The sequence below is a fragment of the Acinetobacter sp. BSP-28 genome (assembly GCF_044130285.1).
Lineage (GTDB): Bacteria > Pseudomonadota > Gammaproteobacteria > Pseudomonadales > Moraxellaceae > Acinetobacter.
Genome location: NZ_JBIQOB010000019.1, coordinates 1 through 57,671, shown reverse-complemented (window position 1 = coordinate 57,671; position 57,671 = coordinate 1). Strand labels below are relative to the sequence as shown.

General features: G+C 37.3%; 56 protein-coding genes (1 of these 56 running past the window's edge). 30 read left to right on the top strand and 26 right to left on the bottom strand.

Annotation, left to right across the window (positions count from 1 at the left end):
• A protein-coding gene (locus tag ACE01R_RS13570) for a hypothetical protein (RefSeq protein WP_395551835.1) crosses the window boundary here: on the top strand, positions 1-53 show its 3' end. Its footprint begins 184 nt before the window's first position; 53 of the gene's 237 nt are visible here — the last part of the coding sequence; its start codon lies beyond the left edge, outside the window; it ends in the stop codon at positions 51-53.
• A gap of 674 nt (positions 54-727) precedes the next feature.
• Here ACE01R_RS13570 and ACE01R_RS13565 read toward each other — a convergent pair.
• From ACE01R_RS13565 to ACE01R_RS13555, 3 genes are all read right to left on the bottom strand, one after another.
• Positions 728-1,039: a hypothetical protein gene (locus ACE01R_RS13565; protein WP_395551834.1), complete on the bottom strand. Its 312-nt coding sequence runs from the start codon at positions 1,037-1,039 to the stop codon at positions 728-730.
• Between the two features lie 90 nt (positions 1,040-1,129).
• Positions 1,130-1,534 (bottom strand): hypothetical protein, encoded by a 405-nt coding sequence (locus tag ACE01R_RS13560; RefSeq protein ID WP_395551833.1) that lies wholly within the window; start codon positions 1,532-1,534, stop codon positions 1,130-1,132.
• Positions 1,535-1,750: 216 nt separating this feature from the next.
• Complete coding sequence (locus ACE01R_RS13555) at positions 1,751-2,212, bottom strand: CinA family protein (RefSeq protein WP_395551832.1); 462 nt, start codon at positions 2,210-2,212, stop codon at positions 1,751-1,753.
• A 246-nt stretch (positions 2,213-2,458) separates the two neighbouring features.
• Between ACE01R_RS13555 and ACE01R_RS13550 the strand changes: the two genes are divergently transcribed.
• The 5 genes from ACE01R_RS13550 (at position 2,459) to ACE01R_RS13530 (ending at position 7,327) form a co-directional block, all read left to right on the top strand.
• On the top strand, positions 2,459-3,874 hold the full coding sequence (locus ACE01R_RS13550) for an iron-containing redox enzyme family protein (protein WP_395551828.1): 1,416 nt from the start codon (positions 2,459-2,461) through the stop codon (positions 3,872-3,874).
• A gap of 84 nt (positions 3,875-3,958) precedes the next feature.
• Entirely contained in the window at positions 3,959-6,085 is a 2,127-nt protein-coding gene (katE, locus tag ACE01R_RS13545) for a catalase HPII (protein ID WP_395551826.1), read from the top strand.
• Positions 6,086-6,667: 582 nt separating this feature from the next.
• Entirely contained in the window at positions 6,668-6,808 is a 141-nt protein-coding gene (locus tag ACE01R_RS13540; RefSeq protein WP_165493318.1) for a hypothetical protein, read from the top strand.
• 73 nt (positions 6,809-6,881) lie between these two features.
• Entirely contained in the window at positions 6,882-7,103 is a 222-nt protein-coding gene (locus tag ACE01R_RS13535) for a hypothetical protein (RefSeq protein WP_395551825.1), read from the top strand.
• A gap of 14 nt (positions 7,104-7,117) precedes the next feature.
• Positions 7,118-7,327: a hypothetical protein gene (locus ACE01R_RS13530; RefSeq protein ID WP_395551823.1), complete on the top strand. Its 210-nt coding sequence runs from the start codon at positions 7,118-7,120 to the stop codon at positions 7,325-7,327.
• A gap of 207 nt (positions 7,328-7,534) precedes the next feature.
• Here the strand turns inward: ACE01R_RS13530 and ACE01R_RS13525 are convergent, their stop codons facing one another.
• The 4 genes from ACE01R_RS13525 to ACE01R_RS13510 form a co-directional block, all read right to left on the bottom strand.
• Complete coding sequence (locus ACE01R_RS13525) at positions 7,535-7,768, bottom strand: DUF2171 domain-containing protein (protein ID WP_395551822.1); 234 nt, start codon at positions 7,766-7,768, stop codon at positions 7,535-7,537.
• A gap of 327 nt (positions 7,769-8,095) precedes the next feature.
• On the bottom strand, positions 8,096-8,722 hold the full coding sequence (locus ACE01R_RS13520) for an SOS response-associated peptidase (protein ID WP_395551821.1): 627 nt from the start codon (positions 8,720-8,722) through the stop codon (positions 8,096-8,098).
• Positions 8,723-9,404: 682 nt separating this feature from the next.
• Positions 9,405-9,572 (bottom strand): hypothetical protein, encoded by a 168-nt coding sequence (locus tag ACE01R_RS13515; protein ID WP_086197367.1) that lies wholly within the window; start codon positions 9,570-9,572, stop codon positions 9,405-9,407.
• A 169-nt stretch (positions 9,573-9,741) separates the two neighbouring features.
• Positions 9,742-10,620, bottom strand: a complete 879-nt coding sequence (locus ACE01R_RS13510; protein ID WP_395551819.1) for an SDR family oxidoreductase — start codon at positions 10,618-10,620, stop codon at positions 9,742-9,744.
• A gap of 295 nt (positions 10,621-10,915) precedes the next feature.
• On the opposite strand from ACE01R_RS13510, the gene ACE01R_RS13505 reads away from it, so the two are divergent.
• Positions 10,916-11,041, top strand: coding sequence for a lipoprotein (locus ACE01R_RS13505; protein ID WP_395551810.1), 126 nt, complete (start codon positions 10,916-10,918; stop codon positions 11,039-11,041).
• A 518-nt stretch (positions 11,042-11,559) separates the two neighbouring features.
• Positions 11,560-11,724 carry a hypothetical protein gene (locus ACE01R_RS13500; RefSeq protein ID WP_395551803.1) on the top strand — a complete coding sequence of 55 codons (165 nt, stop codon included), beginning with the start codon at positions 11,560-11,562 and terminating at the stop codon, positions 11,722-11,724.
• Positions 11,725-11,823: 99 nt separating this feature from the next.
• On the opposite strand, the gene ACE01R_RS13495 is transcribed toward ACE01R_RS13500, so the two are convergent.
• The 4 genes from ACE01R_RS13495 to ACE01R_RS13480 all read right to left on the bottom strand — a co-directional run bounded on the left by ACE01R_RS13495 (position 11,824) and on the right by ACE01R_RS13480 (position 17,492).
• Positions 11,824-12,264: an META domain-containing protein gene (locus tag ACE01R_RS13495; protein ID WP_395551800.1), complete on the bottom strand. Its 441-nt coding sequence runs from the start codon at positions 12,262-12,264 to the stop codon at positions 11,824-11,826.
• 1,025 nt (positions 12,265-13,289) lie between these two features.
• Complete coding sequence (locus ACE01R_RS13490; protein ID WP_395551799.1) at positions 13,290-13,505, bottom strand: hypothetical protein; 216 nt, start codon at positions 13,503-13,505, stop codon at positions 13,290-13,292.
• 693 nt (positions 13,506-14,198) lie between these two features.
• Positions 14,199-15,404, bottom strand: coding sequence for an alpha/beta fold hydrolase (locus ACE01R_RS13485; protein WP_395551798.1), 1,206 nt, complete (start codon positions 15,402-15,404; stop codon positions 14,199-14,201).
• A gap of 210 nt (positions 15,405-15,614) precedes the next feature.
• Positions 15,615-17,492: a potassium transporter Kup gene (locus ACE01R_RS13480; RefSeq protein ID WP_395551797.1), complete on the bottom strand. Its 1,878-nt coding sequence runs from the start codon at positions 17,490-17,492 to the stop codon at positions 15,615-15,617.
• A gap of 575 nt (positions 17,493-18,067) precedes the next feature.
• On the opposite strand from ACE01R_RS13480, the gene ACE01R_RS13475 reads away from it, so the two are divergent.
• Positions 18,068-19,225 (top strand): MFS transporter, encoded by a 1,158-nt coding sequence (locus tag ACE01R_RS13475; protein ID WP_395551796.1) that lies wholly within the window; start codon positions 18,068-18,070, stop codon positions 19,223-19,225.
• Positions 19,226-19,313: 88 nt separating this feature from the next.
• Here the strand turns inward: ACE01R_RS13475 and ACE01R_RS13470 are convergent, their stop codons facing one another.
• Positions 19,314-20,741: a diguanylate cyclase gene (locus ACE01R_RS13470; RefSeq protein ID WP_395551852.1), complete on the bottom strand. Its 1,428-nt coding sequence runs from the start codon at positions 20,739-20,741 to the stop codon at positions 19,314-19,316.
• Between the two features lie 311 nt (positions 20,742-21,052).
• Between ACE01R_RS13470 and ACE01R_RS13465 the strand changes: the two genes are divergently transcribed.
• Entirely contained in the window at positions 21,053-21,532 is a 480-nt protein-coding gene (locus tag ACE01R_RS13465) for a hypothetical protein (protein WP_395551794.1), read from the top strand.
• A 91-nt stretch (positions 21,533-21,623) separates the two neighbouring features.
• Here ACE01R_RS13465 and accC read toward each other — a convergent pair whose 3' ends face one another.
• The 4 genes from accC to ACE01R_RS13445 all read right to left on the bottom strand — a co-directional run bounded on the left by accC (position 21,624) and on the right by ACE01R_RS13445 (position 25,448).
• Complete coding sequence (gene accC, locus ACE01R_RS13460) at positions 21,624-22,988, bottom strand: acetyl-CoA carboxylase biotin carboxylase subunit (RefSeq protein WP_395551791.1); 1,365 nt, start codon at positions 22,986-22,988, stop codon at positions 21,624-21,626.
• A gap of 17 nt (positions 22,989-23,005) precedes the next feature.
• Positions 23,006-23,422, bottom strand: coding sequence for an acetyl-CoA carboxylase biotin carboxyl carrier protein (gene accB, locus ACE01R_RS13455; protein WP_174560574.1), 417 nt, complete (start codon positions 23,420-23,422; stop codon positions 23,006-23,008).
• Between the two features lie 16 nt (positions 23,423-23,438).
• Positions 23,439-23,894 carry a type II 3-dehydroquinate dehydratase gene (aroQ, locus tag ACE01R_RS13450; RefSeq protein ID WP_395551789.1) on the bottom strand — a complete coding sequence of 152 codons (456 nt, stop codon included), beginning with the start codon at positions 23,892-23,894 and terminating at the stop codon, positions 23,439-23,441.
• 237 nt (positions 23,895-24,131) lie between these two features.
• Positions 24,132-25,448, bottom strand: a complete 1,317-nt coding sequence (locus ACE01R_RS13445) for a Y-family DNA polymerase (protein ID WP_395551788.1) — start codon at positions 25,446-25,448, stop codon at positions 24,132-24,134.
• A 335-nt stretch (positions 25,449-25,783) separates the two neighbouring features.
• Here ACE01R_RS13445 and ACE01R_RS13440 point away from each other — a divergent pair, with 335 nt between their 5' ends.
• The gene (locus ACE01R_RS13440; protein ID WP_171262914.1) at positions 25,784-25,927 is read left to right on the top strand and encodes a hypothetical protein; all 144 of its coding nucleotides are present in this window, start codon (positions 25,784-25,786) and stop codon (positions 25,925-25,927) included.
• 118 nt (positions 25,928-26,045) lie between these two features.
• Here ACE01R_RS13440 and ACE01R_RS13435 read toward each other — a convergent pair whose 3' ends face one another.
• Positions 26,046-26,666 (bottom strand): LexA family protein, encoded by a 621-nt coding sequence (locus tag ACE01R_RS13435; RefSeq protein WP_395551783.1) that lies wholly within the window; start codon positions 26,664-26,666, stop codon positions 26,046-26,048.
• A gap of 128 nt (positions 26,667-26,794) precedes the next feature.
• Between ACE01R_RS13435 and ACE01R_RS13430 the strand changes: the two genes are divergently transcribed.
• The 7 genes from ACE01R_RS13430 (at position 26,795) to ACE01R_RS13400 (ending at position 31,408) form a co-directional block, all read left to right on the top strand.
• The gene (locus ACE01R_RS13430) at positions 26,795-27,160 is read left to right on the top strand and encodes a hypothetical protein (protein WP_395551782.1); all 366 of its coding nucleotides are present in this window, start codon (positions 26,795-26,797) and stop codon (positions 27,158-27,160) included.
• Positions 27,161-27,298: 138 nt separating this feature from the next.
• On the top strand, positions 27,299-27,556 hold the full coding sequence (locus tag ACE01R_RS13425) for a hypothetical protein (protein ID WP_395551781.1): 258 nt from the start codon (positions 27,299-27,301) through the stop codon (positions 27,554-27,556).
• 4 nt (positions 27,557-27,560) lie between these two features.
• Entirely contained in the window at positions 27,561-28,310 is a 750-nt protein-coding gene (locus tag ACE01R_RS13420) for a zeta toxin (RefSeq protein WP_395551779.1), read from the top strand.
• Positions 28,311-28,617: 307 nt separating this feature from the next.
• Entirely contained in the window at positions 28,618-29,034 is a 417-nt protein-coding gene (locus ACE01R_RS13415) for a YeeE/YedE family protein (RefSeq protein WP_395551778.1), read from the top strand.
• 1 nt (position 29,035) lies between these two features.
• Positions 29,036-29,458, top strand: a complete 423-nt coding sequence (locus ACE01R_RS13410; protein ID WP_395551777.1) for a DUF6691 family protein — start codon at positions 29,036-29,038, stop codon at positions 29,456-29,458.
• Positions 29,458-30,327 (top strand): MBL fold metallo-hydrolase, encoded by an 870-nt coding sequence (locus tag ACE01R_RS13405; RefSeq protein WP_395551851.1) that lies wholly within the window; start codon positions 29,458-29,460, stop codon positions 30,325-30,327. Before ACE01R_RS13410 ends, ACE01R_RS13405 begins: the two co-directional genes overlap by 1 nt.
• A gap of 316 nt (positions 30,328-30,643) precedes the next feature.
• Positions 30,644-31,408, top strand: coding sequence for an alpha/beta fold hydrolase (locus ACE01R_RS13400; RefSeq protein ID WP_395551770.1), 765 nt, complete (start codon positions 30,644-30,646; stop codon positions 31,406-31,408).
• 55 nt (positions 31,409-31,463) lie between these two features.
• Here ACE01R_RS13400 and ACE01R_RS13395 read toward each other — a convergent pair whose 3' ends face one another.
• The 6 genes from ACE01R_RS13395 to tssH are packed head-to-tail and all read right to left on the bottom strand — an operon-like array spanning position 31,464 to position 39,085.
• Positions 31,464-32,417, bottom strand: coding sequence for a M15 family metallopeptidase (locus ACE01R_RS13395; protein WP_395551764.1), 954 nt, complete (start codon positions 32,415-32,417; stop codon positions 31,464-31,466).
• A complete protein-coding gene (locus ACE01R_RS13390; protein ID WP_395551759.1) occupies positions 32,414-33,034 on the bottom strand; it encodes a hypothetical protein in 621 nt (206 codons plus the stop codon). The genes ACE01R_RS13395 and ACE01R_RS13390 overlap by 4 nt, the downstream gene beginning before the upstream one ends.
• A gap of 12 nt (positions 33,035-33,046) precedes the next feature.
• Entirely contained in the window at positions 33,047-33,853 is an 807-nt protein-coding gene (icmH, locus tag ACE01R_RS13385; protein WP_395551757.1) for a type IVB secretion system protein IcmH/DotU, read from the bottom strand.
• A gap of 11 nt (positions 33,854-33,864) precedes the next feature.
• On the bottom strand, positions 33,865-35,229 hold the full coding sequence (gene tssK / locus ACE01R_RS13380; RefSeq protein ID WP_395551754.1) for a type VI secretion system baseplate subunit TssK: 1,365 nt from the start codon (positions 35,227-35,229) through the stop codon (positions 33,865-33,867).
• Positions 35,230-35,234: 5 nt separating this feature from the next.
• Positions 35,235-36,386: a type VI secretion system protein TssA gene (gene tssA, locus ACE01R_RS13375; RefSeq protein ID WP_395551753.1), complete on the bottom strand. Its 1,152-nt coding sequence runs from the start codon at positions 36,384-36,386 to the stop codon at positions 35,235-35,237.
• Positions 36,387-36,418: 32 nt separating this feature from the next.
• Positions 36,419-39,085, bottom strand: coding sequence for a type VI secretion system ATPase TssH (gene tssH / locus ACE01R_RS13370; RefSeq protein WP_395551752.1), 2,667 nt, complete (start codon positions 39,083-39,085; stop codon positions 36,419-36,421).
• Between the two features lie 386 nt (positions 39,086-39,471).
• Between tssH and ACE01R_RS13365 the strand changes: the two genes are divergently transcribed.
• The 11 genes from ACE01R_RS13365 to ACE01R_RS13315 all read left to right on the top strand — a co-directional run bounded on the left by ACE01R_RS13365 (position 39,472) and on the right by ACE01R_RS13315 (position 53,132).
• On the top strand, positions 39,472-40,179 hold the full coding sequence (locus tag ACE01R_RS13365; RefSeq protein ID WP_395551749.1) for a hypothetical protein: 708 nt from the start codon (positions 39,472-39,474) through the stop codon (positions 40,177-40,179).
• 22 nt (positions 40,180-40,201) lie between these two features.
• On the top strand, positions 40,202-40,705 hold the full coding sequence (gene tssB / locus ACE01R_RS13360) for a type VI secretion system contractile sheath small subunit (protein WP_395551745.1): 504 nt from the start codon (positions 40,202-40,204) through the stop codon (positions 40,703-40,705).
• Entirely contained in the window at positions 40,698-42,179 is a 1,482-nt protein-coding gene (gene tssC, locus ACE01R_RS13355; RefSeq protein ID WP_395551743.1) for a type VI secretion system contractile sheath large subunit, read from the top strand. Before tssB ends, tssC begins: the two co-directional genes overlap by 8 nt.
• 51 nt (positions 42,180-42,230) lie before the next feature.
• A complete protein-coding gene (locus ACE01R_RS13350) occupies positions 42,231-42,734 on the top strand; it encodes a type VI secretion system tube protein Hcp (protein ID WP_174560594.1) in 504 nt (167 codons plus the stop codon).
• Between the two features lie 78 nt (positions 42,735-42,812).
• The gene (tssE, locus tag ACE01R_RS13345; protein WP_395551730.1) at positions 42,813-43,289 is read left to right on the top strand and encodes a type VI secretion system baseplate subunit TssE; all 477 of its coding nucleotides are present in this window, start codon (positions 42,813-42,815) and stop codon (positions 43,287-43,289) included.
• A gap of 11 nt (positions 43,290-43,300) precedes the next feature.
• Positions 43,301-45,109 (top strand): type VI secretion system baseplate subunit TssF, encoded by a 1,809-nt coding sequence (gene tssF, locus ACE01R_RS13340; RefSeq protein WP_395551729.1) that lies wholly within the window; start codon positions 43,301-43,303, stop codon positions 45,107-45,109.
• Positions 45,073-46,068: a type VI secretion system baseplate subunit TssG gene (gene tssG, locus ACE01R_RS13335; RefSeq protein WP_395551728.1), complete on the top strand. Its 996-nt coding sequence runs from the start codon at positions 45,073-45,075 to the stop codon at positions 46,066-46,068. Before tssF ends, tssG begins: the two co-directional genes overlap by 37 nt.
• Positions 46,065-47,486, top strand: coding sequence for a hypothetical protein (locus tag ACE01R_RS13330; RefSeq protein WP_395551727.1), 1,422 nt, complete (start codon positions 46,065-46,067; stop codon positions 47,484-47,486). Before tssG ends, ACE01R_RS13330 begins: the two co-directional genes overlap by 4 nt.
• A gap of 46 nt (positions 47,487-47,532) precedes the next feature.
• A complete protein-coding gene (gene tssM, locus ACE01R_RS13325) occupies positions 47,533-51,357 on the top strand; it encodes a type VI secretion system membrane subunit TssM (RefSeq protein WP_395551726.1) in 3,825 nt (1,274 codons plus the stop codon).
• Positions 51,358-51,404: 47 nt separating this feature from the next.
• The gene (gene tagF, locus ACE01R_RS13320) at positions 51,405-52,364 is read left to right on the top strand and encodes a type VI secretion system-associated protein TagF (protein ID WP_395551725.1); all 960 of its coding nucleotides are present in this window, start codon (positions 51,405-51,407) and stop codon (positions 52,362-52,364) included.
• 66 nt (positions 52,365-52,430) lie between these two features.
• Positions 52,431-53,132, top strand: coding sequence for an OmpA family protein (locus tag ACE01R_RS13315; RefSeq protein WP_395551850.1), 702 nt, complete (start codon positions 52,431-52,433; stop codon positions 53,130-53,132).
• Positions 53,133-53,192: 60 nt separating this feature from the next.
• On the opposite strand, the gene ACE01R_RS13310 is transcribed toward ACE01R_RS13315, so the two are convergent.
• Positions 53,193-54,614, bottom strand: coding sequence for an amidase (locus ACE01R_RS13310; protein ID WP_395551724.1), 1,422 nt, complete (start codon positions 54,612-54,614; stop codon positions 53,193-53,195).
• A 128-nt stretch (positions 54,615-54,742) separates the two neighbouring features.
• Positions 54,743-56,158, bottom strand: a complete 1,416-nt coding sequence (locus ACE01R_RS13305; protein ID WP_395551723.1) for a PLP-dependent aminotransferase family protein — start codon at positions 56,156-56,158, stop codon at positions 54,743-54,745.
• Between the two features lie 170 nt (positions 56,159-56,328).
• Here ACE01R_RS13305 and ACE01R_RS13300 point away from each other — a divergent pair, with 170 nt between their 5' ends.
• The gene (locus ACE01R_RS13300) at positions 56,329-57,174 is read left to right on the top strand and encodes a hypothetical protein (RefSeq protein WP_395551722.1); all 846 of its coding nucleotides are present in this window, start codon (positions 56,329-56,331) and stop codon (positions 57,172-57,174) included.
• 75 nt (positions 57,175-57,249) lie between these two features.
• Here the strand turns inward: ACE01R_RS13300 and ACE01R_RS13295 are convergent, their stop codons facing one another.
• The gene (locus tag ACE01R_RS13295) at positions 57,250-57,408 is read right to left on the bottom strand and encodes a hypothetical protein (protein ID WP_180042552.1); all 159 of its coding nucleotides are present in this window, start codon (positions 57,406-57,408) and stop codon (positions 57,250-57,252) included.
• Between the last annotated feature and the right edge of the window lie 263 nt (positions 57,409-57,671).

Here is a 57,671-nt window from a genome sequence, read left to right as displayed (position 1 = left end):
ATACTGGTGTAAATCAAATGTTCCGGCTTAATACTCATGTAAATGAGGTATAATTGCCAGGAAAATAGGAAACCGTCTTTAAGACGGTTTTTTAATGCCTGAAATTTTACTTTATCGTTCATGTTCAGTCCTTATAAATATCTGGAAGGATGTATTACCATGCCGAAGTTTGACCAGTTGGAAGGAAGCCGATCAGTTCCGCAAAATTTCAAATTACATGAGAAGAAATTCAAAAAATAAGGATCAAAAAACAACATAAAATTTAATTTGCATATTCCACTATTGGTAAGTTCTGAAAAATTAAAAGACGCCAGGAAAATTAAAAAATATTTTTAAACAACTGAAATATATATAAATATTTAAAAATAAAATGCTGAATAAACAAGCGACATATTTTGCAATAAAATTTTGTATTTGTAATGAGAGGAAATGTTGATTTTTAAAATGTGATATTTATACGTTTATTATTTTTTGATACATTATTGTCAAATAATGTTATTGTCTGACAAAAAATATCATTGTATAAATGGTGTTCCACTATAGGGAAGTGAGAGTGGGTTATGAAAACGATAGAACTACTTGTTACTTCATCATCTGCGCTTATGCTGATGTTTGTGATCTATGCATTTGGGCAAATGTTCAACTAGTCAAAAAGATATAATATAAAAAAGCACCCGCGGGTGCTTTTTTAATGATCGGGATTGAACTTGGAAAATTATTTATTCCATTACTTTCTTTCCCAGGCATCTTTTATTGCATGTTTAGCGTGTTCCCACTTTAATCGTGATTTGGCTTTAAAGTGTTCCCATTTGGTTTGAAGATCACTTTCCGAGTCTTCAAAACGGCTATTTTCGCCGTATTCAGAACGTGAAGTTCTTCCAAATTCATAAGCAGACGAGAGATCCTTGTCATAATCAATATCTGGAACATCCCGCTGTAAATCTTGATAATAAGGTCGGCTAGTATAATTTTCACGCCAATACTGATCAGATTCACTGGTTGGTTTATGGGTTTGATTTTCTAAATTGGGATCAGTCATGCTGTATAAGCTCCTCATTTTTGAATCAATAACAAAGCAATTAATACAATCTGCAGCTAAAAAGGTTCAATCGAATACTTAATCAACCCGTTATTTCTGTTGATTGTTTTGGTCATTCTGATTTTGTCTAAAACCTTGCTGTTGCCCAGTCTGTTGACGTTGATTGTCATTTTGCTGTTGTTGCTGCTGATCATTAACATGTGCTAACGGTTGATCAGGATTTTGTTGTTGCTGACCTTGCTGTTGGCGTTGCTGATCATTTTGCTGCTGTTGTTGAGGGTTCATTGGTTGCTGACCCGGCTGTTGGCGTTGCTGATCACTCTGTTGCTGTTGTTGATTCGGATTCTGTTGCTGCTGCCCAGGCTGTTGGCGCTGCTGATCATTCTGTTGTTGCTGTTGATTTGGATTCTGTTGCTGCTGACCCGGCTGTTGGCGTTGTTGATCATTCTGTTGCTGCTGTTGTTGATCTTGCTGGGTTTGATTTGGATTAGTCATGACACACCTCTATAATATTATTTAATAAAATCTGTATCACCAGATATAATTATTATTAGCATGAATATTCGATTAAAAAATAAAATCGATGTTACATGATGTTTAGAATGTAATGAAAGCTGTTTATTATAAAATTACCCCAATGAAATATATCAATAAAAACAAATAATGTTGCTTACAAATTAAAATTTACCAGCTTAAATTAAATAATGATTTTTATATAATCTTAATCAAACTTTTACAGATTGAGTTAATAAGTTTACTTAATTTTTCTTCCTTATTTCCTTTAAATAAGCGCCGATAATTATAGAGCTTGTTTTTATATAAGATTGAATAAAAAAAAGTACCTACAGGTTTATCTGGGCTTTCAGAGCCACCGCGTTTAAGTAGTCCTGTACATCCTACATAGATATCCGATTTAAACATCTTTTTTGCTTTTTTTACTAATTCTTCAGTAATTTCAATAGATTCAGGGGTGTATTTTTCTATAAGTCTTGGCGATATGCCGAGTATTTTCTCTTTAATTTTCAGGTCATAACATACTAGACTTCCATTTAAAATTTCCCCAGAAAATGGAGTCAGGGAAAATCTATAGGCTAAATATCCAGCAGAAGCACTTTCAATGAAAGTCACGTTTAATTTTTTTTTAGCCAATAATTTACAACATTGATTAATCATATTTCTTCACTTTTTTTAATTGCTTATTTATATTTTAAAAAATAAATAAAATATTAACAATAAAACATTATCAGAAAGTGATGTGTTTCTCATTTTATGGTTGGGTTATTTTTTTAACTGCTTGATATATTAAGTTTGATTATTATTGAACCAACATAAATTAAACGAATGATAACAATTATAGGGTTTTGTCATGAATCACAAGTGAACTAAGGTTATATGCTAATTACCGCTTGGAGAATAAAAATGCCAGTAGCAGTAAAAAAACAATCGCTAGAATTCATTGATAAAAATCATCAAAATTATTGTGATTTAGTCACTTTTTTTCTCAATGCCGATATTTCTATTCAAGAAAAGGAAAGAAAAGCATCACATTTTTTAAAAAAAGAAATTCAAAGTTTGACTTATAACTCTAATGATTTTCCTGCCGATATGAGTAAAATTCAGGACTGGATGCTCAACAATAATAAAGTGCAATGTACTGAATATCAGGCCTATTTAGAAAGAAGAAATAGCGGGGCAGGGCGAGAATATTTTAAAAATGTCGCTCAGGCATTCGAATTTCTGATTAAAGTTGCGCCTGTAAAGCGGGTAGATGGTTCCTGGTTATTTAGTATTATTCATTATTGGAATGATCCCGTTTTCAGAGACTTAATTCAAATTTATTTGGAAGAGCTCGGTTTAGGACTCGCCAAATCTAACCATGTATGTTTATTTGATGATCTTATTTTAAATTTAGGACTGGAACATTTTGTATTGGATCTGGAAGATGAATATTATCATCAACCTGCAATTCAACTTGCGCTGGCTTATGCACCTCCCGAATTCATTCCGGAAATTATTGGTTTTAATTTGGCCTATGAGCAACTTCCGTTACATCTGCTGATTACCAATTATGAGCTACAAGAATTAGGTATAGATTCGAAATATTTCAATTTGCATATCACCATCGACAATATTGATAATGGTCATGCGCATTTATCTCACAAAGCTTTTGAAAAAATATACAGAAAATTCAATGATAAAGAATTTTTTATAGAAAAAATGAAGATTGGCTTTGCTTTGAGCAATAAAGGATTGTCTTCTATTCAAATTATTAAAAATCTCAATTTAGACACCTTGGTTATTAAAATTTTAAAACGTAAAGCTTTAGTCGGTAATGTTATTCACAATGATAAATGCAAGTTTAATAACCAAACAATTAATTCATGGCTTGCAGTACCCGACTCCGTGGAAGAATTTATTGATGTATTGATTGATAAAAAATGGATCAAGCTGGGTAGAGATCCCGAAGAAAGCCGCTTCTGGAGGTTGATTAGCCAGGAAGATGGGAAAATGTATGGAGTATTTAATTCTACTGAAAAGCAGATCATTTATGACTGGATTGCTGGTGAATATGCGCAATATACCGATTTAAGAACACCAGGAATCCAACTGGAGCATAAAAACCAAAATGATTTTATGTTCAGTTTTTTGTCAGATGGGGAACTGGAAGATATTCAGCATCAGATTTATGAAACTGGCAACCTGGCCATGAAGATCAATAAACTGCTGCCTTATTTAGCCCCTCATGCCCATCATCGTGAAACAGGACTTTGGTGTACGCAACGTTTTGTCGACTTCCTGTTTCCCTTTTTAAGCCATCAGAAATTCACCAGCTAATTTCAGTCATATAGGCCAATGCCTGTTGGTCATCGCATTCATTTAATCACACACATTTTAATGGAATGGAAAAGAGGTGCAAATATGAATCATAAAGCTAAGCAAAGTGAAGTTGCAGGTACAGATGCCCTGGATAAACAAAATGAAAGTGCAAAATCACAGCAGCTAGATAGTTATCGAAGTGATGCGACTGAACATGCCTTGACAACGAACCAGGGGGTCAAGATTGCAGATAATCAGAACAGTTTAAAGGCAGGGGTAAGAGGTTCAACCTTACTGGAAGATTTTATCTTAAGGGAAAAAATCACCCATTTTGATCATGAGCGCATTCCTGAGCGAATTGTGCATGCACGGGGTGTAGGGGCACATGGTTATTTTCAGGCCTATCCGGGTAATGAACAATATACCAAAGCGGGCTTTTTGACGGATTCCAATATACAGACTCCAATTTTTGTGCGTTTTTCTACGGTGCAAGGACCACGCGGTTCCGCGGATACAGTACGGGATATTCGCGGTTTTGCCATCAAATTTTATACTCAGGAAGGCAATTACGATTTGGTAGGGAATAATGTTCCGGTTTTCTTTGTGCAAGATGGCATTAAGTTTCCAGACTTTGTGCATGCAGTAAAACCTGAACCGCATACTGAAGTGCCAACAGGAGGATCTGCACATGATACGTTCTGGGATTTTGTCTCTCTGGTACCAGAGTCTGCCCATACTGTGATGTGGGCGATGTCGGATCGTGCCATTCCACGTAATTTACGCTCAATTCAAGGTTTTGGCGTCCATACCTTCCGTATGATCAATGCTGAAGGAAAAGCCATATTTATTAAATTCCATTGGACACCGAAACAGGGTTTAAGCCAACTGGTTTGGGATGAGGCACAAAAGCTGTCAGGCAAAGACCCTGATTTTCACCGTCGAGATTTATATGAAGCGATTGAGTCAGGGAACTATCCGGAGTGGGAGCTGGGTATTCAGATTGTCGCTGAAGAAGATGAAATGAAGTTTGAGTTCGATTTACTTGATCCCACGAAAATCATTCCGGAAGAACTGGTTCCAGTCACACCGATTGGCAAGTTTGTGCTCAATCGTAATGTCGATAATTTCTTTGCAGAAATTGAACAGGTGGCATTTTGTCCTGCACATATTGTACCGGGTATAGATTTCACCAATGATCCTTTATTGCAAGCACGTTTATTTTCTTATACCGATACCCAGTTGAGCCGTTTAGGTGGACCAAACTTTCATCAATTACCCATTAATAAACCGGTTTGTCCTTTTCACAATAACCAGCGTGATGCCATGCATCAAACCTATATTCATCGCGGTCAGGCATCTTATCAACCGAATTCGATTGATAATAACTGGCCGGTCGAGACTCCGCCGGCTGCACAGGACGGTGGGTTTGAAAGCTATCAGGAACGCATAGACGGTAAAAAAATCCGCCAGCGCAGTGAATCATTTTCAGATCATTTCTCTCAAGCACGTCTCTATTATCAAAGCCTGGCACCTCATGAACAGAAACATGTGGTGGATGCCTATACTTTCGAATTGAGTAAAGTGCAACGTCCCCATATCCGTCAACGTGAAGTGCAAGAAGTATTGGCCAATATAGATATGGATCTGGCACAACAGGTGGGTAAAAACTTAGGCATTGAAGTCACTGCAGCGCAAAATCCGGCCAAAGCTTCATCGGTAGAAAAATCGGCTCATCTTTCCATGACGGCGTTTATTCCTGAAGATATTAAAGCAAAAAAAATAGCCGTGCTAGTACATGATGGGGTGAGCCAAGCGAGTATCGATGCAATTCAGCAATGGGCTTCGGCTGAAAAAGCGGTGGCGCATATATTGACCCCTACGCCTGGACCTGTGCTTAATCAACAACAGTCTCCAGTAGGATCGAATGGTATGCAAAAAGCAGAGCCTTCCATTGCTTATGATGCTATTGTGATTGTGGATGGTAGTAATTACCAGCAAGCGTTAAAAGATGGTGTGACAAAACACTATCTTCTGGAAGCCTACAAGCACCTGAAACCTATTGTATTGTTGGGGGATAAGCAAAATCTTTTGCATGAACTTAAATTGCCGCATGATGCGGGAACTTTAAGTACAGATGATTTTGCATCTGTACAGGAACAGTTTAAAACCCTGATTCGTTATCATCGGGTCTGGGCACGCGAAGCAATTGCCGACACAGTGCCTGCTTAAGTAATGATATTTTAAGTCAACGATATCCATTAAAAACCCATCTTCGTGATGGGTTTCTTTCGATTGAATAATGCATGGTTTCAAAACTTTAATGCCGGTGAGTTTGTCTGTGATTTAGAAGGGATGGATAACTAAATAGCAAGTAGCTGGGATAATTTAATTACAAATTTGCGACAGTCTGGAAATTTTAGTTAGTGAACTTTCTGGTCTGGTATTATTTTGAATGAATAATAAGATGATGAATATAGAGGCTTAATTGATATGTTTATTTATGTATTGATGTTGTTTTAAATTTTGTGAACTAAATATTATTTAACAGATAGAAAAAAATACAAAATATTATGTATGTATTAGAATTATATATGATTTATTATTGGAAATAATGTATTTTTGATTTATTTTATAAAGGCTAAATTTTTTGTTTAATTAAGATATTTGATTTTATTAATGTATTTATATTGCAATATTATATTTTGATACATCATCATTGTTTTTATTCAGTTAACTTAGGTATATGCTGATATAGTCATTAATAATTAGGCCGTTGATTGTCATTGAATAATGTCAATAAGGAATAGTGTTATGTCCAAGTCAAAATCCCAAAATCAAACAGATATGAATCAAAGGAATCAACCGATAAAACAACCACATCATCTACCACAGCAAGACCATAAGCATAATCAGCAAAAAGACACTGAAAAGCAGTCTCAAAATGAAAAATAAAACAGGAGTTATTGCTATGGTCATATGATGTTTAAAGGGGGGAAAGCCCCTTTAAACAGGAAAGGAGTTCAGCATGAATATTAGACCTGTAAAAGCCCACAAAATGAATGAGGATTTTGATACATCACCTACCGTAATTTACACGGGTGAATATGATGCAGAAAATCATTTGGTGAATGTATATAACTCATCCCAAGAACAATTAACAAAAATTATGGGTACCAATCAATGGATTTTAAATTCTACAGGCGAGGTATTCTTTATTGAAGAGGATGTACCTTATTTTGCCAATTAACAAGGTCAGGTGAAATGAATACAGTAACCACATATCCACAGAAACTCATTACATTTTATAAACTCGATAGCCCGGATATTCAACGAGGCGTATGGGCGAATTACGACAAAAATGGAAACTTTCTAAATCTGACCAATTATTATGGTCATAGATTAGACTTGATTGGGCCAGATCGGGTTCGTATAGAAGGTGAAGTTTGGGTGTGTAAAGAAAATTTTAAATAAACAGATGCGTATGTTGTATAAATAATGATTTTAAATATAAAGAAAATAATTTAATAAACATGAAGCCATTAAAAAAAAGATCATTAAAATAAAAAGTTTTAATATATTTGAAATGGAATTATTCAGCTCAAATAATTTTAGTCATTTCAAATTTAAATAAGCCCTCCATAGTGAAGAAAGGGCTTATATTGATGTGTTGTGATGTACTTAAGCAGCAACCCAATGACTTTTGACTTCTTCAGCATCTACATTGAGCATAACTTGATTTTCTTTAATTTCACTCACCCATGAAAGTGGAATAAGGTGATGACTACCTTCTTCATTTCTTGTTAGCTTGATTTGATCTGTGCCTTGAAGGTGATCTACAGTTCCTACTTTTTGACCATCTGAAGCAATTACGTCTGCATGTTTGGTAATGTCATCTACATTGATCATAGCCATTTCATACCTCTCCTGTATAGCGGTAATCTTGCACTCTCTAATTTAAGGCATTCTTCAATCTTTCGCGCCATATTATGCAAAAGGGAACAAATCTTTAAGCAACTTTACCTTAGTGCATAAATATCATGCTTTAGAAAGTAAATTTTGCGTCTAATTAAAATGTGTAGCTCAATTTAATATTTAATAATCTATGTTCTTTATAATTTTAAATTTATAGAAATGACGATCAGGAAAAAATTAAATCGAATAGCTTGGATTTTTATCATCTTTGATTAGCATTTAAAATGACTGCAAGGATGAGTGACAGATAAATAGTGGATATTAACGTCATGTCGTTGCTGCACGATTTTTGGGAACAGCGAGATATTCATCCTGCATTTCGAAGAAGAACTGGTTTGCTTCATCATATTTGCAATTTAACCAGTCCATTCTCGCATTTTCAGGAATAACAATGACCGAACGCTTTTCATCTTTTGGCGTGTGAAATTGCCGCATAAAGGGATGATGGTCAGCATTGATGGTGAGCAGGCTCATGGAACGAACATGCTTGTTTTCAATCACGGCATTTTCATAAATGGCAGCGAGGGTAAAAGGGAGTTCATCTTTTCGAAAAATGGTATACCAGTGCGGTTTTCCATCTATATATTTGGGTTCATAGATGGCTTCGACAGGTACCAGGGCAAACTGATTTTTATGCCATGCGTGACGAAAACTGGGTTTATTTGCCACGGTCTCAGTTCGGGCATTATAGGTATGACGACCGTATTTTAATTCTTTTGCCCAAAAAGGAATAAGGCCAAACTTGGCAAGGTCCCATTCGGGTTGATCCGCACCATGCATCAAAATAGGAGCATCATATAAGGGATAAATATGATCAGGATATCCAAACTGCGGCTCGGAAAGACCGAGAAGAAAGGCTCTATTACTTTTGATCGCTTCAAAATTTGCGCACATGGAACAATCCCTAATTTTTATTTATCCTTAATTACAGCAAAAAAAGTGGGCTGGTATCATGAATCTTACAAATTTAGCACTATTCGTACTCAAACCAATAATAAGCAGCTGATGGTGATTTTAGCTGCTGGGCTGTCTTGTAAGGCATACCCAGCTCACTAAATAAAATTGTCGGGCTGGTAATAGATTTGGGTTAAATTAAGTTAATCATATTCATATCTATACAAGTTTATTTCCTCCAGGATAAAAGACTCTCCGTAATAGGTATTTAGAAAAACTTCTGCTTCAGTTTGAGTTATAAAAATTTTCGCTACATTTTTATCGGTCGTCCAGTACCATGGACTGGCTAAGGCTAAATCCAGGTCGGACATTTGCCAATTATGGCAGTCATCAAATTGATCTCGATAAGCGAGAAAGCTTTGATTCTTTTTTATGCAATAGAGTGTCATCAGTATTCACCCCTGTGACGGGTAAACTAAGATTTTAACGGTGTTGATTCATTTGAACCTTTAAGAATTGTGAACAATGTCAGCTTATATTTTATAAGCTAATAATAATCATGCTGTTAGATGGTTTTTGTAATTACACCATCCGATAAGCGGTAAAATTGCTGGCTTATAGGCGACTAAATCAAATAAAGCCCTGATGAAAGAGCTTTATAGAATTGTAGAATGAATAATCTTCAATGGTGTCTTTTTTTCTTGCCACCACCATCTTGCTTATTTACCGTAGCCCAGGCAATGCGTTCAGCATCTTCCTCGGAAAGTCCACGTTCCTTCTCACTTTCCTCAATATGTTTGGCTTGCCGTTTCTGCTTCTCTGTATAAGATGATTTATCGCCTCTAGGCATAAGATTAATCCCTCTTTAGATTTATAGCTTTATTCATTTAAGCAAAAATAAATCAATGACGGGTAATAAGATGTCAATGTTTGGTGGGGGATTTGATTCATCATGATTCAAATTATTTTTATAGCGTGTTAAATGTTTAAATTAAATTTCAACCAATGATTTTACAGGGCTAACCATTAATAATTGTGCCTCCATTAACATGAATGACTTGTCCTGATATATAACTTGCTTCATCCGAGGCAAGAAACAAGTATGCAGGCGCCACTTCACTGGGTTGTCCCATTCGTCCCATCGGCGTTTTTTTACCAAAATCTTTTAACTGTTCTGCGTCAAAACTACTCGGAATTAATGGGGTCCAGATAGGGCCAGGCGCTACTGCATTCACTCGAATCCCGGTTTTATTTTTCAATAAATTTGTAGATAAACTTCGGGTGAATGAGGTAATTGCACCTTTGGTACTTGCATAATCAATTAACAGATCATGACCATGATAACTGGTGATACTGCTGGTATTGATGATCGAATCCCCTGGTGTCATATAGGGAATCACCATCTGTGTCAGATAAAACATAGATAGAATATTAATTTCAAAGGTTTTAAAAAGTTGTTGGGTATTGATATCGGTAATGTATTTTTGCGGATACTGAACGCCGGCATTGTTAATTAAAATATTGATGGTTTTAAATTTTTGCAGTGTTTTTTCGACTATCCTGCTTATTTCATCGTGATGTTGCAAATCGCATTTTAACAGCAGGCAACGGCGACCTTCTTTTTCCACCATTCTCTTGGTTTCTTCAGCATCTTTATCTTCTTCCAAATAACAGATGGCAATATCTGCACCTTCGCGTGCAAACAACACGGCGATTGATCTGCCTATACCGCTATCACCACCAGTGATTAAGGCAATCTTATCTTTTAATTTATTGCTTCCCTGATAGTTGGGTTTGATGACTTCAGGTTGGGGATGCATTTGAGATTGAATACCCGGTTGATGAGTTTGAACTTCTATGGATGGGCTTTTCGGGTATTTATTCATATTTTGCTCCACTTTTTTTAAATGCTGAAAACATATTAGGAGCTTTAGAAGATGAATTTAGATGAGGAAAACATTAAATAACATAATCCATTCGTGATTTATCAATTGCATAAAAAGCAAGTTGATATCTGAGTGGGTTGAGCAGCGAAATATTCGGTAATGACGAATCAGCTTGTCTAAGCCTTTGATATTCCGACGGCTATTCCATCAGTACAATCAGCTCTTTTTACATTTTTGCTGTAAAAATTGAACCGTGTAAGTGGGTATCTCTTATATTCTTAATTTTTAAAGGATATAAGGATCGACCATGAAAAAACTGCTCTTTATAGGATTGGTGATTATGCTAGGCCTCAGTGCATGTCAAAAACAGGATACGGATACTTCGCAGCAAGATAAAACCACCAGCCCACACTCCATGGATAAAGACCAATAAAGACCAATAAAGACCAAAATGCTGAATTGTTTTACTATTTTGATCTGAATTTTTTATCTTACTATTTGAAAGTTATGCTGTTTATACCCATATTATTAAGTAGAAATACTTTTTCTAAGCCTGTAGGTGAGGTTAAAGATATGCTTAATATATTCCGTAAAATTTTCTGTATTCATGTTTATGAGTTCAATTGGGATCATAAGCATGGATACGTTCAGGAATGTCGCAAATGTGGTAAAAATGACTAAGGCATTTTACCGCTTTAATAGACTTGTAACGACATTCCTGACGGGGTTTAAATCGCTTCGACTTGGTTTGATGGGGATGAATTTTGTCTGGTGTAAAACGGCATATGATGTAGAAATGTTAAGGAGTTTAAAACGGCCTTGTTGCGGATCAATCATATAGATGCATCCAAATTACATTGAATGAAATTGACACAAAGTTAAGATTGGATAAGCAAGATTAAATAGTAGATTAACTCATGTACAGATTCTAAATAGAGGAAGGAAACTGAAATGGTTAATCAACAACCCCTTCAAATGAGCCAGCATAATCAAGAGCACGATCGCGATAAACACAAACAGCAACAAGAGAATCAGCAAGGTAATCAGCAAAATCAACAGTCCAATGTTCAACAACAGCCTAATCAACAAAACAATCCGCAAAGACAACATAAATAACATGTTGTGCTGTCTTTAAATTAGATGTGTTTTGGATGATTCAGGTGATATTACTGATCAATAAAAGCCCTCGAGTGAGGGCTAACTTATCTCTATTTTCTATTTTAGGTTCTTAAACTTAAGGACCACGCGATGATCACTATCGAATAACTTTAATTCGCTATCGCTCGCATCATAGCTGATCACCTGGTTCAGGGCTTGGGAAAATTTTTGCGGTAAATCGGTTGGATTTAAACAGGCTTTTTCGGTAGTAACTAAATTCGAAAATTTAATTTGAGTACCTTTTACTGCATAACCTCCCATAAATTGGTTACAGCCATCACTGCCGCTGAGTTGACTATGACCAAAACTAAGCGCTGGAACTGCGGATAAAGTAGGGTCGGCTTTATAATTAACTTGATTAATTTCGGTTATCACCCAATTTTTGTTTTGCAATTTTGCTAAATTTCGTTCCGTAGAAGGGTTTGGCATTGAAGATGTACAGCTTGCCAAAACCACAGAAGCAGCTAGACTAATTGCTATCATCATTTTATTTAACATTTGCTTTCTCCAATTCATTTACTTTAAAGATCATTGTGAGGCAAACAACAAATAATGATTTTATAAAAAAATTCTTAATTCATTTGATTATTAACGAATAGTCCACATAAGTTGCTCGAAAAATAAACATGAATTGTTTCAAGCTAAGTAGCAATTTTTAATGTCCATAGTTTTATCTGGACTGAGATTTGAAACTGGATTTAGAGCGTTAGCATTTTTCAAATTATTCATTTTAAATCATATAATTTCAGGTATCATGGCGGACAGAAAAAGAGGGATTTTAAAGTAATAAATTTTGAATGAAGTTAATTTAGAAAAGTGTATTCAGTCTACTTTTTAGTTCTATTAAATATCACTCTTTCATTTTTGAATCTTTGAAAATACAGCTGTTTATTACTCTATGTGATCACTTCGAGAATAGTCTAATTAAAAACTCTAATCACACTAAGTATAGCATTTGCAATGTGAGTAATTTATAAAGAAAATTTACTGTTTAAATGCTCAATAAATAATCAATTTATTTTTTCTAGCAATGTGACTTACTTATCATTATTTTATTTTTTGGTATATTTTGCCACTGAAAATTATTTGATTAGTGTACAAAATAGCCATCAGAAATTATTGTAGTTTGTTAATGATTTTCTAAGTTCCTTAGTTTATAAGTCCACATAGTCTTTCCATGAGTGGGCTTTTTTTTGTCAAGAGAAAAGAGATGCTCCGATTCTTAAAGTGTTTATTTGGCCTTCATGGTGCCACTGAAATCGATTACACGATTGATGATGAAGAAATCAAAGTGTGTCGTGATTGCTTGAAAGAATTTTGAAATTTTTTTGTATAATCAAATTTTTATGGATATTTGATACCATATAAGAGCTCTATTCAATTTTCTTATTACTTAATGATATCTGTCAACTTCGCAGTATTGTGAAGACCATAAAGTAATAAGTATTTTGTAGTAGGTTAAGTTTTTATGAAGTAAATTATTATGAAGATATTTCAACCAATATGAAATATCTTCCTTTTATTTATTTAGAAGTGTTTTTAACCTCAGTCTTTTCGCATTCCTCATTATTTTTGCAATTTTTAATTACTGAAACAGTTTTAGTTTGACTTACTATTTTTTTAGGCGTGGATGGAAAATCCAGAGTCGGGATAATCTGCATTGATGCTAAGGTTGAAACAGATGTGAATGAAGATAGTGCAACTATAATTGCAAGAATACTGCGTTTTGAACCGAACATAATATCGCCTTAAAAAATAAAATAAAAAATTAGTAAATTTCACTATTAAATAGCTGTTTTATTTAATAAAAATTTATATTATTTAAATATCCCCAAAACTTGGTATTTTTTATTATGGAGAGTAGTTATTACGTCTAATACGAAATATATTGACATCTATAATTTATTATTTTAATGGCTCTATGGAATTAGCTTCTCTTATTCCGTAGAGTTAAAATATTTTACTTTTTAATTATTTAGAGTATTAAATGAAATTAATAAATGATAATCCATTAAATTATCTTTCTGTGAAGCTCCCGACCTTGGGAGCTTTTTTATTGGATGCTATTCCAGTTTTGGGACTTTGCAATTAATACCGGCAAGAAACGCGCAATTCAGGAGCTACAACAGGCAGTTGGCGTAACTGCTGATGTGGCATCAGTGGTCCTAAAACCATGAAAGCTGTAAAAGCTCAAAATCAAATGATGTGATTCTGATTTTGACTGCTGAGTGATTGAAGTTTTATACCTCTCTAACTTGCCCAACATGGTGAAAGGTTGGACCAATCAGGTTGCAGAGAATTTGAAATATGCAGCACGTGATAATTATTTTAACGCTGTGCTTCCTGCTATTAGACTGCACTCAATTACCATAAGCGTAAACGTAGAGATCTATATAAGAGTTTTTAGATTTCAACATTCTAAATCTGCCGTATTATTTTGCACTGCAGGTATTTACAAATTTCCCTTGTTCAATTGAATTGATAAAGTTTCCAATCAGGAATTCACTTTGTCTTAAAGAGTCACGATGATCTCCATTTTTGACTGGGTGAAACGCGATAGGTTTTTGCTTCGTGCATACTTGCTGATAGTAAGCGTAAGTACCATGATAATCTACAAGTTGATCTTTTTCACCTTGTACAATTAGAACCGGCACAGTCGGTGTCATATTTTCAATAGACTGTTTCTTTAAATAATTTGTTAAAGGTGCCAGATTTACATTTGGTTTAAAGACAGTTTTAGGTGCTTGCTCTATATCAGATTGTAATTCTGATAAACAGCGACTACGTGCAGAATTCAGAATTTCCTCCATTTCTGGGCTGACTAAATTTGCTGGAGCAAGGCTAGGATCTGCAGCTTCCGCACCCAAAAGAACGATTGGAAAAAATGCCGCGACACTTGTATCAATTTGAGAGTGAGTTGCCACATATTCGGCAATTCCCTCATATTGGTAACCGCCTGGAGCAAGTGCAATTGCCCCGCGCAGATTAAATTCAGGCGCATCTTTCTGGCCGTCTGCTGCAACTTTCAGAGATGCTGCGCCTCCTTGACTATGACCCATGACATACCAATTTTTACTAAATTGATAAGGCTTTAAATGGTGAGTTGCCCGTACAGCATCAACGACAGTGTGCAGCTGACTTTGTGCATTCATATACGGATGTCCACCCAGGGTGCCTAAACCCTGATAATCGGGTGCAACTATTGCATAGCCGCGAGCGAGCCAGGCATTTAGCGCTTTAGCAGCGATTTGTTGATAGACATGAACTGGTCCGCCAGCATAATCCCCCGAGGGTGCACAGGTATCTGCTACACCGGTAGTACCATGGGCCCAAGCTAGAACAGGCCAGCCACCTTTGGGTACTTCACCTTTAGGCAATAAGATAAATGCTGAAGTAACAATTGGCTCAGACAGCACTCCACGACTACGGTAAGTGATTAAGAACCGTTGTGAGGCATTCGTAAATAGATCAGTATTTTGTGCTTGTATAGATAATATTGTACCTGGGGTTTTGGCTGGAACATCAGATACTTGAATTTTAGCGTTATTGGAAAGTATGGGAGAGGCTAGTGCATATGTTGAACCTAAACATAGACAACTCATTACCAATTTGAGAATAGGGTATTTAATTTTCATCACTGGTACCGTCTTTCTTATAATGTCATTTTTAATGTATCAGCTTTATTTATCTTTCTAAACGAACGATTAGCAAAGTTTGTAAATTAAATAAAAATAGAAATATGGAATGTACTTAATTTTTTTACAGCTCAAAGCCACAAAACTTAAAAATGGAGTATTAAAGTTTATTCATAAACTTTAATACTCCCAGTTTAAATAAAATTAGAATGCTTAGATTTCAATCTGACTACCTAATTCAACAACTCGGTTAGAAGGGATATTGTAGAAATCACTCACAGGGCTAGTATTCTTTTGCATTGCAATAAACAACTTCTCACGCCAAGTAGACATTTTATTCGATAAGCTCGGAACCAACCTTTCTCTGGATACAAAGAAACTGATATTCATCAAATCATATTCTAGCCCCAGCTCTGTAAAAGCTTTCTTCAATGCCTGAGGGATATTAGGTTCTTCTTTAAAGCCGTAATTAATCCCTATTCTGTAAAAGCCATCACTTAATACTTCCACTACTACACGATTGGAATCATCAACATAGGGAACTTCAGAAACCTTAATTGTTACCAGCAAATTATGTTCATGAAGAACTTTATTGTGCTTTAGGTTGTGTAAAAGAGCATGAGGTACGACTTGAGGTGTGCCAGTTAAAAATACAGCATTTCCGCTGATTTTATGGCCTGTCATTCCAAGATGCTCAAGAAATATATTAAGCGGAAGCGTGTCCTGTTGTAGTTTCTCCTGGAGAATTTCTTTACCTTTTTTCCATGTCATCATTAGGGTAAAAACAATAATTGCAATAACAACGGGCACCCATCCACCAATAAAGACTTTTAAAAGGTTAGAGCTTAGTAAAATCAGGTCAATAAAAGCGAAAGGAATAATGAACAGTAAGACTTTCCATGTTTTCCATTTCCAGTAACTGTAAGCAAGAAAAGCTACCAGCAATGTGTCACAGAACATGGTGACTGTGACTGCCAGACCGTAAGCACCAGCCAATTTACTACTGCTTTCAAAGATTAAAATTAAAATTGTAATAGAGATAAACAGGAGCCAGTTGAGTAATGGAATATAGATTTGCCCAATTTCAGATGCGGAAGTATGCAAGACGGTAAGCCGAGGAAGATAGCCTAACTGAATTGCCTGTTTGGCCATTGAAAAGACGCCGCTGATTAATGCTTGAGAGGCTATGACTGCAGCTGCAGTGGCCAAAATAATCATTGGATATAGAAGAGCAGAAGGAAGCAGCAGGTAAAAAGGATTAGTAATAGCAGATGGATCTCTTAACAGTAAAGCTCCTTGTCCTGCATAATTCAGCATTAGACATGGCAGTACAATTAAAAACCAACCCAATTTAATTGGTAGAATACCAAAATGGCCCATATCTGCATATAAAGCCTCACCCCCTGTGACTGTTAAAACCACAGCTCCCATTACAAAAAATGAGATATAAGGATTATTAACTACAAATAAAAAAGCCCAATGTGGACTGAATAATGCAAGGACAAAGGGACTTTGGATAATACTAGAGATACCAATGGCGCCAATAGACAGGAACCACAAAAGGGTAATTGGTCCAAAAAATTTCCCCATCATTGCAGAACCATGTTTTTGAACTGCGAAAAGTGCAATCAAAATTCCAATACTGATAGGCATGATGAAGCGATCAAATGAAGGAGCGGCAACTGAAAGACCTTCAATTGCAGATAGTACAGAAATAGCAGGTGTGATAATGCCATCACCAAAAAATAACGACGCGCCAATAAAACCTAAAATAATAATAGCGAGTCTTTTTCCACGAGATAGACCTTTTTGCCGAAGGTTTAAGGCCAATAAAGCCATAATACCTCCTTCACCATTATTATCAGCTCTCATAATGACGAGAACATATTTAATCGAAACTATAAGTGTAATAGTCCAGAAGATCAGAGAAAGAATTCCCAAAATATTAAGTTCATTGATAGGTAATCCGTGTGTAGCATGAAAACTTTCTTTTAATGCATATAAGGGACTTGTTCCTATGTCTCCAAACACCACTCCTAGTGCAGCCAGCGTCATTGCTGGTACTGGCGGCTTACTCACGTTATTTTGCATATATTTGATTTACAAAATTAAGGAGCTGGAGATTTTATCATTCAAATTCCTTGTAAATTGTATGTGCATAAAAAACCATAGCAGGATGATAGTTAATAGCTTTTCTTTCTAAGCTCGCACTAAATATGTGCATTAAAGCTATTATGATAAGCATCCGCTAGATCAAAACGGTCTGCTCGTTATCAACTAAGTATATCCAAAGCTCTCACGCCATCCCGACTATTTCTTAAATACCTTTCCATGCTTTTATTTTTATTCTTTACTGGCATAAAGGTAGTATTGGTTACAAGGCATTAAAAGCTTATGGCAAGTTTGAGCGGATGCCCTAGGATATCAATCACAAATGAAACCGTCCTGAAGGGCGGTTTTTTATTTACCTACAAGTCTACTATATCTTTAAAGGTGGCATAATAGCGCCAAATTTCTAGGTTTTTTCGATGCAGTCTACAAAAATTGAGAAAAAATATTTTTTTAAGATTTGTAGACTGTTGAACTGCAAATACAGACAATCTCAAGCAAGCGTATGCAACTATGAATAATTTTAAGTTATTGAAAAAGCAAAGGACTGCAAGTTAATGCAACCAATTGCAATTCAGCACAAACTGGCAGGATTTTACTTCTTTTACTATTCCATAGTCGGGACGTTCATGCCTTTTTGGAGTCTGTATCTGGAAGATCAGGGCTTTAATTATCAGGAGATCGGACTACTATCTTCAATCGCAATCATTACCCGTTTTTTTGCGCCGTTCATTTGGGGATGGCTTGCCGATAAATCGGGCAAAAGAATGCTGTTGGTGCGTATTGCCACATGGATGGAATCCTGCATCTGGTTCATGATTTTTCTGATTCCCAATACTTTCCAGTCTGTGGCATTGCTGATGCTGATCTTCAGTTTTTTTCAGAATGCCATTTTGGCGCAATTTGAAGGGGTTACGCTGTTCTGGTTGGGCGACAAGCGCACTCAGCTGTATGGAAAAGTCAGAAAATGGGGCTCAGTTGGTTTTATTGTGGGTGTTTTCGGCATTGGTGCCTTACTGGAAATTGTCCTTATTTCCATGCTCCCGCTGATGTTGCTGTGCATTGCCTTTTTGGCATTCCTTTGGTCTTTTAGCATTAAAGAACCCAGCACAGCGCCACAATCACAACAGCAATTAGAACCGCTATTGCCGATATTAAAACGACCTGTAGTCGCTGCATTTTTTGCAATTGAATTTGTTTTATTATTTTCCCATGCACCATTTTATAGTTTCTACAGTAACTACCTGCATCAAGTCGGTTTTTCGACAACTGAAATTGGCCTGTTGTGGTCCGTAGGGGTAGTCGCAGAAATTATCATGTTTGCCTTTGCTCATATTTTCTTAACCCGCTTTTCATGGCGCAGCCTGGTCAGTGTGTGTCTGGTTTTGACCGGGGCACGGTGGATTGTTGTGGGACTATTGCCGCATTTATTCATGGCACAGTTTTTAGCGCAAAGTATTCATGCCTTTAGTTTTGGTCTATTTCATATGATTGCCATGCGTATTATCTTTCAAAATTTTTCAGCAGGTCAGCAAGGCCGTGGTCAGGCCATGTATAGCACCATGTGGGGTTTGGGTGTCGCATTAGGAAGTATTTTGGCTGGAAGATATTGGCAGGTGATTTCCGGAGAGATGGTTTTTGTTCTTGCCGGGCTTTCAACAGTTGTAGGTTTGCTGTTTGTACGCTGGTTACCGAAATATGTTCAGCAAAGCTAAAAGGCGCTGTAAAAAGTTAGTACTCTACGTTTATGATCAAGGTTGCTGCTGTGCTGTCTATTGTTCTAGTCAGGATGCAATTTTTATATTAAGAAGCAATTGTGATCTGATTGCGTCCCAACGCTTTTGATCGATACAGGGCATGATCCGCCTGATTAATTATATGTTGCAAGCTCAGCTCGGTGGGCAAGCTCTGATAGGCAATGCCAATACTGGTGGTAATAAATAATAAATCGCCCTCAGGCAATTGCATCGGGGTTAACTCGGTCTTAATCCGGATTCTTTCCGCAATAGCTTGGGTTTCTTGTAAAGATGTGTTCATCATAAGAATCAGGAATTCCTCACCCCCTATACGGGCAAAAAGTTCATTGCTACGGATATTGTCTTCCACCAATTGCGAGAAATGTTTCAGCACTAAATCCCCGATATGATGTCCGTATTGATCATTCATTTTTTTAAAATGATCCAGATCAAGCAAGATCAATGAGACAGAGTGGCTTTTAGCCTCACTTAGATATTGTTCACCTTTTTCAAAAAGATGACGGCGGTTTATGGTATTGGTCAAACTGTCATGATTGGCCAGATGTAACACTTTTTTGTACAGTTCACGGCGATTACTGGTAATAATGCAAAGAATGAGTGGGGCTAAACCCAGCATGCATAAACCAATGCGTACGGAAATGGTGGTGGTTAAATATGCTGATGATGAATTTGATAAGTAAAAATAAGTCAGACTATGATAAGTCACTAAACATACAATACTGTTGAGGAGAGCAACAGTGAAAATGGGATAACTTAGTGCTGCCCAGATTAATGCGGCCAAAGGATAAAGTAAGGCGCCCGGACCAAAGAAAATATGGGTAAAGGTCACTGAAATCACAATGGCAATCAGCGGTAGTAATCTGCCCAAACGAAATTGGTTAAGCCTCATATTTTTTAACTTTTGACCCATTTCAGTCCGGGTGGGAAAAAATAAAATAATCGGCAGCATGGTAATGCAATTGACAATTTCACCGGCCCACCACATGCCAAAATCAATCCCCAGACGTTGTGTGGACATGAACGTATCGGAGACATAAGGAACCGTAGCAATGGCAAACAGGGCACTGGCCAGGCATCCTCCTAGGGCACAAATGATAAATAAATATAAGAAGGTAAAGCCTTGATTGTAATTGCGATAATTTAGTTTCCAGAGGCGGATAAAAAATAACGAAACCGTGACATTAACCAGATTTGCGAGAGTAAGAATAAAAGTCAGCTGAAATGAGCTGCCCGTCACTAAATCTGCCAGCATGTAACCGCTAAATGCACCTAACCATCCACCCCATATATTTAAATGCTTAAAGCGTAAAAATAGCCCCAGCAAAACAGCATTTGCCGGCCATAGATAGGCTGAAAAGGTAACAGGTCTGGATAGAATCCCGCATAAACAGCAGATCAAGACCACAGCACCCAGGATAAAAAAAGCATTGACCTGTTGCTGTCTAGAAGATGATTTAGATGAAGTCAGCAAAATATGCAAGTTCACATCCTTGTCACTCTAAGGGGGTGACTAAGTGAAAATTAAGAAAAAATTATTTTGCTATACTCTTAATTAAATAGAAATATTTTCAAGACGAATGAACACTTATTATTCAACTGCATCATCATAAGTAGACATTGTTATTTCGGTATGAGCTGGAAAGTATTGATTCTTTTTAGCTTGGTGGATTGCTTTTTTGTGCAGTTTCAGTCGGAAATTATATTGTTGTAATATGGTGATAAATACGGGTTTTTCATAAAAATATGCTAAGTTATAGCAAAGGATTTTTAGCACTGAATTTATGTATGAAAAAAACATATTTTACAATTTTACTTACATTGTGCTCATCTGTTGCGATGGCAAATGACAATCAAGCTGTGGTTGCAACAGAAGAACCGGATCGAGCTGAAAATTCGAATACCATTCGTATTGTGACGCGTCCAGAAATTGTTGGCTTATGGGGGATGCAAGTGGCCAACAATAATAAATGTATTGAATATTATAATTTTAAAGCGAATAACAATGTCATTATTAAAAGTGGGCAGGAGTGGTCATCTGGAATTTACGACTTTCAACCGTCTCAGGAAGAGCGTTCTTTATTGTCTGCACTGGTTTTGCAAGTAAAGTATGACAATAATGAAAAGGATTGTTCGGGGCTGCAGGAAGATCAGACTGGAGAGATTTCTCAATATTTCGTGCAGTGGAAAAATGCCTCTACCATTAATTTCTGTAGTAATGAAAAGGCCGAACAATGTTTTGCCACATTGCGCCGTGTATTACCTTAAATCATTATTCATGATTTTATAGATTTTTAAATTGTGATACATATAAAAAAACCGCTCATAAAGAGCGGTTTTTTAAGTCTTGGTGCTTTATTTAAGACGCTTCTTGATAAGCTTCCAGCTTTTTCAACAAGTGTTTTTCCAGATAGTGAATATCCATCGCTTCTTTACAGAAATTCTCATCTTCCAGAATCAAATCCCGATGTAAAGGAATGTTGGTTTTCACTCCAGTCAGGATAGTTTCTTCTAATGCCTGTTTCATACGTGCAATAGTCGTATCACGATCTTTACCATGGGCAATGAGTTTTGCAATCATTGAGTCATAGTAAGGTGGAATGCTGTAGCCTGGGTAAATATGCGAGTCCATACGGATACCCGCACCACCTGGAGCATAATAATTTTCAATTTTGCCCGGAGATGGTAGGAATGTGGTTGGATCTTCTGCATTGATACGGCATTCAATGGCATGACCACGTACTTCCACTTGATCTTGTTGAATCTCAAGACCAAGTCCGCCAGCAATACGTAATTGTTGCTCAATGATATCAATACCAGTCACCATTTCAGTAACAGGGTGTTCAACTTGAACACGGGTATTCATTTCAATGAAGAAGAATTCACCATCTTCAAACAGGAACTCGAAAGTACCAGCACCACGGTATTGCATGAGTTTACATGCATTGACACATGCTTCTAAAATATCAGCACGTGCCTCTTCCGGTAATCCTGGTGCAGGCGCTTCTTCCAGTACTTTTTGATGACGACGCTGTAATGAGCAGTCACGATCATAAAGATGAATCGCATGACCATTACCATCACCCAAAACCTGGACTTCGACGTGACGTGGTTTTTGCAGGAAGCGTTCCATATAAACCGTGTCATCACCAAACCACATTTCGGCATCACGTTGCGCTGCCTGAACAGATTCGAGCAGGGTGTCGACACGTTCAACAATACGCATACCACGACCACCACCACCAGAAGCAGCTTTAACAATCAGCGGGAAGCCAATTTCTTTTGCTTCTGCAAGAGCATTGTGAATAGTCACTGCATGGTCACAGCCCGGTACGGTTGGTACACCGGCTTTTTTCATGGCAATAATGGCAGAAACCTTGTTCCCCATTAAGCGAATATGTTCTGGACGTGGCCCAATAAAGATAAAGCCAGAATTTTCAACAATTTCTGCAAACTCGGCATTTTCTGACAAGAAGCCATAACCTGGGTGGATGGCATCTGCACCAGTAATTTCAGCAGCAGTAATAATTGCCGGAATGTTTAAATAGCTTTCGCTACTTGCACCCGGACCGATACATACGGCTTCATCACAGAAGCGTAAATGCATCAGGTCTTTATCGGCATCGGAATAAATACCTACGGTTTTAATTCCTAAAGTTCTGCAAGCTCGGGTGATGCGTAAAGCAATTTCACCCCGATTTGCAATTAAAACTTTTTGCAACATTGTGAATCCCCGTGGTCTTAAGCGCGATAGCGGAACAATGGTTGACCGAATTGGATAACATCGCCATTTTTCACCAGAATTTCTTCAATCACACCGCTTTGAGTCGCTTCAATCGGGTTCATGATTTTCATGGCTTCAATAATACCGAGTGTTTCGCCCGCAGAAACGGTCTGACCCACTTTAACGAATGGTGCTTCACCTGGGTTTGGTGCTGCGTAGAACACACCAACCATAGGAGAGGTTTCAACTGCGCCGCGCGGTGTTTTTGCAACAGGGGCTGCAGCGGCAGCTACTGGCATCGCAGGAACAGCTGCTGCTACCACAGGATTACGACGGGTTAAGGCGATGGATTGATCACCTTCTTTAACTTCGATCGCTTGTAAGTCAGATTCAATCATCAGGTCGATGAGTTTCTTGATTTTACGGATATCCATGAGACAGTATTCCTAATTATGATTGCGTAGAAGGTTGAATTTTGTCGATGGCGAATTCCAGTGCAGTGCTATAACCTTTTGCACCTAAACCACAAATCACGCCAACGGCTTTATCTGATAAATATGAATGATGTCGGAATGCTTCACGTGCGTGTACATTCGACAAATGAACTTCAATAAAGGGAATGGCAACACCAAGAAGTGCATCACGGACTGCAACGGAAGTATGAGTTAACGCTGCAGGATTGATAATGATGAATTGAACGCCTTCTTTTTGTGCCTGATGAATTCGGTCGACAATGGCACCTTCCCAATTGCTTTGAAAAGTATCCAGGGAAAGAGATGCATTTTGAGCTTGAGCGATGAGCTTTTGATTTATATCGTCTAGGGTAAGGTGCCCATAAACTTCAGGTTCACGCATGCCTAGTAAATTTAGATTCGGTCCATGAATAACCAAAATGGTTGAGCTCATTCAGCTTGCTCCAATTATTAATTTGCAAATTCACTTTGCAAGATATCAGCAAAGTTTGCGTATTATGGCATATATTCCCGTATTTCTATTATAAGTTGTTCAAAATTGATACGGAAGCTATGTGTCAGAACTGAGCTATATAATGAGAACTTTGCAGGTAATTGGCAATGTTAAAAAATGACATTTTTTATAATTATTACTATTTCTTGCATTGTAAGCTAAATTGACCAAAACAGTTCATTTATTTTGTGTAACAGTCAAGGCAGAGTCATGAATCGTAAGCAATTCCTTCCAGCAGGTGGTATAGCGTGGAGAGCGGTGCTGCTGTTTCATCTGCCAAGCCGGATTGGCAGAATGATAACCCACCTGGATACAATTCGAGCCATAGCGTTGTTGCATTTTCAACAGGGTATTCATTAAATTATCACGTTGTTGAATCAGCGCTAAAGGTTGCCATAGGTCATGAATATAGTGCTGTTTAACATGTAAGGCACTAAACATGACTTCCACTTTTATATATTTCTTATTTTCCTTAAATAAAACATCTATTTGCTTTAATGCTGCACAATTTAAAGCAAGTAAGTCATCGGTTGCATATTCCAGACCTAGCGCATGAGAACTCCTCTTTTTATAGGGCGGATTGGGTGTCTTTTCATAGAGTGAAACATGGACGCAGGCACACAGTTGCTGTTGCTTGATTAAGCGTTTATGGGCACGGTTGACATGAAATATGACTGCTTGTTTGATTAGGGTTTTTTCAGTCAATGCTGAAGCAAAACTTCGTGAGGAAAGGATACTTTTTGCTGGTGTTGCAGGGTCATTAAGTGCAATACACGATTGACCTTTTAGTTCACGAATCGTCCGTGCAATCATCACTGAAAATTGTTTGGCAAGATGATGTTCATTGGCAAAAGTTAAGTCATAGCAACTATAAATTTCATAGTCTTGAAGCTGCTTGCTGATTTTACGACCAACACCCCAAATTTCGCTAGCCGGTGTTTCCAGCAGTAAGCTTTCATAACTGCATAAGTCTAAATGCGGCAAATAACAAACTGAGTCAAAACAGGTTCTTTTTTTGGCAAAATAATTGGCCAGTTTGGCTTGGGTTCTGGTTGTGCCAATACCAATACAACAAGGCAAACCAAGCCATTGCTCAATGCGCTTAATCAAGACTCGACAATATTGCTCTACATCAAAATGTTCTGCATAGCTGCTGAGCTGGATAAAGCACTCATCGATTGAATAAGGTTCCAAATCATCCGGATGAAAATGCTGTTCCAGAATCAAAAAAAAGCGCCGCGACATATCTGCGTATAAAGCATAATTACTGGAAAATACTTTTACTCCCGCTGCTAAAGCCCGTTGTTCAATTTCATACCAAGGAATAGCCATGCCGATATTTAAGACCTTGGCTTCATTGCTTCGGGAAACGACACAACCATCATTATTGGACAGGACGACTACCGGCTGTCCATTCAGTTTCGGATTAAATACCCGTTCACAGCTGACATAGCAGTTATTAATATCAATTAAGGCAAAAAGTTGTTGGGCCATTTTTATTCTTGAAATTGTAACGTTTTCAAGATAAGAATAATCCAGTCCCTAAAAAATTACAAATGTAAAAAAGGTGAAATAATCAAGAGGGCATGAGATAAAGAGGTGCAGTAGCCTGTAAGGTTCAGTGTACTTCAGGTTAATAGCGTAAAGATGAAATTTAGTGATGCACTAAAAATCAGTAAATTAATATTCTGAAAATTACAATGAATTAAGTCGATACAGTTTGCGGGTTGGTTAAGTAGAAATATCCTTTAGATTAATAAGAGTCGTAATACATACGACATATCCCTAGCACTCAGAGCTAGTAATCAATCGAAAGGATGGATATGAAAATGGCTAATCAACAACAATCGAATCCGCAAAGCGAAAATCAAAAGCATCAACAGCAGCAACAGCAGCAACAAGACAATCAACGTCAGCAAAACCAAGGCAATCAACGCCAACAGCAGCAAAAAAACCCTCAACAGCAAAAATAATCCTCAGTAAAACTAAGGATTTATGATAAAGCCTCAAGTTTACTACTTGGGGCTTTATCATTTTATTTGAAAGTAAAGATGATGAGCTGCTCCGATTGTGTATTAATCAATAAATTTATTAGCGTAATTTTTTTAAAATACAGGTCACTACACCCCAGATAATCAACTGTTCTTCACTGCGCAAATAAATATCCGGATATTCAGGATTTTCTGCTTTTAACCAGATTTTCAGTTCTCCATTTTTCTGTTTTTCTTTCATTAACCGTTTAACGGTAAACTCATTATTAATTAAGGCCAAAACGATATCGCCATGTTCGGCCTTCAAGCTACGATCAATTAAAATCTGGTCATCAATGTCTATTCCGGCATTCTTCATAGACAATGAATTTACCCGCAAGACAAAGGTGCTTGAGGGGTTGTGCACGAGATATTGATTTAAATCGATGACATCTTCCGTGTAATCCTGAGCTGGAGAAGGAAAACCGGCAGCAACTGACTCCAGCGGATAAGGAATATCGAGTTGGGTCTGAATCTGTATAGGATGCAGTTCAATCTGATGGTTACGGTCATCTGCAGGTTGGGGTTTTAACCATGACTTGATTTCAGATACTTTCGACTCTGGGACCCGCATCACCACGGTTTTTTCCTGATATTGGGTTTTGCGGCCGGCATTCTTGCGTTTGCCACCGTGACCATGTTCAGGGCTTATTGTAGATTCTGTTGTATCTTGTGGTTTCATTTGCATTCTTTTTGATTTTGTAACTTTTTCAAGCTTAGCAAAAAATACTGGAAATAAAAAGTTTAGCTATGGGAAATCGTTCTAAGTTAAACTGTAGCTATTCGGTTTTTATATGCCAGAGAAGCACAATGTCAAAAAATTCCCAATCACTTTCACCTTTAGAAGAACTGATTGCAGAACAAAAGTTATTATGTGAAGAGTTTGATTCTGCTTATGTCAAAGTGAGTGGTGATGATGTCGTAGCGATTGCGGTTCAGACTTTAAATAAGGAACCCATTGTCGGGATTCGTAAAAAGCCTGAAACTGAAGAAAATGTAGCTTGGTTTATCTATGGCGGCGAATTGGAAGAAGGAGAAGATTTTTTCCAGACCATGACGGTTCGGGAGTTACAGGATATTTTACCTGAAGTGCTACCATACCTGGCTTTGGCTGAAGGTTTCCGTTTTATGATTGATCGTGAAGACTATGAAGATGTCTGGAAAGAAGATCAATAATACGTGAGCCACTGATTCAGTGGCTTTAATTAGATTTACTGCAAAGCGTTACATTTCTATGTTGGTGTATTTATAGACAATTATTGCGACTATGCTAATATAATAGGCAAATACACCTTGTGTAACGGGAGTTGTTCCATGACAGCTTATACCATCATGAAAGCAGGCAAATATGAGGATGACATGATTCCTAAACTTGCCATCCATGCTTTCCGTCATGCCTTTAATAAAGCATGTGCTGCAGCAACGGTCGTTTATGCAAAAGAACAGCAACTGGTGCAACGTGAAGTCGATGGACAAGAAACCGTGATTCAAGACTTATCGCATGCTTATATCAGTGTGGATCATCTTCCTAAAGTTTTAAAACGCAAAAGAAAACAAGAGGCAGCTGTATAACTGAATGCCTCAACCAAGAATAAGGATGTTTGCCGGTCCTAATGGATCTGGAAAAAGCACAGTCAAAGAATACTTATTGCCCCATCATATTGGGGCTTATTTAAATGCTGATGAACTGGAACAGAATCTTCGCTTGACTCAGCGCCTAGATTTAATGATCTATCATCCTGCATTAAAAGCCCAAGCTTTAATTGCTTTCCTTAAACAGAAAAAACGTCCTCAATCCGGGCAGCTCGTCGCTTTATTGCAACAAGAACCCACAGTATGCGATGACTGGAATATCCAGTTTCAAGCATCAGCAATAGATTCTTATCTTTGCGCACGGATTATTGACTATATTCGTCTGGAATTTTTGCGTTTAAAGATCAGTTTTACCTTTGAAACGGTAATGTCGCATATCTCTAAAGTTGAATTTCTACAAGAGGCTCAGCGGCAGGGGTTTAAAACCTATTTATATTATGTTTCTACGGTTGACCCGAGAATTAATATTGCCCGGGTTAAATATCGCGTGAGTGTAGGTGGACATCCTGTTCCAGAGCAAAAGATTGTGGAACGTTATTACCGCAGTATAAATTTACTCATGCAGGCGATAGATGCCAGTGACCGTACCTATTTGTTTGATAACTCGTCTAATGGTGAAAAAGCGGCTTTTATTGCCGAGATTGAAGCAGCCGAAACATTGAAAATGAACCCTGAAGTTCAGCAATTACCTTGGTGGTTTGCAGAAAAAGTGCTGAAAGAATTTATAGAATAATCAACACCTATCCAGATCGTGTATTTGGACAAATATCCCTGTCAGTGTCATTCAATAACCACATAGATCAGGAAAATTAAGACGGAAAAATAATCTATATTCCTAAAAGCCCCTGAACAAACAACAAATTAAACAAGATTTACACCAGACTATATATTGCTTTGGCTATGACCGGAGTATAGTGATTTATAGGATAGATATTGATTCCTATAGAACTAAAGCAAACATGTTTCCAATGATTAATGTTTAACCCGTAGAGCAAATTATTTTATTAATAAAAGTATATTGTTTTTTGGAGCATTCTATCATGCATGATTTCCTGCTTGCATTTATTGGTGGAATTCTGCTTGGCCTGTCTGTGGTAGGTTACTTGTATGTGAATGGCCGTATTGCCGGGGTCAGCGGCTTAATTGCACAAGTGCTAAACCCTCAAACCTTGTTTAAAACACCAGCATTGTGGTTTTTGCTAGGCCTATTAGTTGTGCCATTTTTCTATAGTCTTGTGCACACACCCACGATTGTATTAACGGCTAGTCCATTGATGATGATTGTTGCAGGGCTATTGGTCGGCTTTGGTACCCAAATGGGATGTGGTTGTACCAGTGGGCATGGCATTTGTGGAATCAGCCGGTTGTCTAAACGTTCAATCGTTGCGACCATCTCATTTATGTTTGCCGGCTTTGTGACGGTTTATATCATTCGCCATATCACAGGAGCATTCTAACATGAAAAATGTATGGGCTTTTGTATTCGGTGGATTATTTTCAATCGGTCTTATGCTGTCTGGCATGTCTAATCCTAAAAAAATATTAGATTTTTTAGATTTATTTGGACAATGGGATCCGAGTCTTGCCTTTGTTATGCTAGGGGCCATCGCCGTGTCATTCATTCCATTTCAAAAAGCGATACATCAACAGGCACCCAAAACTGTATATGGAGATCCCATTGATTTACCTAAGAATAATAAGATAGATTCTAAGCTGGTAATCGGTAGCCTGATCTTCGGGATCGGCTGGGGGATTGCAGGAATCTGTCCTGCACCAAGTCTGACTTTAATTGGCCTAGGACACTATCAAGCCCTTTATTTTATTGCTGCCATGTTTATTGGTATGGTCATTCAGCGTCAATTGATGGGAAAAAATTCATGATGCAATCTCCACAGGTTCAGAATTTTTTTGATCAGCAGAGTAATACTTTTAGTTATGTGGTCAGCGATCCTGTCAGTCGGTGCTGTGCCATTATTGATTCCGTTCTGGATTATGATGCGCCGTCAGCAACAACAAAGACCACACAGGCCGATTTAATCATCGACTATATTCGTCAAAATAGCCTAAGCGTAGAATGGATTTTAGAAACCCATGTCCATGCAGATCATTTGACCGCCTCGCAATACTTAAAACAACAATTAGGTGGTCGAATTGCCATGAGCAAAAAAATTGCTATTGTGCAGGAAACCTTTAGCGCAATTTATAACCTGGACATCAAGCACTTTAATTCTAGTCAAACCTTTGATCATCTATTTGAAGATGGAGAAATATTTAAAATAGGGGAGTTGGAAGCTTATAACATTCCCACACCTGGACATACGCCGGCTTGTTTAAGCTATGTGATTGGAGATGCTGTATTTGTTGGTGATACCTTATTCATGCCGGATTATGGTACAGCACGTTGTGATTTTCCCAAGGGTAGTGCGGCAACCTTGTTTGATTCAGTGCAAAAACTGTATCAGCTAGATGAAAATATTCGGGTTTTCCTGTGTCATGATTACTTGCCCGCAGGACGGCAGCAATATCAATGTGAAAGCAGTATCCATGAGCAGAAAGAAAACAATATCCATCTAAATGGGCATACCAACAAAGCAGCATTTGTAGAGATGCGAAACCGCCGTGATGCGACATTATCTATGCCAAAGCTGATTTTACCTGCCATTCAGATCAATATGGATGGGGGGAGGTTTCCAGAACCGGAAGCAAATGGAATTCGCTATTTAAAATTGCCATTGAACTATTTTAAGTAAATGCAGAATTTTATTGATCATAATGAGCTTTATAGTTGTAAGTCTTAGATTGGAATTTAAGCAAGATATAAGCTCATTATGCTAAATTTATTTTTTAACTATATGTTTTATAAAAATTAATTAAATATTATAGATATAATGCAATTAACCTGATCATTTCGATCCTTTCAAATGACAGGGTTATCACTTTTAAAATCTATTATTTCTAGTAGTACAAAATAGCCTAAGCAAAAAATACATTTTAAAAAATGGCAATTGATTAAATCCCTATTATCATCAAATATATATTCATCAAAAAATGTAATGAATGAAATCCATGATCTTAAATCACCAAATTCACCTAAATGAAACCACCACAAAAAAAACACCGCTCGTATTTATTCATGGTTTGTTTGGCAGTTTAAGTAATTTGGGCATGTTGGCACGCACATTTTATGAATCACATTCCGTGATTCAAATTGATGTGCGTAATCATGGACATTCCGCGCATTCTCCAGAGATGAATTATGCCGTGATGGCACAAGACATTTTGGATACCTTAGATTCACTCAATATCCAACAATTTTCTGTCATTGGCCATTCAATGGGTGGAAAAATTGCCATGCAATTGGCGAATAGAGCAGGTGAGCGACTGCAACAGTTGGTTGTTCTGGATATCGCACCTTTTGCATATCAGGAAAATCATCACGATCAAATTTTTAAAGCCTTGTTTGCCGTACAAAACGCTAAAGTTGAAAGTCGACAACAAGCCATGCAAATCATGCATGAATATTTAAATGAAGAAATGGTGATCCAGTTTTTAATGAAATCCTTTCATAAAGGGCAATGGTTATTTAATGTCGATGCACTATTTAATCATTATTCAGATATTGTGCATTGGGATGTAATTCTTCCCTGGTCAAAACAGGCTCTGTTTATTCGTGGTGGGCAATCAGCCTATATTAGTAAAGATGAACATTTTGATGCCATCAAACAGCAATTTCCTCATGCCCAAATTCGGGTGATAGAAAATGCTGGACATTGGTTACATGCTGAAAAGACCCAACAAGTGATTGATGAAATAATGCTTTATTTAAAGTAAATTGAAATATTAAAGTAGTAGCTCAATCAAAAAATGAGCTACTACAATTGCATAATCAATTCATATTATTCGCCAATAACTGACCTTCAGATGTTAACTTTTCAGCCATTTCAGCAGTTTTTCTTAATCCTGGCAGTCGATACTCGGTATGACCATAATCTTGAATGGATTTCCATCTGCCACCCCAAGTCAGCCCAACAGATTCAGCAACTTCTCCATAGAGTTGGTAGCCTCGCATGGCCCATGGATCACGTTCAGAAATCACCACTTTGCCATTACGTTTAAAGGCGACATCGGCAGCTAAACCAAATTGATGATAACTTTTGAAACCTTTGGCACGGGTAACATGCTGATTCATAGCCAAGGAATTCTGACGCTCCGGACTACGGTAACCCTCTAATAAAACCATTTCATAACCATGACGTTGTTGCATGATTTTGAATACCATCAATAGGCGCTGTTTATAACGCGGGTTTATTTTATTCCATTTACGATCTGCCGATGCTAGATCTCCATGTGAATGGAATATAGCTAAATCTTCTGTATTTGAATTAAATGGTTCAGTCTGAATGCTGGACGGAGTCACCTCAATATTATTCGCAGAAATAATGGCTTCTTCAATTAATGATTCTGCTATTTCTTCTGGCGGAGACAGCATTTGTCCATCCAGTAAAGCATAAATTTGTGGATCAACTTCTCTTAAATAATTTGCTTCAATTTTGCTGGGGCTAATCGGACGTGTAAAAGCGAAAATCAAAATGCTACTAAACAGGAAAAAACCTGCAATAAGAATCCACCACTGTTGTAAATGCCAATGCGACTGGATTTGTTCAGGAGCCGCTGCTGCATTAAGCTGTTGCATAAATTGTTTAGCGGAATTGAGCTGCCTCTTGCCGTTTGGAATAAGCACTAAAAAAAACTCTTGTACTTTGATGCGCAACTCATAAGAAAACAGCACAGCCAGACTACAAGCCAATAAGATAAAACACAGGAAAATGGCAACAATCATGGTGTCACGGCGGTATCTTTGTGGATTACTGGGGTTCTGGTCACTGCAATTTGTACAGAAGCTTGCGGTATTTCCTCTGTTTCAAGTTCTTTAGACGGAACAAGACTTTTTTCTTTTACTGCATGTTTTATTTCAGACTGCTTATTTTGCACAGCTCTGGGTAAGGCTGCTGTGGTGACTGTTTTAGCCGAAGATGAAGGCTGTTTGCTCTCAACAAGACTGTTCATAGGGTTTTGGCTTTTTGTAACCGGTTTGGGTTGAGCTTGATGAACAAATGCCTTGCTTAAATCACTTTCTTTCGGTTGAGGAAACTCGATAGGATATTCATCCTCATGTGCAAGCTGATGGCTTTGAACATCAGCCTGAAGGGGGTTGGTTTCTATGCTCGGGTTAAGGGGCTGCGTATTTTCTGAAATATCCTGTTCAGCTAAATTTGCATTGATAGAGGTTGTGCTATTTTTAATTTCATGGCTTAAATTGTTTATATAGCTATAGCCTAAAATAGCACTACACGTCACTCCAGTACAAAAGCCTAAAATGCCATACCAAACTGCTGGATAATGATTCTTTTTTTCGGATTGTAATATTCTGAAAGAGGTCTGTTTCTGGTTTGCCATTTTTAATTTTCTTTATGGTAAATGGATCGTGATATAGGCCTGTTCTGCAGTCGGGCTAATAATATTTCGATAGTCTGCTAGAGATTTATCATTTTGATTTAAAAGCATAAAATTTAAAGCTATAAAGACGGATAATGCAAAAATAGCCAAAAAGATCAAAATTCCCCAAAACGGTAATTCGCGGTGAATCATATGTTTAATCTGATCGGGCAAAGCTGCAAATGGAGAGAACGCTGCTTTTTTGCCTTTTAAAAAGTCAATTTCATCGCCAACTCGTGCAACCAGATGATTTAAATTCTGTATAGACTCAATACGAAATTTCCCGTGGAAACCCAGTAACATGCAGTAATGGAAGACTTCCAAGGCCGCTAATCGTTCTTTGCCATGACTACGCAATGACTCTAAAATTTCAAAAAAACGATAACCTGCAAGTTGTGAACCAAAAAGACTTAATTGTAATGGACTAATCATCCAGTTATTTTGTAGATCAAAAAATTGTACATCTTGTTGAGTCACAATCGTTTCATCCAGTAATGCGCAATAGGCATATTTGGCATCATGAATATCATCGGCTGAAAATTGTAATTTTCGCGCCTGATTTTCAAAACGATTAAGCAGATTTAAAATTTTGTCACGAAATTCATTTGCATTATCAGGGATATACTGATTCTTTAAAAGAAATACAATATAAAAACCATCATGTAATAGATCGACCAGATTGGTTGCATTCGTTATTTTTGCTTGAGTGATCGTTGGGTTTAAACCCAGACCAATTTGTCCATCATCAAAAAGTGAAAGCGCATTATTATTTATATTCATTTCAAGCTTCCTTAGCTATTCATGACTGCAATGAGTTCAACCGAAATGTCCTGAAAACCGGCAGGGATATATATACAGAGGGATTCTGCATCTAGCATGCGCTGATAGAGTTCATTATTCGGTTCAATTTCAAAATAACTGACGCCAGAGCGTACTGGAATTGCAGTCGGAACTTGCATTAAGTGATGCAGCGGAATCACCGGCAAGGCGGCAACCACGCGTTGTTCAACATCCACAGTATTACCGACTTTAAAACGAAGCGGGACCAACTGAACCAGTTCATGCGTTTGCATCACGCCACTAGAAACTGCAATATACAGTCGTGTATCTCGCGTGATTTTGTCGGACTCCAGACTTCCCAGCCAATAAGATGGGCGAATTTCTTTTAAGGCAATACTGATATAGCGGTTTGAAATAATGGTATCGAGTAAATCACGTAAAATAATATCTAATTGTGAAAAGCTTTCTTGTAAATGATGATGTTGATATTGTGGTAATTGATCCACTTCATAGGCTGTGGAGAAGGTTAGCAATGATCCGCTTAAACGCAGTAACTCAAAAAACAGTCGTTCCGGATGGATATGCGGATATTGCAACAGATGATTCAGGCTTGCATGTGCAGTATTTAGGGTATTTACTAGCCAAAAAGACACAATATCACCTGAACGGAACTCAATCAGTTTTTGCTCATTTTCACGATTGTTGCTTTGAATGGTTTTGATTTTGGCTTTAACAACATTCAAGGTGCGCTTTAAATTTGAAATAAGCGTTTCAGAAGCCTCAATATGCAAGATCGGTGGGATGAACTTGCTGTCCAGTTCAAAATTTCCAGAACTTTGCCGTTTAATTTTAGCAATCGCCAAATATAAGAAACCATCTAACTCATGGTTCGGCTGCATACTGGAATCGAATAATTTAAATTCTGCACGGCGTCTTAATAGAGTGATATCCGCTGCTGTAGCATCGGTAAACAGGTCATGCGTTTCACTTAGATGTGAGTGATAACGACTGGGTTGGGAATTTTCTTCAAAAGATACATTGCGTTTATTGGGTTGAATAATCGGTAAAGCTAAATATACGGTGATTTCTCCACGTAAATTTAATTCATCCAGTTGAATAGGGTGCGGTAATAAGTCACGTGCAGGTGCCTGATAGATATCACCATCTTGCCAGATCATGTCTATCTTTTCTAAAGCCAATACATGGGTATTGAGTTGTACTTCATCAAATTGAATGGATTGAACACCATACGCAAAAGGAATCGTGGAGCGGATGGTGTGGTTCAAGCGCTGTTCATGATAGGCATCTTGTAATTGAAAATGCTGTGGGCGTAAAAATAAACCTTCGCCCCAAAGAATTTTTTCTGCTTTAAACATTTAATTTACCAATCGTTATTTGAGTTATTCATATTTTTTTGTACACCTAAAAGTTCGTGTACGGTCTCTAAAGGATTTTCATTTTTAATGACTTGGCTGAGCCATTCATGTAAAGGTAACTGACTCCATTTGATGGTTTTTTGCAGCATATAGCTGACCGGACTATGCGGTTCATTGGTCTGAAAATATTGGGCAATTTCTTGTAGAACTCGTATCGCCTGTTCACGATTTGCCAAATGATTTTGAGTCTGTGGTTGAAAGGAGGGTGAATGCATTATAGTTGATGTAGATATTAAATTCGTTGCTGGGTGAATAATTGTTGAAGAATTCGTTATGCCAGAAACAGGTTTTGTCTGATTAGTCGTCACTGTTTCTAAACCAAAAGTATCGGTTTTATAAATTTTTTTCAGACTGTTTTGTATGGATTCCAACTGTGAATCAATGGCAGCAAAACTTGGTGCATCTAGACCCAACAAGCCATCCAGCACCTCTTTTAAAATTTCCCACTGCTGTAAAATAGCAAAAAATTCCTGATAATTTTGATATTGGAAAGATTGTGGAGTCTGCGAGAGCACCTGTTCAAATTGCTCAAGTGATGAACCTGACTGAACATTAGCTTGATCTTCCGGCTGTTTAAGACGTAAATTTTGTTGATGCAATAAACCTTCATAATCCATTAAAGAATAAAAAGGTGCAGCATTTAAAGAATAAAAAGGTGCAGCATTCACAACAGGAATATTTTTAATCAGCATCGGTAGCTGATTAATAAGTCCTTGCAGCAAACCCAGTCGTTGATCCCAATCATCATCTTCAATTTCTGGATGCAATAACATCCAGAAATCGCTTAAGCTACGCTGTGTTAATTCCAAACCTTGGGCTATACCTTCAAAACCATACAGATGAGACCAGGCTTCAATCAACCAGCTATATAAACGAATATCTTTGGTTTTTTCAGTCAGCAATTCAGTCGATTTGGCACTTACAAATCCCCAATCTGCCTGTTTAGGTTCCACAATCCAATCTCCCTGATCCAATAGCGGATCATCCTGAGTTTTTGCTTTCTTAATGGCATGAAACTCATTTGAAAATGAACAATCACTCCCGCAAGGGGCTTCAGCGGAAATCGCTTTTAATAATATTTCGAGTTCTACACTCATGTTTTGCCTTTTAGTCTTTCTAGTTTTTTTAATTATGCTGCAGTCACTTTGCTTTTTTTATTACTGCGCTTTTTTAAAGGTTTAGCAACAGGGTCAAGCTGATAAATGATGTCATCGCCCTGAACATCGATAAATATCTGTTTAGGCAAATTTTGTTCCGCCAAGCAGATTAATATCTGTGTGGCTAAAGCAGGTAATACGGATGAATTGAGAATGTGATCGACATTGCGCGCACCGCTATCTACTTCAGTACAACGGCTGAGCAGTAATTCAGTCAGCTCTTCACTATAAGTCACTTGAGTGGAGTATTGCTGTTCTAGACGGGTAGTAATTTTCCCCAGTTTTTGCTTGATGATGCGCAGCAGTAATTCATCATGTAAAGGAAAGTAGGGTACAACACGCATACGGCCTAAAAATGCAGGTTTAAACTGTTTATATAAACTCGGTTTTAATTGCTCTATTAAGGTTTCAGCTGTTGGCCATTGCTCAACCGGAAAGTTTAAACAAGCTTGCATAATGGCACTTGATCCGGCATTGGAAGTTAATAGAATCGTGGTATTTTTAAAATCAATTAAACGACCTTCACCATCTTCAAGCATGCCTTTATCGAAAACTTGGTAAAATAATTCTTGAACATCAGGATGTGCTTTTTCAATTTCATCCAATAACACCACACTATATGGATTACGGCGTACTGCTTCCGTTAACACACCTCCTTGACCATATCCGATATAACCCGGAGGAGCACCTTTAAGCGAAGAAACCGTATGTGCTTCTTGGTATTCAGACATATTGATGGTAATCAGGTGAGATTCACCGCCATATAGTTCATGTGCTAGTGCCAAAGCTGTTTCAGTTTTACCCACACCACTTGGACCCACCAGTAAAAATACCCCTTGAGGTTTATTCGGATCTTCAAGTTTTGCTTTAGCCGTTTTAATGCCCTGAACCAATTGTTGCAAGGCATAGTCTTGTCCCATCACCCGTTCTGAAAGTTTATCTTCTAAAATTAAAATTTGTTTAATCTCATCATGAACCATGTTGCCTACAGGAATACCTGTCCAATCAGAAATAATTTCCTGAATGATGTGTGCATTGACGCGTTCAAAAACCAAAGGGTTTTTACCTTGGATATCGGCCAATTGTTGACGAAGGGTGCAAATCGCTGCTTTATTTTGATCAGAAGACTCTTGTTGCTCAAGGGTCTGAATGCGCTGAACCAGTTTCAGTTCAGATTTCCATTGTTGTTCTGTAGCTGTTATTTCAAATTCCAGAAGGTTAATTTTCTGCCTTAAAGCGTCTAAACGTTCATGATGAATAGGAAGGGTTTTATGTTCAGTTTCTAGAATTTCAAGTTCTAGATGCAAGTTATGTTGTTGAGCCTTGAGCTGATCTAACTTGATCGGTTGAGCATTTTGGGACAATGCCACACGAGCAGCAGCAGTATCCAGTACACTAATGGCTTTGTCCGGCATCTGGCGCCCACTGATATAATGATGAGAAGAATGGACTGCAGTGAAAATCGCTTCATCATCAATTTGCAAATGAAAATGCTTGGCCATGACCGGAATCATGGCACGCAGCATATCAATCGCTACAGTTTCAGTGGGTTCTTCAACTTTCACCACTTGAAAGCGACGGCTTAATGCGGCATCTTTTTCAAAATATTGTTTATATTCAGCCCAGGTTGTTGCGGCAATGGTACGTAATTCACCACGAGCTAAAGCTGGTTTAAGTAAATTGGCTGCATCATTTTGGCCTGCCTGACCGCCTGCACCAATGAGGCTATGGGCTTCGTCAATAAATAAAATAATAGGGTGAATAGAACTTTGAACTTCCTGAATCACCTGTTTTAAGCGATTTTCAAATTCACCTTTTACACTGGCACCTGCTTGCAGTAGGCCCATATCCAGTACATGTAAATGCACATTTTTTAAAGCCTCTGGAACCTGATTCTGCGCAATTTTAAGCGCTAAACCTTCAACGACTGCTGTTTTCCCGACGCCAGGTTCACCGGTTAAAATAGGATTGTTCTGACGACGGCGCATTAAAATATCCAACATCAAGCGAATTTCAAATTCACGACCAATGACCGGATCAATCGCACCTTGTTTGGCTTTTTCTGTCAGGTTAATGGTGTACTGGTCCAGAGCGGGAGTTTTTAATACTGGCTCGGATTTTTTTTCTGTAAAGACTTCTTGAGAAGATTGTTCCTGTTCAGATTCTTGTTCAATACTGTGTACGCATAGCGCCATGAACTTATGTTTCATCGTATTAATCGGAAACAGTTCAAATAAATTCGAAGCTCGGACTGCAACTTGATAAAGATCAGGAGCAGTCAATAATGCAACCAAGAGATGCCCACTACGAATAAGTGGTTTTTGTTCTGCTGAAGCCAATAACCATGCTTGCTCAAATAAACGAACTATCGAATTTGAAAAAATAGGGGTTCTGGAATTACCTTTAGGTAATTTAGAAATACTGGCTTTCAAATCTTCAATTAAATCTTCAGCCGAAATTTTGTATTTACTCAACAACAGATTTAAATCACTTTTGGTATGATTGTGTAGAATTTCTAAAAATAGATGTTCAATTTCTATTTCATAATTTTGTTGAGAGATGCAGGTGTTCGCCGATTTTTCTAGTGCAACCCGCGCACACGCAGATAATTTTGTGATTAAAATTTTTAAATTATTCATATTTCACTCAACTTTCAAAAACAACAATCAGTTTTTTATTTTATTGCAATGCTGAATTGTCTTGATTTTATGTTTATTTAATTTTTATTTAAAAACAATGCTTTATAATTATTTGTATAAAAGCAATCGGAACATTCTACACATTTCTTTCGAAAAATTAAAAAAAATATGTAGATTCTTTGTTCTTTTTACATAAAAAAACAATTAAAAGTGACAAACATGTAGTTTTTTAGAAATTAACTGTTGACTTTAAGTGATCACTTTTTGTTAAATCTGCGCATTGATAAAAAGTCAAAAAAATAATGAACAAAAATGAGAAAGTCAGTAAGCTTGATTTAGCTCTTATAAATAATTAAATTTAAACTTTAAAAAATTCGAGGCAAATTTTGAATAAAATCAGATTTTTTTTACCCTTAACCATCATCCTTTCAGTCAGTTCATTTACATTCGCGAGTCAAAAGCCCATTGAACTTAAAAAAGGATGTATTAAGGATTATCCTCTCATTGCGGATGAAACTGACCCAGATTTATTAAATATCTATAGTCAAATATGCGATAAAAAGAACAAAAAAAGTATAGCATTACAACATCAATTATCCATTCAAGCAGCCCAAAAGTTCCAGGCAATCGGTAAAAATCTAAAAGCCTTGCAATTGGTTGAAAGTTTAGGCAAACAGAATGTACAGAGTAGCGAAATTACGGATGTCTCTTTTCTTGCCGGTATAGAGATTGCAGAAAATTCTTTACAGCATATGCGTGAGCAGGAAATGCGTTACCTCAAAGCTGACAGCACTTATCCTGCAGCGAAACAGTTGTCCGATCATATTCAGTTATCCTTACCAGAACCAGATATGTCTGATGCGAAAGCCGTTAAAGTATCCTCAATGAAACAAAAAAAATCTGTCAAAACAATCGCAAACAAGCGGGTTTCTGATCAGCGTACAACGTATAAAGAACTTCAGGCGAGCCGAGCAAAAAATATCAATATACAAAGCAAACCTGTAAAAAAAACCACAACCAATACGATGACAGTGAACAGATCACCAGGTAGCAATTCTACTGCTGGTTCAAGTCCATTTGCTTCACTTAAATAAAAACTAAAACAGGATAATCTTCATGGCTAAACGTGAAAGTGTGCAAAAAAAATTACAGCGCATTCGTCCACCACGTGTGCAACTGACCTATGATGTTGAAGTGGGTGATGGTAAAGAGGTAAAAGAATTACCTTTTGTCATTGGGGTTTTAGGTGATTTTTCTGCTGCGTCCGAACTGGAAAAAACCAAATTAAAAGATAAAAAGTTCATCAATGTCGATTTAGATAATATTGATGAAGTAATGCAATCACTTGCACCGCGTGCCGCTTTTCAGGTGGAAAATACCTTAACCGAAGAGGGCGGCTCTATGTCGGTTGACTTAACTTTTAATTCAATGACAGATTTTCGCCCGGAAAATGTGGTACAGCAGGTTGAACCTTTGCAAAAATTGGTTCAAGCACGTGAACGTTTAACCGATTTGCGTAACAAAATTTCCAATAATGAACGTCTTGAAGATTTACTAGATCAAGTTTTACAAAATACAGATCAGGTTCGTAAATTAAGCATGGAGGTAGATCATGAATAATTTACAGTCTGCCGCAGCAACCAATATGGATGTGGAACAATTTACTTTACTGGATTCGATTGTTGAGCAAAGTCGTATTGCCCGAAACAATGAAGAACATGATCGTGCTAAAAGCCTGATTGGTGAGTTAGCCAAAGAAGTCATGGCTGGAACCATTACCGTTTCAGAAAACATGACCTTGTCGATTGATAAGCGTATTGCAGAAATTGATGCTTTGATTTCCAATCAATTAAGCAAAATTATGCATAATGAGCAATTTCAGAAAATTGAATCGACATGGCGTGGTTTATATTATTTCTGCCAAGAGACACCATCGCATTCTTTAATCAAAATTCGTATGTTAAATACGACAAAAAAAGAACTGCTTAAAGATTTCCAGGGTGCGACAGATTTCGACCAAAGCACGCTGTTTAAAAAAATCTATGAAGAAGAATATGGTTCATTTGGTGGTGCGCCATATGCCACTTTGATTGGTGATTTTGAATTTGATCGTACGCCATCAGACATGTATTTGTTGGAACAAATCTCTCATGTTGCTGCTGCTGCCCATGCACCGTTTATTTCTGCAGCAAGTTCCAATATGTTGGGCCTAGAATCATTTACTGACATTGATCGCCCACGTGATGTTTCTAAAATTTTTGAAACTGCGGAATATGTTCAATGGCGTTCATTCCGTGAAAGTGATGATGCCCGCTATGTCGCATTAACCTTGCCACGAGTCTTGGGGCGTTTGCCATATCATCCTAAAGACGGGACGGCAACAGAAGGATTCAACTTCGTTGAAGAAGTATCTGGTCAAAACCATGATGAATATTTATGGATGAATGCCGCTTATGCCTTTGCTACACGCTTAACCAATGCCTTTGATCTGCATGGCTGGTGTGCAGCCATTCGTGGTGTTGAGGGTGGTGGACTGGTTGAAGGTTTACCTGTACATACCTTTAAAACCCATGATGGTGAAGTAGTGTTTAAATGTCCGACTGAAATTGCCATTACCGATCGTCGTGAAAAAGAACTCAGTGATCTAGGTTTTATTCCGCTAGTACATTGCAAAAATACTGATTATGCTGCTTTCTTTGGCGCACAATCGACTCAAAAACCTAAAAAATATGATAGTGATACAGCCAATGCCAATTCGGCTTTATCCAGTCAAATTCAATATATCATGGCTGTTTCCCGAATCGCCCATTATTTAAAAGCTATGATGCGTGACAAAGTGGGAAGTTTTGCATCTGCAGGCAATGTTGAAGCATTTTTGAATGAATGGTTATCTCAATATGTGCTGTTAGATGATGGAGCATCACAGGAAGCAAAAGCACAATATCCACTTCGTGAAGCTTCAGTAAAAGTTGTAGAGAACCCGGCTCAACCTGGACACTACAAGTCGGTGGTCTTTTTGAGACCACATTTTCAGTTGGATGAGTTGTCTGTGTCTTTGCGACTTGTTACTGAGTTACCTCAGTCCTCTAATTAATTAGAGTGCAATTTTATAATAATTTAAAAATAAAACAGGAAAACTTTAAAAATGAAAGATATATACGTTCAATTTCGAGGAAAGTATAAAGTTGACGGCGAATCGCGTGACTCAGAACACAAAGATTGGCTAGAAGTTAATTCCTGGGCGCATAATATCCGTCAACCCAAATCTGCGACATCTTCTAGTGTTGGTGGTCATACTGCTGAACGTGTTGAACATGCAGATATGCTTTTTGTTAAAGATCTGGATGCAACCAGCCCAAAACTTTGGGAAGCCTGTTCAGCAGGTTATACCTTTGATGAAGTTCAAATCGATTTTTACCGTGCCAATGGTGATAAGCGTATTAAATATCTTCAAATCAAACTCAAACATGTTTTGGTATCAAGCGTAACGCCGAACGTCAATGAAGAAGGTGTACCTACGGAATCTTTTGGTTTGAAATATGCTGCAGTAGAGTGGACATATAATCAACAAGATATTAACGGTACACAAAAAGGTGCTGTTACTAAGAAATGGTCACTTTCAAATAATACAGCATCTTATGCTGCATAATTGAGTGATAAAAATAGCGGTTAACCTCTGTTAGCCGTTATTTTTTGCAGAATAATGGTATGAATAAAAAATAAAAACATGAATTTAGATAAATTATATCCTTACGGTTTCAGGAACACTTTATTTGAGCGTTTATTACCCGAAACCGAACAGAATTATCGGGGAATATCGCTGCAACAATTACGCGAATCTGTTGCATCCGATTTAGAAGATTTGCTGAATAGTCGCATGGCGAAATTGAGCGATTTCATTGATGATTTTCCTTTGGCAAAACAATCTATTTTGCAATTCGGGATTATTGATTTTGTTGGCTTATCCACTGCAAATCCCACAGATCGGGATCAAATTTGTCAATCGATTGAACGGTCTATTGCTGCTCATGAACCAAGATTAAGACAGATTAAAGTAGAGATGCTGCTCGATGGACATAATATGGGGTCCTTATGTTTAAGTATCCAGGCCTATTTGAATATTCATCCTTTATTTGAACCGGTTATTTTTGACGCCTTATTAAAACCAGCTACGCAACAATATGTTATTTCTGCACGGTCCTAAGTGAGTTTTCTGTGATTGAAGAACTGTTACTTTATTATGAAAAGCAATTACAAGAATTTGGGCAACAATCGCGTGAATTTGCACAAAAATATCCAAAAATTGCGCAACGATTATCCCTCAATCAAGAACAAATTGATGATCCTCATATTGAACGTCTGATTCAGGCTTTTTCTTTGGTTGCAGCACGCATCGATAAAAAGTTGGACGATAGCTATAACGTATTTACCCGTTCTTTATTTGAAGTGATGTTTCCACAATACCTGAAACCATTTCCAGCCTGTTCTGTGGCGAGCTTCGAAGATGTTCAAAAGCTGAAACAATTTACAGAAGTACATGAAATTGCTACGGCGACAGCGCTAAAGTCTCGGAGTTTTAAAGGGGTGCAGTGTGAATTTACCACGACCCGTCCCGTGAGATTACTTCCTATTTTATTGAATAATTTAAATTTCAAAACCAATCCCAATGTACATATGCATTTAACTCAAAATGCGACACTGAGTTTGGGTTTTCAAATTTTCAATCAAAGTCTAAATTTACTGGTTCATGAAAAACTTCCCATCTATTTAGATGCAATTTCAAATTTTCCTTTACAGATTTTAGATAATATCTTTCAGCAGGATACGAAATTTTCTTTAAAAGTCGGTAATCATTTTATTGAAATTGATAACCCTTTTGAGGTGATGGGCTTTGATGAAAAGGAAAGTTTATTACCTATAGATCAGCATACCCATCATGCATATCGTTTGTTGATGGAATATTTTTGTTTTCCTGAAAAATTTAATTATCTGAATCTGAATTTAGGTTTTTTAAAACATTTAAGCCCTGAACAAACAGAGTTTGAAGTCCTGATTCATTTAAAATTGAATCTGAATGACCAGACCTGTATACAAAATTATACTGAACTCAATATAGCGAATTTTAAATTATTTTCGACACCGGTTGTGAACTTGTTTTATAAACAGGCCGAACCGCAGAAAATTAATCATAAAAAATTAACATATCCACTCATCACCGATGCACACCATCCAGAATTTTATCAAGTATATTCAATACTTGAGATGAATATGATTCGGGAAAAAAGTAATCAAGATCAAGTCACTTTTCCTGTTTTGCCATTTTTTGGTATGAGCCATTATCATCAAGATAATCAGCAATTTTTTTATAGTGTTCATCCTACGCAATTACACAATAAATCAGTGGAAATAGATTATTCTATTATCTCGAAACATTTATCACCCCAGAATAGCAAGTCGGATTTTATCAGCACACAATTGTTGTGTTGCAATCGTGATTTGCCATATGAGGCCTTAAGTCAGGCCAATCATGTGCTGTATTTAAATAATAGTAGCGTGGTACGGCGTGCACTTATCTTAAAACGACCAAGCAAGCCTTATTATTTTGAGCAAAATAAAAAAGAACAATGGCGCATTATTTCTCATCTCTCTTTAAATACCCTGTCTTTGATGAAAGGGGATGCTGTCAGCCATATCAAAGAATTATTAGAACTGTATAACTTGTCAAAATTTAAAGAAAATCATCTCATTATTAACTCGATTAAAAATATCCGTTTTTCGCTGACGCAAAAGCTGGTTGAGGCTAAACCTTTTCCTTTGTTTGTCCGTGGTGTCAAAGTGAATGTGGATATTGATCCCCACATTTTTAGGGGGCATAGCGTTTATATCTTTACTCAGCTTTTAAGTCATATTTTTAATTTAAAAGTTCAGATGAATAGTTATGTAGATCTCATCGTCAGTGATTCAAATACCCAACAGGAGTTATACCAATGCGTGCAGAATGTTGGTGGCAAGAAGCTTCTGTAATTGATGATCTCATCACCACACCTACAGGGTATGAATTTATTCAGGCGACACGTTTATTGAGACACAAACCGAATGCGTCTCAAACACGGTATTGGGCAAATGATTTTAAATTTTTTAGTTCGTTAAATCTTAAATTTCCTGTTGCTGAAATTGAGACATTAACGCTTGAAAATGAACACATTCATGTGACCAATTTGATCGTTGGCTTAACAGGGCTACAAGGTGCTTTACCTTATACCTATACGCATAAAATTAGCCACAGTGGTCGTTATCAAAAGATTGAAACAGTTAACTTTTTAGGCCTATTCAATCATAAGCTGACCGCTCAATATGTCGATGCAAGTTTGGCCTATCATTTACCCCTACGTTATGAAATTGAACAAGAAAATGATTATCTGGATATTCTGCATGCTTTGAATGGTTATGTAAGCCTTCAGCAGGATCAAGCCGAATTAGATGATTATTTCGCTGAATTTTCAGGTTTAATGCAGGGGCAAAATAATACGGCCTATGCTTTAAGCACTATGTTGAAGTGTATGTTTAAAAATAATTTTGAAATCGAAGAATTTATTGAAGAAAAATTTAAATTAGAAAACGAACAGAAAACTGCCTTAGGTGGCTTAAATGCAAATTTATTAGGTATCAATACCTTTTGTGGAGAAAGTATTCGACAAATTGATGGAAAAATAGAAATTAAAGCCGGACCATTATCCATAATGGATTATCTCAATTTTATGCCGAAGCAAAAACTGAGTGAAAAACTCAAAAAAATTCTATCCACCTGGTGTAGTCCAAACTTGATGGTAGATTTACGATTAATTTTAAAAAAAGAAGAAATTCAGCCTCTTTGTTTAGATTCACAATCAGAAATAGGGCTGGCACGAGGCGCTTTTTTAATGCCAAAACATGCTGAACATAATTCAGAAACTTGTTATGCATTATTGGGAGATATTCAATGATTAAACTCCTTTTGGGAACTTTCTGCAGTATTTTTCTACTGGTTGGCTCTGCTGTGATTTATTACTGGCGCGATATTCAATTCGCTCCATCAGCGCTGGATTTATGGTCGTACCTTATTGTTATACCTTTGATTTTGTCTTTAATTCTGCTTTCTCCATATCTCATTTCTCGAGCATATCAAGCGAATCAAAAACGTAAAGCACAACAGCAACGATCAGAACAACAAAATACTGCAGACTATCCATCAGAAAATGCTGTCAAAAGTGATGGGGTGCAATGGCTGCATCTTAATATTTTTTCGTCGTTTACATTCAATGCATTAGGTGAAAATAAGAGCATTATTGAACAATTAAAAAACTTTAAAAGTCCAGAACTGGACTATGATTTGACCAATGGCTATGGCTTACCGGTTTTATCCTACAGAATTGCTGCATTGGATGAAATGCTGGAAAATCAGCAAAATGAACAGGATGATGAGGAAGAACAGGGGCGTTTGCAACGAATAAAAGCTTTAATTCAATATCAATTAGAGCAACAAACTGAAATATTATGGCAAATAGCTGAACATTTAAAACAGTCTGCTTTTTTTTATGATAATGAACTGGCTTACCAGTATCGTATGCATCCTGCATGGATCGATCCAGTTGATCACACTGGTCAGGAAGAGGATCGACCAGTCCAGGTTGAACAAGTATCACGTCTAAATCGACTGAATATTCATGTTTTGTTGGCTGATAATTTAGTACATGTTTGGAATGAATCTTCAAATAATAAAAAGCTGCTTAATTTTGCAGAATCCTTGGGCATTATTTCACAGCAGATTCATATAGAGCACCATTTCCTCAGTCATGAAACGGGTTATCAAGACTGGTTGAATTTACTGCAGCATGTAGCGACGCAATCTCATGAAATATCGTTAATTATTAATGTAGATTCTGAAATTGACCAAGAATTTCTGGATGAAAAAACATGGTTGTCTGATCATTATTTGGCGGCAGAATTTTCATCAAGTTGGTGCCTGACTGCACAAAATCAAGAAATTAACCATATAGATGCCCTCAGGACTCTTAAAGTTGCACTCAACGTATCTGATTTATCGACTTGTTTTCATCAGGTCGTTCCTCATCATTCACAGCATATCCAGCAAGAACAACCCTTTGTCCTCATACTCGATGATCCAACAGAAATCAAAATGATTAAAAAAACCAACCAGGTATTTGCACCGACTTTAATCGAAATGCACCATTTTTTATTCACCCAACCATGTTTTGGACATACACAACAACTCGCAAAAATTTTTGGCTTTATGTTGGGCATGCATCTGCCGGAGGATCTTACAGCAATGATATATAGTCTCGATCAAGCTTCAACCCATGCTTTTTTCCAGGCAAGAATTGAAGAGAATCCCTCTGCATAACACGTCATTTAAATATCATTAAAATTAATAAAATAACGAGAATCGCATGTTTTATACCATCTTAGGTTATGCCTGGCAGTACATAACCAATCCTAAAGCTATCATTGCACTATCTTTTTTCGTGGCTTTGCTGTCCTCGCATAATGTTTTTCCCACAACTATTTTTTGGGCATTGATTATCGCTTATGTTTTAGCCCTGTTAGGCTATGGCATATATTGGCTTATTCAAAGAAAACGTCATGCCAAACAGGGTGCAGCGCTTGCCGAGGCGATTGAAAATGACACTCTGGCTGAATATGGCAAACAGAAAGATAAAGATGAATTACAGCGCATTAACCAGCAGATGAAAGAAGCGATCCAGCTGATTCGCAAGTCGAAGTTGGGCGATAAAAAGGGCAATGCAGCCCTATATGAATTACCCTGGTATATGGTGATTGGCAATCCAGCTGCGGGTAAAAGTTCTGCAATTTATCATTCAGGCCTTAAGTTTCCCTTTGAGGAGTCGCACCAAAAAATGGTGTCTTCAGGATTAAGTGGCACACGAAACTGTGATTGGTTTTTCTCCACAGAAGGTGTGTTGCTAGATACAGCAGGGCGTTATTCCGTTTATTCCGAAGATCATACGGAGTGGCTGGGCTTTCTGAATTTACTGAAAAAAAGTCGCAGCAAAGCACCCATCAATGGTCTGATTGTGATTGTTAGTATTGCTGAATTGATTAGCCAAAGTCCGGAAAAATCAATCCAACTGGCGAAAAGCTTAAGAGCACGAATTCAGGACTTAACTGAACGTTTAGAGGTTTTTGCTCCGGTCTATCTGGTCTTTTCCAAAATGGATTTAATTGCTGGTTTTACCGAATTTTTTGACTGTTATGAGGTGAGTGAGTTTGATCAGGTCTGGGGCGCAACATTACCCTATGACCCTAATTCTGCCAATCACGCGATGGAACTTTTTGAGCGACATTATTCGGTTTTATATGATGGTTTAAAAGGGGGCAGTACCACTCACCTAAGTCGACGTCATGCTCAAAATATCTCTCCGAGTGTCATGACATTCCCTTTAGAGTTTAAGAGCTTAAAACCGGCGTTGAAAACATTTATTGGCACATTGTTTGAAGATAATCCCTATCAGTTCAAACCGGTATTTCGCGGATTTTATTTCACCAGCGCCTTGCAGGAAGGGGTGATTGAAAGTCCAATGACCGAGCAGATTGCAGAGGATTTTCGTTTATCAAGAAATTCAAATAGTGAAAATGGAATTTCAACCAATTCCATCTCACAAAATCATGGTTACTTTTTGAAAAGTTTATTTTCGGAGGTAATTTTAAAAGATAAATATCTGGTGAAACAGCATATTAATCCGGGACGCAAGCGACAACGCCATCTTGCTTTTATTGCCGCACTATTGGGTATGTCAATTATCTTAAGTTTATGGGTTTGGTCTTACCGGAATAATCAACAGCTGATTGCCGATGTACAAGCAGATTTAGACAAAGTCGTATTGTTAGAACAGCAATCTGGGCAAGAATTATCAACACAGTTAAATATGTTGTTGATTTTACAAGACAGAATGCAACAGCTGGATCAGTTTGATCAAAATCGACCAATTAAGTTTGGCTTTGGTCTATATCAGGGCAATGAGTTACGTGAAAAATTAAAAAATGAATATTTAAATGGTGTGAAGCAAATTGTTTTATTGCCTACCCAGCAAAATATTGCGCAATATTTACAAGGCGTGAAAAGCAATGAAGCGACGTTAAAAGCCAATCATGTCAATGTAGAAATTAAAAAGGTTGCGAATAATCAACAATATTTGGAACCATCAGCAAGCAACCCACAAGATGCCTATAATGCATTAAAGGCTTATTTGATGATGAGTAATCCGCAATATATGGATTCAAGTCATTTAAGTGATCAGGTCACCCGTTTCTGGCGTTCTTGGCTGGATGCAAACCGTGGGCAAATGCCACGTGGTGAAATGATTCAAAAGGCAGAACAGATTTTATCCTACAGCATGACGTTAGCGAAGGATCAGAAGTTTCCAGTACTTGAGTCAGATACCCTGATGGTCGATCAGACACGTCAAGTTTTGTTATCCGCGATTCGAGGCATGCCTGCGCGTGACCGTGTCTATAACGAAATAAAAATGCGTGCGGCAGTCCGTTATCCAGCTATTACCGTGCAACAGTTAGCAGGAAACAAGAACCAAAATACAATACTGGGCAGTTATGCTTTACCGGGTATATTTACCTATAAAGCCTGGTCAAATTATGTCAAACAGGCGATTGATGAAGCGGCAAACCAGCCTATGGATACCAAGGACTGGGTTTTAAATAGCACACAATCGGATAACCTGACTTTTAGTGGTAGCCCAGACCAAATCAGTAAACAATTAATTGCCTTGTATAAACAGGAATATGTTGCTGAATGGCGTAAATTTTTAAATGGCATTCACTATGCAAAAGCCAATGATTTCAAACAACAGGCAAAAAACATTGAAGTCCTGGGTGAGCCAGAAAATTCACCTATTCGTGCGATGATGGAAGGCATTGCCCAAGAAACCAGCTGGGACAATCCGGTGGTTCAGGCAGAATTGGCTGGCTCAGAAATGGGGTTTGTGGCGTGGTTTAAACGTAAAATTTTAAGCAATGATAATGCTAAAATTTCTCAGCAAGCTTCGAGTCAAGCCCAGGGCATGATTGCCAAAGAATTCCAGATGTTCTATCAAATGGTACGTAAGCGTGATGATCAGCAAAATAAATCTTTATTAGATGAATACATGCAATCGCTTGCCCAGGTGCGCAGCAAATTTAATGATTTAAAAAGTGCAGGGGATATTGGTCCTTCAGCAATGACTTTGGTGAAAGTCACGATTAATGATCAGAATTCTGTCTTTAATAATAGTCAAAAAGTTATTGATGAAAAAATGTCCATCGGACTGAATGAGCTTGATCAGCAATTGCTACAAAAATTATTGATGCGGCCCTTAACCCAGTCATTTGAAAGTTTATTGATTCCAATGCAGGATGAAATCAATAAATTATGGGTGATCCAAGCAACTCAGCCTTTTACTGAAAATCTGAGCCAAAAATATCCTTTTAATTCTTCTGCGACCTTACAAGCTACCAGTAATGAAATTAGCCAAATTTTTGGTGAAAACGGCAGTATTGCACGCTTTGTAAAAGACCAGCTGGATCCTTTGGTGATTCGTCGTGGCTATAGCTTAAGCTCTAAAACCTGGAAAGATTTAGGCGTGAGCTTAAACCCTCAATTCGTTATGAATTTCCAGAGCTATGTAGCGCCAAGTAATGGCATGGCAACAGGTGAGTTAAATCAAAGCCAAGGAGCAGCTGTAGCAACCAATCAATCAAACTTCCAGTTTTATCCCTTAGAAAATCCACAATTACTGTCTTATACCATTGAAATTGATGGTCAAAGAATGGTCTATGAAAATGGCATCCAACAGTGGGTAAATTTTGTCTGGCCAAATCCGGGAACGATTCCGGGTGCGCGTATTACCGCAGTCGATTTAGAAGGTCAGACCCATACGATTTTTGATGAACCTGGAGAGTATGGCATTAACCGCCTCATTGATAGTGCGCAGCGTACTCAACGTAGTGGCAGTTTTGAGATGATCTGGAAAAATCAGCAAAATCCAGACATGGCGGTGAAATTGAATTTCCGTTTAATTAGTGGAAATACGGGGCATATTGGTTCTAGTCGTGGTTATGCTGGAATGCAATTGGTGAATCAAGTGGTCAATAATAAATCAGTTCGTGTTGTTGCTGCACAAACCGCACAAACACCGGTAAGGACAGTGAAAACTAATGTTAGTTCTGCATTATCGGGGCTCAATGGAGGAGCATCACCATGATTTACACAATACATGATCAGCACAATCAAAAGAGCAGGAGATTATTGATGTATCAAATGAAAACTCTACCACTTTATTATGGTAAATATCCTACACGTGGTGATTTCCTGAAAACTCGTGGTCAGTCTTCTTTAATTCAATTGCTCGATCGATGGATTACTGAAGCACTTGAAAATGCTATGCAATCATCAGACTTTCATTCATCTTATATAAAACTACCGGCTTTGGATTTCTTTATCGCCAATCCACAAGAAAGCAAGTTTTTGGCGGCTAATTTAATTAGCAGTGAAGACAGTTCAGGGCGACAATTTCCAATGGTATTGGGGCATTTATTGGACGCTGAGCTACCATATGACAATATTCTGTATGCTCCTTATAGCTATAAACAGACATTGATTCATTTGTTTCAACAAAATAGGGGCATGCATTCTATACGTAACCCAGAAATTTTACTGGAAAAACTGGGTAAATTAAGTAATGAAATTCAATTATTTACTAATATAGAAAGTGCAGAATTTTATGAGCATCATACTCTTTATTCATTTGCTCAATTAATGAAATTAAGTGCTTATGAGCTTGCTCAAAGTATGATTGGTCTGGGATTATTGTTACAGCCAGTGATTCAGCAAGGCACCATGCGATTAAAAAAAGCACTTATTTTACCTATAAATAATTCAGTTTATTGCTATGAAATTGCTGCTTTTTGGGTTTATTTAATTAGTCATTTTATTGCTAAACAAAATGTTGAGCTATTCATTGGAATTTTACATAGCGATTTGCCAGTACTTTTGGTTGGATTCCAGGGTGCTGATATTATTGCATTAAGTGAAATATTTAATCAAAAAATGGATTCTCAGCATTGGGTTTCATTGGTTCAGGCCAACTGGATTGATACTTATTTAGAACAAAATGCGGGTTTAGCTGCCTTGGAACAATCCTTAACGGAGCGCCAACTTAGCTTAAGTCAAGGTATGAAACTGTTTAGACAAACGTTTATTGCAGAATAAAAAATTATGAAAAAACAATATATTAAAAGTATTTTTTATATCACTTTATTAGCTTCAAATTTAAGTATGCTTGTTTATGCAGAACCCATTGTTGTTGAAGGCGCTGTACCCAATGAAGCCAGTAAACAAGCAATCTTAAATAAAATGTATGCAGTGTATAGTACAGATCAAGTGATTGATAAAATTAAAGTTAAGCCTGTATCTGCCCCCAATGGCTGGAGTGATTCTGTTGCAAAAGTGATTACGCCAGATTTGAAAAAAGTTAAACAAGGAAAATTAACTGCACGTAGTACACAGATTGAATTAAGTGGAAAAATGTCAGATCAAAATGATATTCAGCCCACAACAACATATTTTCAAAGTCTGGTACAAACGCCATATCGTTTAAATACACAATTAACGGTAAATCAGGCTGAACAGAAAATTATTGATGATGCTTTAAAAAATCGCATTATCGAGTTTGAATCGGGTAGTGCAATTTTGGCAGCATCAGGAACCAGAATTTTGGATGAAATGGCTGTGGCTTTAAATAAAGTGGGTGGCAAGAAAGTTAAGATTATTGGTCATACAGACAGCTCGGGTGATGCAGAAAAGAATCTGATATTAAGTCAGCGACGTACAGCTGCGGTAAAAAAATATCTAATGGATAAAAGCATTGCTTCGGACAGATTAAGTGTCGAAGGTCTAGGTTCCAGTAAACCTGTAGCAGATAATGCAACCGCAGATGGACGTAAGAAAAACCGTCGTATTGAGTTTGAGGTTCAATAGGTTATTGCATTTAATACTCTACGGAATAAGGAAGCAGAACACTTCCTTATTCGTTTTTGATCAGGCATCCTGAATTCTACGCCAGGGTTTTGCCTGTTCAATTTCATAGGCCAATTCAATTAAAGTTTTTTCATCACCAATATTGGCAGAAAGTTGCATACTAATTGGTAAGCCATCCACTTGTGTTTGTCCCATGGGGATGGACATACCTGGAGCACCTACCACATTCTGAATTGGAGTAAAGGTAACGTAATTTTGAATCCGATCAAATAATTGATCAAAGGGAAGCCGAGGTGATAGATAACCAATTGGTGGGGTTGTATGGGCTAATACAGGTGAAAGGAGAACGTCATAGTGATTAAAAACGTCTCGATACTGTTGCTGCATTCTTTTTAAACGGTACAAAAATAACGGTGTTTTGTAAAAGTTCTTTTTGTAGAGTCCGGCAAGTCCCACCGTTAAATTATCCAGTTTTTTGGCATTAAATCCTGTCCCAAAGGCTTGTTTACCAAAGGTTTGCAGCATAAAAGATAAAAACCCCCAATATTCACTAAAATCATCAACAAAACTGATAGATATAGGCAACTTAAACTCTTCAACATGATGACCCAAATCTGCAAGTAATTTCGCAGTCTGATTGAGGGTGGACGATGTTTCCTGATCAATTTGGCCTGTGATGGATTGAGTAACCAAACCAATGCGTAAACGGCGCTGGATCGGCTGTTCGATTAGGCCAATTTTAGGCAGTTTTTTATTATAAAATCTTTGTTCCATACCGGCATAAAAATAAGCCGTATCACGGACACTACGGGTGACTACACCTTCACTAATGATATTGATGGGTAAAGAACGTGCTGCATCACTATCAAAAGTACGACCGCGACTGGGTTTAAGACCAATCAAACCACAACAAGCAGCGGGAATGCGAATTGAACCGCCACCATCATTGGCATGCGCAATAGGCACTACACCTGAGGCCACCATTGCAGCAGAACCACCGGAAGATGCACCGCAAGAATAGTCCGTATGCCATGGATTGAAAGTCGCACTGCCATCTTTAAACTCTGTGGTGGCATTTAAACCAAATTCTGGCATGGTCGTTTTGCCTAAAACGACAAAGCCCTGGTCTAAAAATTGTTGACTGATCTTGGGATTAATTAATACAGTCTTGCCATTTACTGCTTTAGAACCATGACTGGTTGCAAGGCCCTGATAATCGGTATTGTCTTTAAAAAAGAAGGGCACACCTGCAAAAATTCCTGTTTGTTTGAAACGGGGTTTTGCTAAAGCACGCTCAAAACATTCAAGCTGAATTGCATTGAGATGCGGATTGACGCGTTGTGCACGTGCAATTGCCGCTGCAGTTACTTCCTGTACAGAAGCCTGTTTATCGCGAATTAATTGTGCGATACCCACGGCATCTAGATCGCTCATTACATCATTATCAAATGCATGAATACGTTTAAAATTTTGTGATTCCATATCATTATAGCCCCATATTTCCCAATATTTTTGTTTTTCATTTGGTCTGATTTTAATCAGCATAAGCGCAGACTACTGATCAATGAATCATTTTACAGCATAATGACAATATTCGCTGTCAATTTAAACTAATCATCCACGATAACGCTTTGCAGCGTAGAAATAACCTTGTCCAATGAATGTTGAATTGAATCAGACCATGCAAATGAACAATTAATTCTTAAATAATGCTGTTTTTGTGCGGTGATGTTAAAAAGTTGACCAGGTGCAATGCCAATTTGCTGCTGGATGAGGGTTTCATAAATGTACATGCTATCTACATTTTTAGGCAGTTTAAGCCATAAAAAATAACCACTTGGATGATATTCAACTTTACATCTGGCTGGTAGATTCAACTCTAAATATCTATAAAATAACAATTTATTATGCTGTAAATTTTTACGTAAATTGCGCAGATGTTTTTCATAATGAAAATTGGATAGAAATTCCACTAAAGCGCTTTGCAGTAAAGAATTGACTGAAATCGTGCTCATTAATTGCAGGTGCTGAATATGCTGTGAGTATTTTCCGGCATGTACCCAACCCACCCGAAACGTCGCACCCAGGATTTTCGAAAAAGAAGAGCAGTGCAGGACTAAATTATTTTGATCATAATAGGTCATCGGTAAAGGCTTTTTATGGCCAAAATACATTTCCTCATACACATCATCTTCAATCATATGAACTTGATATTGATGTAATAATTTTGAAATTTGAAACTTTATATCCTCTGAAACGGTAAAACCTACCGGATTATGGCTATTTAGCATGAACCAGCAGAGTTTTACCGGATAGGTTTTTAAGATATGTTCAAAAGCTTCCAAGTCAAATCCATGTTTAGGATGTTCAGGAATAGTGACCACTTTTAGGCCTAATCGTTCAGCCGCTTGCCAGGCACCATAAAAAATATTTTGCTGCAAGATAATATAGTCACCAGGTTTGGCAATCGCTTGTAAGGCCAGGTTTAGTGCATCCAAAGCACCCGATGTAATGACAATGTCATCTGGATCAGTGGGTATGCCTTGCATACAATAGCGTTGGGCAATTAGTTTGCGTAATGAAAAATTTCCTGGAGGCAAACTATCAATGGCATCATAACTTTTTTTATTACGTGCGATTTGTCCCATAATTTGCGTTAGTTTTTTAGAATAGACCAAATCACTGTCTGGAAATGCCGAACCAAATGGAACGATGTGTTCGCCTTGAATGGATTTGAGATATTTAAAAATTAATGAATTGATCTCAATATTGGAATTGAGAGAAACAATTAAAGGTGCATTGTGTTCATGGTCTGCATATGTATTTGCAATGTAGTAGCCAGATTTTTCTTTCGCATAAATTAAACCTCTAGATTCAAGCTCTTGATAAGCATTCATCACAGTAATGAGGCTAAAGCCGGAAAGCTGCACTTGTTCACGTAAAGAAGGGAGTTTTTCATGGGCTTTAAGTGTGCCACTTTCAATCAATTGTCTTAATTGATGAGCAAGCTGTTCTGACTTATACATGTTGAAGTGTGAGTTATAGAAAGTGACTGTGTATAAATATAGCGCTATTTAATCAATATTAAAGTATTTTTATAACAGATTTGTTTGAAAATACTGATCTGTTATAAATTTTATGTCTGATGTTGTATCTATCAAATTTGAAAATATTTGCAATACTAGCCAACAATTAAATGCAAACGCATGATGAAAATATACGTACAGATGTGGAAATGGAGTTACAAATGTTTGAAATATCGCAACTAAATTTGATCCATCAGTTGCTGTCAGGATATGAAATTTCTCCGCAGATTGAAGGCTTAATTAAGCAAAAATATTTAAATGTCGAAGCTACGCTACTCAGAGCAAAAATGCTCAGACAAATAGAAGAAGCAGGGCATATTGCTATTCTGCAAGACCCCCTTACAGTGCATGTTGAAGATTTGGCTTATTTATTTTCACCCTTTATATTGGCAAACTTGAATCAAAAGGTTGTTTATTACACAGTCAAAAATGAGCAAAGTTTAAGCATTTTGTCACGTTATTATCAGGCCAACCAAAGTAACATTAGTTTTAATTTTGATGAATTATTGGATAGTTTAGGACTATCTATACAATTAAATGAGGATGAAATGAGCCCGAAAGATTCATTTTATTTAAATTTAATCAATGCTTTATGTAATTCAAAAATATCTAGAATAATTTGTATTACGCGTTTAGATATCAATCTGGAGCTGATTAATCTAATCGCTCATTTTCTGCATGTGCAGATTCAAATCATCACACTGGAAAATCAAACTGAATATATAGATATAAATAAAATCAATATGTTACAGTTATTATTTAAGAACAAAAATGATGAATATATACAACTTTGTACAAAGCTTTCTAAAATTAATGGTAAATTACTGAAAATATTAGATTTATATAGTCTTGATCAAGCACAATTACTGGTAGATGATATGTTTTATTCCGAGCATATTTTTGAAAAGCTTTCGGTCTATGGTGAATATATGCAAACTAAAATTCAATATCATTAAAATAAAAAAGCAGCATTTTTGATGAAAATATGCTGCTTGATCGTAGCTGTAGTTATGGCTGTGATTATGTAGCAATTAGGGAAGATATGAATTATCGGCGCCAACTACGAATGCGACACCGATACAGAATAACAAAGCATAAATCCCAAACCAAATAATGGCTCGCTTGAACGCTTTATCTGAAATTTCACTGTCAGCGTATTTTTGCTGTTTTTTTGGCTCTTGATCGTTCATCAGCTTTCTCAATTTGGCTATCTGTCAGGTTAATTATTGACGATGTAACAGAGCATCTATAGATACAAAAAAGTGAAATATTTATATAACAGTTATAGTTATTAATTTGCGGTTGTGAATTGATGAGGCATATTCATACTTATTACAGGATTTAAATTTCTTTGTTCAATGATTGCTTTCTGAGCTTTACGACTCGGCATACTTTTCTTGGCGCGGGAGCGTTTATTCTGCTTTTCCAACTCTTCATGTTGCTGTTGAATATG

Bases quoted from the DNA above. Each gene is read 5' to 3' on its own strand.
- ACE01R_RS13565 (WP_395551834.1), bottom strand. From the start codon at position 1,039: ATGACTGATCCCAATTTAGAAAATCAAACCCATAAACCAACCAGTGAA.
- ACE01R_RS13560 (WP_395551833.1), bottom strand. From the start codon at position 1,534: ATGACTAATCCAAATCAAACCCAGCAAGATCAACAACAGCAGCAACAG.
- ACE01R_RS13555 (WP_395551832.1), bottom strand. From the start codon at position 2,212: ATGATTAATCAATGTTGTAAATTATTGGCTAAAAAAAAATTAAACGTG.
- ACE01R_RS13550 (WP_395551828.1), top strand. From the start codon at position 2,459: ATGCCAGTAGCAGTAAAAAAACAATCGCTAGAATTCATTGATAAAAAT.
- katE (WP_395551826.1), top strand. From the start codon at position 3,959: ATGAATCATAAAGCTAAGCAAAGTGAAGTTGCAGGTACAGATGCCCTG.
- ACE01R_RS13540 (WP_165493318.1), top strand. From the start codon at position 6,668: ATGTCCAAGTCAAAATCCCAAAATCAAACAGATATGAATCAAAGGAAT.
- ACE01R_RS13535 (WP_395551825.1), top strand. From the start codon at position 6,882: ATGAATATTAGACCTGTAAAAGCCCACAAAATGAATGAGGATTTTGAT.
- ACE01R_RS13530 (WP_395551823.1), top strand. From the start codon at position 7,118: ATGAATACAGTAACCACATATCCACAGAAACTCATTACATTTTATAAA.
- ACE01R_RS13525 (WP_395551822.1), bottom strand. From the start codon at position 7,768: ATGGCTATGATCAATGTAGATGACATTACCAAACATGCAGACGTAATT.
- ACE01R_RS13520 (WP_395551821.1), bottom strand. From the start codon at position 8,722: ATGTGCGCAAATTTTGAAGCGATCAAAAGTAATAGAGCCTTTCTTCTC.
- ACE01R_RS13515 (WP_086197367.1), bottom strand. From the start codon at position 9,572: ATGCCTAGAGGCGATAAATCATCTTATACAGAGAAGCAGAAACGGCAA.
- ACE01R_RS13505 (WP_395551810.1), top strand. From the start codon at position 10,916: ATGAAAAAACTGCTCTTTATAGGATTGGTGATTATGCTAGGCCTCAGT.
- ACE01R_RS13500 (WP_395551803.1), top strand. From the start codon at position 11,560: ATGGTTAATCAACAACCCCTTCAAATGAGCCAGCATAATCAAGAGCAC.
- ACE01R_RS13495 (WP_395551800.1), bottom strand. From the start codon at position 12,264: ATGTTAAATAAAATGATGATAGCAATTAGTCTAGCTGCTTCTGTGGTT.
- ACE01R_RS13490 (WP_395551799.1), bottom strand. From the start codon at position 13,505: ATGTTCGGTTCAAAACGCAGTATTCTTGCAATTATAGTTGCACTATCT.
- ACE01R_RS13480 (WP_395551797.1), bottom strand. From the start codon at position 17,492: ATGCAAAATAACGTGAGTAAGCCGCCAGTACCAGCAATGACGCTGGCT.
- ACE01R_RS13475 (WP_395551796.1), top strand. From the start codon at position 18,068: ATGCAACCAATTGCAATTCAGCACAAACTGGCAGGATTTTACTTCTTT.
- ACE01R_RS13465 (WP_395551794.1), top strand. From the start codon at position 21,053: ATGAAAAAAACATATTTTACAATTTTACTTACATTGTGCTCATCTGTT.
- accC (WP_395551791.1), bottom strand. From the start codon at position 22,988: ATGTTGCAAAAAGTTTTAATTGCAAATCGGGGTGAAATTGCTTTACGC.
- accB (WP_174560574.1), bottom strand. From the start codon at position 23,422: ATGGATATCCGTAAAATCAAGAAACTCATCGACCTGATGATTGAATCT.
- aroQ (WP_395551789.1), bottom strand. From the start codon at position 23,894: ATGAGCTCAACCATTTTGGTTATTCATGGACCGAATCTAAATTTACTA.
- ACE01R_RS13445 (WP_395551788.1), bottom strand. From the start codon at position 25,448: ATGGCCCAACAACTTTTTGCCTTAATTGATATTAATAACTGCTATGTC.
- ACE01R_RS13440 (WP_171262914.1), top strand. From the start codon at position 25,784: ATGGCTAATCAACAACAATCGAATCCGCAAAGCGAAAATCAAAAGCAT.
- ACE01R_RS13435 (WP_395551783.1), bottom strand. From the start codon at position 26,666: ATGAAACCACAAGATACAACAGAATCTACAATAAGCCCTGAACATGGT.
- ACE01R_RS13430 (WP_395551782.1), top strand. From the start codon at position 26,795: ATGTCAAAAAATTCCCAATCACTTTCACCTTTAGAAGAACTGATTGCA.
- ACE01R_RS13425 (WP_395551781.1), top strand. From the start codon at position 27,299: ATGACAGCTTATACCATCATGAAAGCAGGCAAATATGAGGATGACATG.
- ACE01R_RS13420 (WP_395551779.1), top strand. From the start codon at position 27,561: ATGCCTCAACCAAGAATAAGGATGTTTGCCGGTCCTAATGGATCTGGA.
- ACE01R_RS13415 (WP_395551778.1), top strand. From the start codon at position 28,618: ATGCATGATTTCCTGCTTGCATTTATTGGTGGAATTCTGCTTGGCCTG.
- ACE01R_RS13410 (WP_395551777.1), top strand. From the start codon at position 29,036: ATGAAAAATGTATGGGCTTTTGTATTCGGTGGATTATTTTCAATCGGT.
- ACE01R_RS13405 (WP_395551851.1), top strand. From the start codon at position 29,458: ATGCAATCTCCACAGGTTCAGAATTTTTTTGATCAGCAGAGTAATACT.
- ACE01R_RS13400 (WP_395551770.1), top strand. From the start codon at position 30,644: ATGATCTTAAATCACCAAATTCACCTAAATGAAACCACCACAAAAAAA.
- ACE01R_RS13395 (WP_395551764.1), bottom strand. From the start codon at position 32,417: ATGATTGTTGCCATTTTCCTGTGTTTTATCTTATTGGCTTGTAGTCTG.
- ACE01R_RS13390 (WP_395551759.1), bottom strand. From the start codon at position 33,034: ATGGCAAACCAGAAACAGACCTCTTTCAGAATATTACAATCCGAAAAA.
- icmH (WP_395551757.1), bottom strand. From the start codon at position 33,853: ATGAATATAAATAATAATGCGCTTTCACTTTTTGATGATGGACAAATT.
- tssK (WP_395551754.1), bottom strand. From the start codon at position 35,229: ATGTTTAAAGCAGAAAAAATTCTTTGGGGCGAAGGTTTATTTTTACGC.
- tssA (WP_395551753.1), bottom strand. From the start codon at position 36,386: ATGAGTGTAGAACTCGAAATATTATTAAAAGCGATTTCCGCTGAAGCC.
- tssH (WP_395551752.1), bottom strand. From the start codon at position 39,085: ATGAATAATTTAAAAATTTTAATCACAAAATTATCTGCGTGTGCGCGG.
- tssB (WP_395551745.1), top strand. From the start codon at position 40,202: ATGGCTAAACGTGAAAGTGTGCAAAAAAAATTACAGCGCATTCGTCCA.
- tssC (WP_395551743.1), top strand. From the start codon at position 40,698: ATGAATAATTTACAGTCTGCCGCAGCAACCAATATGGATGTGGAACAA.
- ACE01R_RS13350 (WP_174560594.1), top strand. From the start codon at position 42,231: ATGAAAGATATATACGTTCAATTTCGAGGAAAGTATAAAGTTGACGGC.
- tssE (WP_395551730.1), top strand. From the start codon at position 42,813: ATGAATTTAGATAAATTATATCCTTACGGTTTCAGGAACACTTTATTT.
- tssG (WP_395551728.1), top strand. From the start codon at position 45,073: ATGCGTGCAGAATGTTGGTGGCAAGAAGCTTCTGTAATTGATGATCTC.
- ACE01R_RS13330 (WP_395551727.1), top strand. From the start codon at position 46,065: ATGATTAAACTCCTTTTGGGAACTTTCTGCAGTATTTTTCTACTGGTT.
- tssM (WP_395551726.1), top strand. From the start codon at position 47,533: ATGTTTTATACCATCTTAGGTTATGCCTGGCAGTACATAACCAATCCT.
- tagF (WP_395551725.1), top strand. From the start codon at position 51,405: ATGTATCAAATGAAAACTCTACCACTTTATTATGGTAAATATCCTACA.
- ACE01R_RS13315 (WP_395551850.1), top strand. From the start codon at position 52,431: ATGCTTGTTTATGCAGAACCCATTGTTGTTGAAGGCGCTGTACCCAAT.
- ACE01R_RS13310 (WP_395551724.1), bottom strand. From the start codon at position 54,614: ATGGAATCACAAAATTTTAAACGTATTCATGCATTTGATAATGATGTA.
- ACE01R_RS13305 (WP_395551723.1), bottom strand. From the start codon at position 56,158: ATGTATAAGTCAGAACAGCTTGCTCATCAATTAAGACAATTGATTGAA.
- ACE01R_RS13300 (WP_395551722.1), top strand. From the start codon at position 56,329: ATGCAAACGCATGATGAAAATATACGTACAGATGTGGAAATGGAGTTA.
- ACE01R_RS13295 (WP_180042552.1), bottom strand. From the start codon at position 57,408: ATGAACGATCAAGAGCCAAAAAAACAGCAAAAATACGCTGACAGTGAA.